Raw genomic sequence first — 57,671 nt, 5'->3', positions numbered from 1 at the left:
CAGTTATGCCGAATCCAGAAGTTGAGGTTAATGGTACAATTCGTTTAGAAGGATGCTGAGTTGAGTAATGAAACCAATTCTTAGTTGGGGTATTTATGTTTGTGCGATATTTCTTATGAGTTATTACTTTGTGGATATGAGTTTTGTAAAATCCATTCAGTTTTCCGCAATCATCACAATAATACATATTGTGATGATCCTCATTGATAAGTTATACAAAGGGTAGCAGAACAATTAGTCGTCAGTTGCCATAACCCTTTATGTTACGCTATCAGGAGACATTTATTTAAGATGGCAGCTGGCATGATGGTCAGAAGCAGAAAGGAGGAGCGCATATTTCTACCCGAGCGGTTTTATTCCGAAAAATGATAACACCTAGTTCTATTTTCTTCGTCTCCGTGCTCCTCGTGTCCGTCTTGACGGGCTTCTTTTCTAGACCCTATTTCACGGACCGCGTTTTCTACTTGAATGAGGATACATACAAATTTTCAAGGGAGAAAGAAAGTCTAGTCACCTATCATAGCAGCACAGCCGGTCCCATCCAAGTACGCACCGACGACGAGTTGCACCGCACTTTGTTCATCGGCGAGCAGTCCTATGTGATTGCGGATAAAAGCGTCCCTTACTCGACCAAGTTTCGCGTGACCTATCCGAACGGCCATGTCTACAGCTTCGAGGATAATAACGGCATGCTCTTGAGCTACGATGACAAAGGCAATATCGTCATGGTTATTCAGACGTACGTCAACGGCGAGCGGATCAAGGAGGAAGGGGAAGAAGATTTTCCGCCGTCGGCGCTCGTAAGCGCGGCTTACTCCGATTATCATGTCAAACGAGGCATGCCAGGGTTTCTGGTTCTTCCCCTCGGCTTGTTGATCTTTGGTTGGTGCAGCTTCCGGTACCAAGCCTTCCAGAATTTAATGTTCTGTCTATCTCCACAGCGGCTCATGTACGAGAACCCCGAACCGAGTGACTTCTACTATTTCATTAGCAAGGTCGGCGGCATTGTCGTAATGATCGGTTCGATTTTCGTCGCTTTCAAAGCTTATTAGGCGCATGTGGACCGTTGCGCCGGCTGCCGTCCATCCACCGAGCGGTGTATGTGCGGCTATTGGCGAACCAGCAATGGAAGAGTTGAGGAAACACTTTTTCTCCTGGGGGATAAGATAAATAGCTAGTTCATTTCGCTAACGGGAAACGATAGTTGAATAAACGACCAGGAGGAAGGAATGTGCGAAAAATGGCTTGAACCGGTTCTTAGCTAACGGGCGGCGTAGTGATAAATTACAAATTCTTGTAACAATACATGAAACAATACGAATCAAAATAATAATATAATATTTGTGTGAAATCGCTTTCGAAACGATGTGATACGGTATTCAAAAGAGAAGCATTCAGCTCACCAGCCTAGAGGAAGCACCTAAGATCCGGTAAGTTTTTAGGTGGAAACATGCAAGGAACTTTACAAGCGTGTCAACTGGCATGGGTTTGGATTAGGCAACTGGCTGTCGAAATGTCAGCATAGGTACGCTTGCAAAGGTAAATGTGTAAAGGAGGTTCTGCTTTGGGTAATGACTATACACCTATGGCATTCCAGTTGAAAACTGAACGACTCGAACTGAATATGTGGGAGGAATCCGATGCAGACTGGCTGAGGCATCTTATTCGTGAGCGTGGAGTGGACATGCCTACACTCGAAGCCACTCGAAGCCTAATCATCGATATGCGCAAGAAAGCACTCGAAAATGGGATTTCCCTGCTCACTATTCGCCGCCGTGACGAGGGCGATTTCATCGGATACTGTGGCCTTATTATCGGTCGTACTACACTTGAAGAGCCTGAGATCGCATACGAACTGTTCCGCAGTGCTCACGGTAAAGGCTATGCGACTGAAGCAGCGTCCGCGGTCTTGGGCGCCGCGATAGCCACCAAGCGCAGACGGCTCTGGTCTACTGTGGGTGCATGGAATGCTGCATCCTTCCGAGTTCTCGAAAAACTAGGCTTTGAGCGGCAACATAGTACCTGGAAAGAGAATGGAGAAGAAATTGTTTGGAACAAGCGTGAACTTTAGAGAGATGGACAATTTAGGGCTTTGCTGTGAAAAGACTAATCGTATCTCATTGATCTCATTGTTTTCACGTTGGCTTCACTAACGGGATTGTAAAAACAAGATCAAAGGGCCATCCCTCAAAGGATAGCCCCAAAACTTGCCGTTACAGACAGTGCGGTGAATCGTATCACAGTAAATCATTGTTTAATATATTGTGCTTATACAGTTGAATGGAGGGTCTGCCATGGGCATTAGGAATTATTTGATTGGAGGCGTTTCCGGCGCTGGCAAAACTACGGTCTGCAACGAATTGGAGCGGCGCGGCTACCATGCTATTCATGGTGACCGTGAATTGGCTTATCAAGGCGATCCGGAAACGGGTACCCCGACGGATGGCTTTAAACCCGAACACCACATTTGGCATGTTGATAAAGTAAAAGCATTGGTCGACAATCAGGATGAGGCGGTAACATTTTTCTGCGGTGGTTCGCGGAATTACCCCAAATTCATCAACCTCTTCGACGGCGTGTTTGTCCTTGAGGTCGACCTGGAAACCTCTCTCCGGCGGATTGATGAGCGAGTGGCGCTGGACCCAACTGACTGGGGTGGCAGACCAGAAGAACGGGAGATTAGTGCGCGCTTGCATCAAACGAAAGAAGGAGTTCCTACAAACGGGATTATAATCGACGCCACCGCACCGATTGCGCACGTCGTTGACGAAATCCTCCGTCAAATCGAGTAAATGAACGCCAACGACAGTAACTTACGGGCGCTCAAGGACAACCCAATACATCAGTGCACCCCGATACGAATAGCACCATCCACTTACGTAACGGGAAACGATAGCTCAATAAAGAATTTGAAGGCAGCCGGTTACTTAGATCGGCTGTCTTTTCTCAACTAATGGGTAGTTATCAGAATCAGGTGAAAAGGACCATTGATAAAGATGGGATCTCTACATTCGGTTATCAACGCGCTGGAAATCTAAGTTCAGATGAAAGGGAAAAACTAGGACAGTACAAAATCAAGCTGAGTGGGCACCAACTCGAGCTTTTGAAGTCATAATGAAAGGGTGTCCCAAAAGTAAACTTGGAACCTAATGTAGCCCAAGACAAGAACTTGTACCGATTACCGATTAGATAAGCATCAAACTACATTTCACTGCAATCATTCATAAAGCTAACGGGCAGTTTATCACAGCAAATATTACGGAACCGGACAACGTCCTGCGAATTATGACTAGACTAATTGCCATTCCCTAAGGGGCTCTTTTTTATTAAATCTTTTTTCTTGACCTTTACATTAATGTGAAGCTTTATAATTAAGCTAACGTTCCCAATCGATGAGGTGATCGTTTTGAAGATCGGAAAAGTAAGAAAAATAACTGGAGTTAGTGCCCGTTCGATTCGTTATTATGAGGAGAAAGGATTGATCAAAACATCTCGTCAAGAAAATAATTATAGAGAATATGACGAAAAGACAATCGAATCCATTAACACAATTCAACTTTATTTAGGATTAGGACTGACAACTGACCAAATTCGGGACATTATCTTCTGTAGATTTCCTGAGCAACAAGAGCATAAAGAGAAAGACGTCTATTGTGAGGAATTGCTGCTTATGTATCAGTCGAAAATGCACGAGATTGACCAACAATTAGATGCTTTAACCAAAGCGAAGTTCAATTTGGCTGAAAAAATCGATCAGATGGTGCAAAAACGGGAGGAGGATAATAAATGACGATATTAGTTGCTGGGGCAACGGGAACCGTAGGGCGGCATGTCGTGGATCAACTCCTTCAAAGGGGACAAAAGGTACGTGCATTGACACGTAATCCGCAGCAAGCCAATCTTCCTCATGGTGTAGAGGTTGTCGCGGGAGATTTAAGTGATCCAAGTACGCTAGTTTCTGCGTTGGTTGGCATCAGCGGCATGCATTTAATTACAACAGGTGCCGAATATGCCCCGTTACAAACAGGACCAGAAATCGTTGAGCTTGCTGAGAAGGCTGGGGTGCGAAGGGTTACAGTTTTGTGGAACGGAGAGAAGGGCCCTTTTGAGAAGGCGGTTGAGTCAAGCAGTTTGGAGTGGACTCAGCTTCAAGCTTTTGAATTTATGGCAAACGCACGGAAATGGGCGAACTCTATACGCTCCGAGGGGGTTGTTCGAGACCTGTTCGGAGGATCACGGATTGCTCCTGTTCATGAAGCCGATATTGGAAGAGTCGCAGCAGTTGCACTAACTGGGGAAGGTCATGCAGGTCAAATCTATACATTAACAGGGCCTGAGAGTTTATCGGTTCAAGATAAAGTTCGGATAATCAGTGAGGTTATTGGACGTGAAATTCAATTTATCGAAAGCTCTGAAGAAGAAGAACGTGAACAGATGAGGAAAATGGGTGTACAGGAGGATGCAATAGATTATGTGATTCGTTGGCACCTTAATCCGCCTAAATCTGCTTATACCGTTATGTCGACAGTGGAGAAAGTAACAGGACACAAACCGTATACGTTCGCAGAGTGGGTTAAGGAGAATGCAGAATTTTTTATCAATTCGGATAACGCTTGAATCTATTATTTTATTAGACAGACGTGTCAGAGCACACATCGCTGGTAGCGATACGTTCAACGATTCGTTCTGAATTGTTAAGCTAACGGGAAACGATAGCTCAGGCGGACTCCCGTATCCCGCATTAGCCTTGCATCCTGCTCCCACATCGACCGCTCCCAGTGCTGCGGATAATAGTCAACACTCATTCTCATTTCATATCCACCCCTATATCCCAATACTGTCACATTAAATTATAGAGCACGCTTTCATTGTGAACGATGGTTATCAAGTCATGGAATAGCACGAAATAGACACTAGTGTGCACAAAAAAATGACGCACCAATCGTGCGTCATTTACGTTTTCATTCGTAGTTATTTATGGACTGTTGATAGAAAACACGTTCTCTCCATTGCGTGGGGGTCATATTAAAGTGTTTTTTAAACTGCTTTGAAAATTCCATCTGATTGTCGTATCCGACACTATTGGCAACTTCTTTTATGGTCATGCTGCTCTTTTTGAGAGATTGCGAAGCCATCTCCATTTTAAGAGAAATAATAAATTGCTGCGTACTTATGCCGCAAATGCTTTTGAAGATGCGTGCCAGGTGACTGCGGTCTATGTTTAAAAAATGGGCAATTTCGGAAACGGCTATCCGTTTGTGCACATTGCTTCTTATATAGTTTTTGGCATAAGAGACATAGGTTTCTGCCGTATTCTCATCTTTCGTCAATAATTTGCCCTTCGTAAGCGCCGCGATAAACGGCCAAAAATGGCTCATGATCGTTTCATAGTCGGTCCAGCCTAAATCGATTATATTCTTCAGCGCGTTTCCGACGCCGTTATCATCATTGATGACGTGGTTCTCGTTCGAGAATCCTGTCACGGACATCATCTTCTCCGAGAAGCTGCCGTCAAACTCTATCCAGCGATACAGCCACGGATCATGGTCATCCGCTTTATAATAAGCCGTTTGTTTCGGATAGATCAGGAAAAACTGTCCCGCGTGTACTTGATAAACTTTTTTATTAATATGCAACTCGCCATGCCCGCTGTAAATGTAATGGATGAGATAGAAGTTACGCGCCGCGGGCCCGAAGGAATATCCGTTATCGCACTGCTGTTCCCCATATTGCATGGGATAAATATCGGATGAGATTAAAGGACTTTTAGCATAATAGAGTTTCATTGCATTCAGCTCCCGGAACTACTATATCACATTTCCCCATAATCACTCGATAAAAACACATTTATCTACTCCACTATTTATCCTATCATAACAATAAAAATGCAACTTGCGAGGAGGATTTCTTATGGAGAAAGTATCAGCTAAGGTTACATCAAGGACAGCGCCGGACAAGATCACGGATCCCGACTACATGTTTCCGGCTTTCTCGAACGGCAAGGTGCTTCTGAATAAAAAGCAAGGACGCCTCCCTGCCATGGGCTGGAACAGCTGGAATGCCTTCGGCAGCAAGAACAACGAGGCTCTCACAAAGACGATGGCGGACACGATCGTCGATTTGGGACTTGCGGAGTTGGGATACAAGTATGTCGTGCTTGATGACGGCTGCTATAAATCCGAACGCGTCAACGGATTGCTTTCTAACGAATCGATTAAATTTCCAAGCGGCTTTAAGGCGCTATCCGATTACATCCACGGCAAGGGACTTAAATTCGGTATGTACAACGATATAGGGACACATCTTTGCGCAGGCTCCGCGGTAGGCACTTGCGGCTTTGAGGATGTCGACACGAGGTCTTATATAGAATGGGGGGTTGACTTTATCAAGGTTGACAATTGCTACTACCTTTGGGATAACGCCACGTTCTCGGACTCTGCAAATGCCAAATATTCCTATGCCCCGAATATCAGAAGCATAACGGTTATGGGCGACAAACTGAATATTACTTTTAATGCGGTGAAGGACGGTGTGCTTCTAGGCCAGGGCGCATCCAAAAACAGTGGCGACTATGTAACAAACATCGGTACCTTCGATGGAACAAACGTGGGGACAACACCTGTGGGCGACCGCTGGGGAGAGCTGGCGTTTACCGTGAACGCGCCAGCTGGCGGAAACTACGCCATAACCGTCAATTACGCAAGCGGCGAGGAGAATGGCATGGGACGCTGGCTTCAGCTTGCGGTTGGAAGCGCAGAGAATGAAACCCGATATTTTGATGATTTGCTTCCCCTTACCGAAAGTACGGCTGCCTTTTCAGATTCGGAAGAAATAACGGTTTCCCTAAATGAGGGAGAAAACATCATCCGTCTTATGAACCATAGAAGGCAGGAAAATACCCTTAATTCCTATGCAGTTTTGCTGGAAGGCTTGAACAAGGTTGACCCTAACCATGATATTGTATTCTCCATCTGCGAATGGGGGAAAACGCAGCCGCAAAACTGGGGATATAAGGTTGGAGACTCCTGGCGCATTCTTAACGATATAACCTTCAGCGTCGGCTCCGATGGCAATCCGGGCTCCGCCGAATGGAGTTCAAACCATACCGCAAGCATAACCTCGCAATATAGCAAGGCGGTCATTATGGATGAGTTTGCCGGGCTTGATAAGGGGTGGAACGATCCCGATATGCTTGTCATCGGTATGAACGGGATCACGACGACCATGAGCAAAACGCATATGACGATGTGGTGCATGATGAATTCTCCGATTATGCTTGGAATGGATTTAAGACGGATTGCAAAGGGCGACGAGCTATGGAGGATTATTGCGAACAAAGAGGTCATCGCCTTGAATCAGGATCCCCTCGGTGTCCAGGCCAAAAGAATTTACTGCTCGATCGACTATGACAATCCCGATACGGCCTATATTGCGAATATCAACCGGGTTGATATTCTTGCTAAGCCTCTTGCGAACGGAGATATGGCCATATCCTTTATCAATCTCAGCGACTCGAAAGATACGAAAATGCACTCCGTTGATGTAAGCCGCATTATCGATTATCTTGGGCATAAAATGGTTGATGCTGAAAAATTCAAACATGCTACAAGCTATTGCCTAAAAGATTTATGGACAGGCGAGGTTACTACGAGGATATCAGAGACCTTTTCTGTTACAGGCATTGACGCCTATGACAATGTTACCCTAAGAGTTACCCCTGTATAGTAAGCTGATGATTGAGGATCTTGTTACTACCGAACAGTTTGTGACCATGGTCATTAGAAGCATAAAAGGCCATATAGAGCCAACGCGCGGCAGTTGGTCGTCAGGCTATATGGATTACGCGTTGTATAAGGGAATAATCGAGGACTATGATCTAACCAACATAAGCAAACCCATTGAGCGCCGTTCCGCTGCAAGAATCGTTCACGAGACCCTGCTGACAGAATTCGGAGAAAAAGACGAGCATGATTGGTCGGCGGCAGAATATCTTAGGGACTTGTATTCCTGCCGTACCTGCGTCATGCATATCGCGCAGATGTATGTAAAAGGTATAATGCACGGACGTGACCCGTACCTGTTCGATACAGCGGGCAGCTTAAATCGTGTGGAAGCCGAAGAAGTTGTTGCGAGAATGCTTGATAGGGAGCAGCGTATGCCTCACACAGGGGGCAGAGTATTTCAAAGTAAACATCTGACCCCCGATGAAGCATGGGAGCTTATGGTGAATGACCCTACGGCTATGCTAGTAGATGTGCGGACGAATGAGGATTATCGAACAGGGCATATCCGGGGAAGCATTTGTATACCGTTACAGGATATCTCCAATAACCCGTTCTCGGTATGCGTGCGAAAGGATACTCCATTAATCCTTTACTGTCAAATGGGGTATAAAAGTTCTATAGCGGCACAAGCCCTTATAGATGCAGGTTATAGCAGAGTTTATACGATTCCAGGAATAGAGCAGTATTCGTATCCTTTCATATAGGAGACCGGCTGCTTCCGCTGTCCTCATAATAGCCCCCGTCCTTGTTTCGAGGGAATAGCATGGCAGGCTTCGAGGGTGCGGGATATGTGATGGGCTACGGCACGAATGCCGACGCTAATACTCGCTTCGTTGTCAGCGTGCTTGACGATGGTATGTATGGCGGGACGATTCGTTACGCGTCCGGCTATGGCGCCATTCAGATTGATCACGACCGTAAGCCTTCTGCGGGATTATCCGTATCGAATACGAATGGGCAGTGGGAGGAAGCAACGCTGCGCATGTTCCTGCGAGCAGGAGCATGACTGGAGACGAGAGCCTTCCGAATCGCTGGCTATCCGCAGGGCAACATATGAAGATGTGGACGGTATTCGCTCCCTTTTTATCGACGCAGCGCAATGGATTCATTCGGTTCATGGCTTCTGGCAATGGCGTGTAGAAAGCTTCGAACGCGAGATTGTCGATGCATTTGTCCGTGATAATGAAGTGTTCGTCGCTGTTCTAAGGAATGAACTTGTCGGGTGTTTCTCCGCCCACTGGGTATACGAGGAAATATGGGGAGAGCAATTTCACGAGGACGCGGGGTATGTTCATCGGTTATGCGTCTCACGCAAACGGAAGGGTGAAGGAATTGGCCGTGAACTCATTCGCTACGCGGAAAGTTATGTTCGGGTCAATGGAAAAAGCCGGCTTCGTCTCGACTGTATGGCCGACAACCCAAGACTAAATTCATACTACGTAAATCTAGGATTCTGTCGGGGGACAAGAACTTGGTCCCATTGAAAGTCGCTTATGTAGCGGCTTTTTTGTTTTATCGGTACAAGTTCTTGTCCCGAGTCGAGGACAAGAACTTGTACCTTTTGCCGTAATGGACAAGAACATGTTCCGATTACCGATTAGATAAATATCTAACTGAATTTTAAAGCTATTCACTAGGCTAACGGGCAGGATTACGCAACAAAGTTCGAGAATACATCGTAGCATCCATTCTCCCATTCTAGCATTTGGACATTTCGACGGCACGTGAAATATTCCCAGGTTATACTTTTGGAACAAGAAGATGCTTGTAAATCCGTACCGAGGTGATGGGAATGAAAGAAACAGAGATTTCACAGAGCACGCCCAAGACGGGAGACTTGCTTGTCGTTTTTACAGCTGGGATCGGACTATTTCTGTCTACGCTAGATTCAGGCATGATTAATATTGCGTTGCCGACACTGTCGCAGACCTTTCATTACGGTAAATGCTTTTAATCCGGGGCAAATGCCGGTTTCGATGGTACACGGAAAAAAAATCTTCGGATTTTATCGGAGCGTTAAGGCACTTATCGAGGTGTGGAGGGCAAATCTGAGCAAGTAACCGACAATACACTGCTCAGCGGCAACTAACTAAATTGAACGTCCCTGTACCGGAGACCCTTCGGTGCCGGGACGTTTTTGCGTGATAGTTTTGGAGATTAATTATTAATTGGCCACCCTGGTCTGTACGGTTACTCTTATATCCGACAAAGGGAATTCCGCAAAGTTGTCGCCCATTCCTGAGGCATATCGAAAAAGGAAATGTGATGTCCCGGAAAGGTTACCATTTCACAGCCGAGCTTCTCGGCTAAGATGGGAACGGATCGTCCATAATATTTCTTTTTATCCAACGTCATCTTGCCTGCGGCAACAGCAATTTTCACCCTGTTTTGCCTAATCTTTTCGATATCGGGCATATAGTTAATGCTAGGGAGCATCTCTTGCCGGATTAAAAAGTGTTCATTGTTCGCTTCGGTTACCCGTTGCTGATAATCTTTCGGTACGGTCTTAAAAGCGCTGAAGGGTATGGACAGGGATAAATTAAATCTGAGGCTGGCTGCTTTAACACCAAATCGAAATGAGGTTCGATAGACATTCGCAAAAAACCTTTGCCACTTCTCGGAATCTGGCAGCAATTTGATGGAAGGCGGTTCGTGGACCACCATTGCTTTGACCACCTGCGGATATCTTGCCGCCATTTCCAGCGCGAAAACGGCACCTCCGCTATTTCCGAAAACATAAGCCGATGGATGACCGGCTGCTTCCAACACCGCAACGGCATCTCGTGCCTGTTGGCTGACCTCGAAATTTTGCGGGTCGTTCCGGGTGCTTCGTGAATTGCCGCGACGATCATATGTGATTACCTGGTATTCGTCGGCGAGAATATCAGCAACATAGGTATAAAATCCGGCATCCCCGTTCCCTCCCGGTATCATGAGAAGTGGTTCACCTTCTCCCCGTACTTCGTAATAGAGCTCGTCACCCTCGGTTTTTACGTATCCCGACTTTACCATGAAAGAACCCCCCCAGTATTTGAGTTATCTACGTTTCAAAAATGGATATGAACTTCGTGCCAATGCTAGTGCTCCCCAAAACAAGGCAAGTGCCAGGACAGGATGAAGCGCGCCGCCGAATCCATGCGCCGTATAGTATTGAACATTAAAAAGAAGGAATAAACCGAGACTCCCCCAGATCATCCTCCAGGATAGCTTCCCAATCATACCAAGGACAAAGAGGAATACCGAAATGTATTCAAACATATGAATGAACGTTCGGTGCCACTCCCATGCTTCCGAATGACCGAACAACGCCATCCCAGCCAGATACACTTGTATCACGATACAAATGACCAATATCAAAGATAGCAGGGAGAAAGCCACTCTGCAGACCATTAGCCGCTTAGGCTCTGTTTGATTGCCTTCTGCCACCAAGTTCAAGCTCCTTTCATCAGATGTAATTTTCCAAGCCCATTCTTTTTAGCTCATCGGCGATTTGATCGTAGATTTTGTGCAGCATGCGGATCATATCATCCTTCTCAGCTTCGCTTAACGGACTGAAAAACTCGCTGTCTTTTTCGATTCTCGTCTCATGCATCTTCTCATGATCCCGATAAATTTCCCTTCCGATATCTGTAAGCTTAAAATAGATCTCCTTTTTATTTCCAGGTTTTTGGTAACTCTCGATCGCCCCGATCTCGATTAATCGTTTGGTCACCTTACTGATGGCACCTCGGGTGACTTGAAAAGCCTTTGCCAATTTGGAAACATTTGTATCCTGCATTTTCTCGATGAAATCGATGCAGTGAACTTCCATGAATGTGTTTTCGCGCATGAACTTGTAGTTTTTTTCTTCCATCTTTTTGAGCAGGTTATGTCTTTCCGAAACACGATTAAAAATACGGCTTAATTCTTCATCAGTAGACATCGTTCACCTCAATATTGTTGACTTAGGAAACAATAAAATATTAATGCATATTGTTTCCTAAGTCAACAATATTTTTAAGCATGGCAGCATTATCAGGTAAATTAAGCTAACGGGCAGGATAACTTAATCGATTCACGAATATGAAAATATAGAGTTGTACTCAAAGCTCCCATGATCTATGAGATAGCAAGGATCAAGTAGTTATTTTTCGATTCATAACATATCGTTTGTCGCTGTACATATCGATTCGAGAGAGGGGTAGGAGTCTAATGAAGTACGCAAAACACGGCAGAACAGTCCCGCATTACGTACGGCGCAATGAAACTGGGAGGGGGTTTTGATTTTTGTTCAATTTAAGATCTGTCGAGGGACAAGATCCATGGTCCCATTGAAGTCGCTAATTTGGTCATAACCCTGTCAAGTAGACAGTAAAAAAAGACAAGAATTAAGTTGCGACCGTTTCACGGTATTCTACCGGGGAACGGTCGTTTAATTTTTCTGGAATCGGTTGTGTTTATAGAACAGAATATATTCGCTCACTTGCTGTTCAATCTCCGCCTTGTTTGCTGCCTGACGACAAGAACAATCTAACATCCATGCAATCTCATTAAGCTAACGGGCAGTATAGTTTTAAATCAATCATGCAAAATTGTGGTAAAATAAAGAAAATTTTTAAGGCTGGTGAAGTTGTGGAAAGAGAATTGTTAGCCAAGCAGGTTTACGAAACAGCACACTTAACAGGAAGCTTTAAATTAAGATCTGGAAAGGAATCAAACGACTATTTTGATAAATACCTGTTTGAGTCTAACCCTGTCTTACTCAACGAAATAGCTGAGCATCTGTCTAAGTGAATCCCTCCAGGCACCGAGGTTATGGCAGGGATTGAAATGGGCGGTATTCCAGTCGCAACTGCACTATCTTTAAAGACAGGTATACCAGCGGCATTCGTTCGAAAAAAAGCAAAAGAATATGGAACATGCAAGCTTGCAGAAGGCATTGAGGTAGAAGGAAAAACTGTTTGTATCATCGAGGATGTCGTTACAACAGGAGGACAGATCCTCTTAAGTGCGACTGATTTGCGTAACGCTGGAGCCAATGTTGTGAGCGTCCTTTGTGTAATTGAAAGGGAACAACAAGGAAGAAACAATCTTGAAAGTGACGGTCTTAATTTCTACTCCTTATTTAAGATGGAGGAGCTCCTTGAGGCTTCTGCAGCAAGCAACTTAACGTAAATTTATGACTTACTTATATAAGAGCTGTCGAACAATTTAGGCAGCTTTTTGTTCAATAAGCTATCGGGAAACGATACCTCATTAAAAACAAGAAGCCAGCCGATCACTTTGACCGGCTGGCTTTGTTCAACTAACGGGCAGGATAGTTCAATTATATGTTCATTGTTGTTGATTAAATTATTTACAGAATATTCCGATGATCTTATATTGAGCTTAATTCAAAGTTTTCAAATGCGACGAAGAGGACAAGTAGATCCGGAAACGCCGTTCAGAGAACTGACGGGTGGTGCGAGGCAGTGGGATCCCGAATCAAAAAATCGCCTCTGAGCAGGCCTCCGAAATAATAGTAGACGGGCCCGGGATTCTACCGTTACAAAGAAGCATCGTTGTTAGACGATGGCTAAGAGGACGTTTTATGTAAACGTCAATCAGGGTGGTAACGCGATTGGTTTCCTTCACCTGTCGAGGGACAAGAACATAGTCCGATTACCGATTAGATAAGTATCTAACTGGGTTTCCATGCAAATTCATTAAGCTAACGGGCAGGTTAGTATAATTTCCTTGTGAAAACAAGTGGAACATAATGTATTCATTTTACGTCTGCCATATTAAAGGGAGGGATTCGATGCCTCGAAAAATTCTGCCGATTGTTTTCTCTATCGTAATGTTATTGAGTGCTTGCAGGTCAAATGAAAGCTCTTCGGAACCACAAATGGGTAATATTCCTCCTCAGCCAGAAGTCAACGTTAATGGAGAATCCATTCGGGTGTATCAAAGCTCATACTGTTGGGGAAACACTTGTGCCGATTATATAGGTCCAGAAGAAATGCTTAGGGATAAGGAAAAAGAAACAGTACTTGCGAATGCAACTATTAAGTTTAGATTTGAAGGAAAACAGCCAACTGAGATAAGCCTTTCCAAATATCATAATGGCGCACATTCTCAAGAAACAATAAATGAGAACTCCTTCCATGCTCCTGAAGAAAAAGGTGCTTATTACTATTCTCTTTCTGCAACTTGGCTAAAAGATAAGGAAAAGAGAATTTCTGAAGGTAGTTCAAGCTACGTATTTGTAATCGAAGTGCAAGATTAATTTGTTATTGTCGTTAAAGTGGCACTGTTTTCCAATCAAAAATTAAACTAACGGGACACGATAGCTCAATAAATAAACTAAACACGGTTGGTCCCCTTATAAGTCGCTTAGACTAGCGGCTTTTTTTGTATTTAACGAAAACTAAATAAATTTCTGCACAAACCGTATTGACATTAATTAACTACAATTGTAGTATTAATTTGCAACTACAACTGTAGTTTGTAAAAATAAAAAATTTAATTATAGGAGAGGAGCATTACCAAGTGAAAGCAGCAACGAAAGTAGCAATCGCGACACTAAGCAGCATTTTATTAATGGGTTCTTCCGTCAGCCTCGCGGCGAAGACGCAATCCTCCGAGAAAGTCCAAGAAGCCGCTGTTAAAAAAACGGCCGAAGCAGCTAAGACTATATCTGCAGAGGAGAAAAAGTTTATCGAAAATGAGATCCAAAGAGTGAAGAAGTTGAGCCAAGAGTCTGGCGATATGTATGTCTTGTATTATAAATACCCCCAATTAAATAGCGGATTTGATATTAGTTATTGGGGAGGGATACATGAATTCACAACATACGAGGACTACTTGAAAAAAGCCTCTACCCTGAAGGGATCGATCTTGAAGCAGCCTGCGAACCTGCCAAAAGGATACAAGTTCTTAACAGCAGTCATTGAAGCTCCGATCGAAGGAAAGTTCGTTGATGAAGTAAGGGCCGAAGGTAAGAAGAGCGGAAAGCCCATCTATGTGAAAAAGATCGACTGGAAAGAGGCGGCAACGATCGGACTTAAATATACGAACGGAAAAGACACGCTGGGCTTTTCCAAGTATTCGGTAGATTCAAAGGGAAACATGAAGAAAGGCTTTTATAACGATACGCTGCCGGCACACGTCTTTCCAAAATACGTCTTTTGGAATGATGGCGGCAAATTCGAATACAGCATTTCAACCTCATCTGTGGATATGCCCAGGAAACAGAAGATTGAAATTTTAAAAGCAGCCGTGAAAAAATAACATATTAATTCAGCTATAGGTTTTCTCGAACAGGTGCTCCAAAATACGATTACATGGGTTCTTTTGGAGATCGTCATGACCGCAGACGTGCGAAACATTTTTGTGTGTAACAAAAACGAGAATATTACGCTCTCACATACAAGTTGACATTACTAAACTACAATTGTAGCATGTGTATTGTAACTACATATGTAGTTTGAGTACATTGACTTTGGAGGTTTCATGCATGAATCAAATACCACCGATTACGGATGCAGAACTGGAAGTTATGCGTGTATTATGGGCCAATCGCGACTGCCCTTCCAGCGAGGTCGTAAAGCAAATGACGGATCGAATGGGGTGGAGCCCCAATACGACCCGGACGCTCCTAACTCGTCTGGTGCAGAAGGAAGCAGCGGGTGCGAAACTGGAAAAGGGTTCAAAGCGCACCCAACTATTTTTTCCGATCATCAGCGAGCAGGAGTATCTGCAGTCCGAAACCAAATCCTTCATGAAAAAACTCTATGGGGGAGCTTTAAAGCCGATGCTGGCTAACTTTCTGCAGGATAAGAAACTAAATGCACAAGAAATCGAGGATCTAAAGGCTTTGTTTGACGAAAACCGCAGCGACGGGGAAACAGAAAAGAGAGAGCCCTGATGAGTCTTACATTGCTTGAGAATGTATCGTCTTTTTTCGGCTGGGTGATTCGCGGATCGTTCATGGCCTTCATCCTGATTGTACTTGTCCTGATCCTGCAGTTTCTATTGAGAAACAAGATTGGAGCCAGATGGAAATATTGGCTTTGGCTTCCCGTGGCCATTCGCCTGCTGCTCCCTTGGGCCCCGGAATCCTCGCTTAGCCTATACAATGTTTTGTCCCTGGAGGCCATAGCGCCCGGTATTCATCAACAAACTCAAGCTTCATCGGGTTGGAAGGAAGCGGGGAGAATAAGCGAGGCAACAGTTCATGTTGAGCGCTCTACAAACCCGGAAGCAAGCGGAACTTCGGAAGTACCTGTATTTGAATCGGGACCTGTGCAGGAGGGCGTATTTTGGTGGAATGGGTTCAAGCAAATAGGCTTCGCCAATACGCTGATGTCGGTCTGGCTGGCAGGCGTGCTGCTTTTTTCGGCGAAAACGGTATGCGACCAGCTTCGATTGAAACAAGCTCTGCGCACGGGTCGAAAAATAGATACGCCTCTTCTATCGGCCGTATTTCACGAGACGAAACAGCAAATAGGCGTAAAGCGTAACGTGCATTTTGTGGCCAGCGAGCGAATTCCCGGACCTGCCGTGGTCGGTTTTCGCAATCCGGCGATCGTTATTTCGCCCAGTCTGCTCATTACGCTGAAAAAAGATCAACTTCAATATATTCTGGCGCATGAGTTCGCGCATATTCAGCGGCGGGACGTCGCCGTGAACTGGTTGATGCATATCATCCTGATCATTCATTGGTTTAATCCGTTATTATGGCTAGCCGTACGTAAAGCAAGACAGGATCAGGAGATGGCCTGCGATGCATTTGCCTTGAATCGGATGAGCCCGCAGCAAAACAATGCATACGGACAAACGATCATCCATGTGTTGGAGCATTATTCAGGAAACCAACGCCAACCGGGGCTTGCCGGCTTGTCCGCCACACATAAACAAATGAAAAGGAGACTTACGATGATTAAACATTTTCACAAAAAATCATACCGCCTGTCCATTCTGGCTATGGGGATGATTATTGCGCTTGGCAGCGTGACATTGGTTAATGCTAAGGAAAGCGATTCAGGGAGCGTAACACCGAAGGCTCCCGTGCAATCGGAACAGGATTCAAAAGCTGTTGTGAATCATGTGCCGGATATGATCTATCCCGAGGGAAATATAGACCGCGAGCTATACAAGACAGAACTGGAAAAGGCGCAAAATAAAGCAGTAGCTGCAGCCAAGGCTCTAACTCCAGAGGAAAAAAAGTATATCGAAGATGAGACCAATAGAGTGAAGAAACTTAGTGAAGAGACAGGCGATATGTACGTTCTGTATCATAAATATAAGGACCCTAACAGTGGATTCGACCTAAGTTATTGGGGAGGGATAGAAACATTCTCCGCTTACGAGGACTACTTGAAAAGTGCTGCTACGCTCGAGGGCTCCATTCTGAAGCAGCCCGCCAACTTGCCGGAGGGATATAAGTTTTCCAAAGCAAGAATTGAAGGTCCAACCGAAGGAAAATTCCTTGATGAAGTAAGGGCCGAAGGCAAGAAGAGCGGTAAACCCGTCTATGCGAAAAAGATAGACTGGAAAGAGGCGGCAACCATCCGTCTTGAATATACGAACGGGAAAGATACGCTGGCCATTTCGAAATATACGTTGGACTCAGAAGGAAGCAAGAAAAAAGGTTTCTTTGAGGATGAATTACCGGCACATATCTATCCAAAATACGTTTTTTGGCATGAAGGTGGCTTCGAATACAGCATTTCAACCACATGGGATATGTCCAAGGATCAGAAGGTCGAAATTCTGAAAGAAGCGGTGCAGAAGTAATATTTTGAGCAAGCTTCGATCTTGCGCGGGAAAGCCCATGCAGTCTGGAAATTGGATTGCATGGGTTATTTTATAATGCTGTTCGAGTTATGTCGAGGGACAAGAACATAGAAAGTCGCTAATTTAGCGGCTTTTTTGTCTTATCGGTACAAGTTCTTGTCCCGAGCCCAGGACAAGAACTTGTACCGATTGCCGTAATGGACAAGAACATGAGCCGATTACCGATTAGAGAAGTATCTAACTATATCACCTACGACAGTACATTCATACGTTTATGTATTTTCTACCCATTTAGCATTTTCCACACAATATTTTCCTCTTTATAGATTCATGCGCAGGGTTAGGTAATTGTCAGCAGCAGAAAATCAACAGCCTATGGAAATATGTAGCTTTACTAAAAAGTAAAGCAGTTTTTATACTAAAGAGCCTACGAAGTCTGATGCTCGCTTGGAGTTGGTGAATTGCACAATAAACTAACCAACCACAGAGCGAATGACCGTAATGGCAATAAAATGAGGATCATGGTGATAGCAATCGTGATGGCCGTGATCAAGAGGGGGGGATTGAGCAGTAACCTGGCATCGATCGAGTTTTACGTATGATCTTTACTGTACCAGGCAAAGGAACTAGAGCATGAGCAGTTTTAAAGATGTATAGTCCCATCCTTTGACGAATCAATTTAAAGCGCTTTCAATAATCATAAGAAACGGGGGATTACATTAATGTCAAAAAGGATTGTTTACGCAAAAAGAAGCGCTATATCCATTCTTTCACTCATGTTGGTTATGGTATCGCAATGGTGGATCGCGGCTCCGGCAGATGCACGAGTGGACAAAGCGTTCGGAGAGCCGTTCTCCATCGGTTCCCCGATTGAGAACGTAGCTGTTTTTGACGCGGCTTTCGGAAACGAAGATGGCCGAGATGTCATGTATACGACTGTAACTGGCAAGCCGGCCATATTCCAGGTGGTAGATCTGGTGAGCAGGGAGGTGCTGCGCAAATTCACGCTTGAAGGAACCGAAAGCTCCTGGACGCATATCACTCTGCCGGACGGTACGGTCTATATTGGCGGTAACGGTAAGCTGTATACGTATTCGCCTGTAACGAAGGGGCTGCGCGACCTGGGCGGGATTGGAGAAAGTGTCGTATACGGACTGACGTATGACGAACAGGGCCGGGTATATTTTGGTTCTTATCCAAATGCAAAGGTTGGACGCTACGATCCCTCCACCGGCGAGATGAAGGATTACGGCAACGTAATGCCTGGTCAAAGTTATACCCGGGCCACAGCCTATCATAATGGATATCTGTATGCAGGTATCGGTATTCAGGGAAGCCTTGTAAAGGTGAACGTGGACACGGGGGAAAAGGAACAAATTCCGCTGCCGACATATGGTGGTGCGGTGGAGACTGCGCAAGTGTATCAGCTTGATGCAGCAGGTAAGTATATCGTAGCTGGCCTGAGCGGAGGGAATAACGCTCTGCTGTTCTATGACACGGAAGCCGGGGATTGGAGTGATACCTACTTTTTGGACAATAAGGGAATTCGATTATCGTTTGGCGAGCCGGGCAGCAACAAAGTATATTTCGTACAGAACAACCGGTTGATGGAGCTCGATCTCATCACAATGGACGCGGTCGACACCGGAATCGAATATACCACCTACCTTCGCAATACCGCGTGGGTCGAGATGACGAACGATCCGGAGCTCCCGGGAAAATCGCTGGCTACCGTCATGTGGTCGGGAGCGGTGGCTTACATGAATATGGAGACGAAGAAGGTCAAGTCGGTTACCTACCCGTTCTCCGGTAATCCGATTCCGATTCAGACGCTGGAGAAAGGGCCGGACGGCAAGCTGTACATGAGCGGTTATCCGGGTGGGAAAGGGGCTTCATATTCCCCGATTTCCGGTGAAATTGAAACCTTCTCTTTAGGACAGGCGGAAGGCATGGCTGCACTCGGTGACAAAATGTACTTCGGTCTTTATCCGGGAGGTTACATCCGGGAGCTGGATGTGAACCAGCCGATTCAGGATGGAGTCAATCCGAAGGAGATATATAAAATTCCTCACGAGGACAGACCGTTCGCCATGACGTCTGGCGAAGGTAAGCTGTTTATTGGCACGATTCCGGACTACGGAGAACTCGGCGGCTCGCTGACCGTATATGATCCGTCACGCGGTCCTGAACAAGGATTTACTGTCTATGAAGACTTTGTACACAACCAGTCGATCGTCGGCCTTGCCGTCCACAACGGAAAGCTTTACGGTTCGACTACCATAGCTGGCGGCCTTGGAATCGATCCGACGGAAACAGCGGCCAAAATATTTGTATGGGATATCGCCAGTGGAAGGAAGCTTCAAGAATTCATTCCCGCCATCCCGGGTGCATCCGTTCAACCTAACATGATTGGTGGACTAAGTATCGGTCCTGACGGATTGCTCTGGGCAGCGGCGGATGGAACGATCTTCGCCATGGATCCGGAGACAATGGATATCGTGAAAAGCGCCAATATTTATCCGTCCGTATCCAATTATGGAAGATGGCGTCCGGTTCACATCCGGTGGAGCGAAGACGGCTACATGTTCACGACGCTTGCGGGCAGGATAACCGTAGTTGATCCAAAAGATCCCGAAGCTGCGGTCACGCTCTCGTCAACGCAATTGATGACACTTGGCGAAGACGGGCATATCTATTATTCAGATGATACATTACTTAAAAAAATCGAAGTGACGAAGGGAAGCGGAGCTGTTCACATCCCGATCGAGCTCCCTCTATTGAACAGAAGCTTTGACCAGCCTCTTGATTCCGGCGTGATCCCGGGCTGGAGCTCCTTGTTTAAAATAACGCCAAACGTGTCTTTTGGGCAGAGTGATGAGCAGACCGTAAGCGGGCCGAGTAGCCTGAAGATAACGGATACTTCCACGACGGAAACGGTCGCGGTCGCATCCGATTCCGTTCCCGTGAAACCGGGTACGGCGTATTCGGCGAGATTCCATGTTTACTTGCAGGAAGGACGTACCCTCGCTTCATTGAATTACTATGATGCCAACCATAAGCAAGTCGGCGGGACTTCGCTTCAAATTACCGCAGGAAACGGAAAATGGCAGCAGCTTGAGATGAGCACCGTTGCTCCGGAGAATGCAGCTTACGTCAGGCTGGTCTTTTTCTGTTCCCAGTTATGGATGACGAAGGCGTATTATGATGATGCATCCATAACCTATATGGAGACGGTCACGCCGGATCAGCTGCCGGAATTAATCGAATCTCGAATCGATCAAGGTGAGATACAATACCCGCTGTCGAAGCAGCTTTCTAATGCAATTCGTCAAGCACTGTTTCACTATGGAGAGGGCCGCCTCGAACAAGCGGTTCATCAGTTGGAGAATGCATTGAAGCATCTGGATCGTTCGGGGGAAGGAAACATCGAGGAAGGAACCCGGATATACGTTCAAAGCGTAATTCGCGCGTTCATCCAATCATGGCGTTAAATAGATAAACGGATCAATTATCGTTGATCTAATGAAGAGAGCTGGAATTCACCCTTCCATGCTCTCTTTTTTGTACGAGCTCAGTTGGCATTCAACTAACGGGTAACGGGCAATTTATAGCGGACAGAATGTTATGCGCAAGCCATTGAAAAGCAGCAGAAGAAGGTGTCGGAGGACAAAAACATTGTCCCGAGTCGAGGACAAGAACTTGTACCGATTGCCGGTATGGACAAGAACATAGTCCGATTACCGATTAGATGAATATCTAAGTAATCCCAATGCTACTTCCATTAAGCTAACGGGCAGGATATTTGACTTGATGTTAAAATGTAAGTAAAAAACGCATTAATGATAGTAATCACAAATGAAGTAAAGGATTGTGGCAAAAGTTGAAGAAAAGATTTTCGACTGAAAAAGCAGAATGGTCTGATACAAGAGAAAAACAGTATCGAAAAGACTGTTTAGATATCGTATTTCAGTTCGGTGATATACTAAAAAAGATAGATGATAAAGTGTTTTTGATAAGAAACGGTAAACAAATCGAGATATTGAAACCAGATAAACAAAAATCATTTTGGTATGAAACTTGGTTAAAAATAAAGGATTACTACGGAGTATAATCTTTTAGCTTCGTATTTACTGTTTCGGGAAACTATAGCTGAATAAACTACCAGGAAGAAGCTGCCGATGCTATTAGGCAGCTTCATTACGTGAACGGGCAGGATAAGTGAGGAAGGGTTGCGGATATTAAGTAAGATTGAGTTATTATCGGTAGAGGTGATTCTATTGAAAGTTGAGCTTAGAGAGCACGCAGAAAAAGTTTTAACTCATTTATTTATTGGAAGTCAATTGGATGGTGTTAAGTTCGGTCTAAGTCCCGCTACGCTTTTAATACGCTTTGAACACTACGAGGACAATTCTCCGGATCAACTTTGGCTTAATATTGAGTCGAAATGGGATCTATACCCCAAAAACACCAATGACTTTCCTGATTCTGAAGGCGAAATGAGGGAGCTTTCAGAAGAAGATGAGTATAAAATGATTTTTGAATTACGCAGAGAGAAAGTGACAAATATAAAGCTTGGCAAGCTTGTCCCTCACCTATATATTAAGTTTGAGTCAGGGCAGACGCTTTTTGTTAATGGGCACCATGAAAAATATGAGTGCTGGCAAGCAGGAGATGGCTCAGAATACACTGGAAATGAGTGGCTTGTAGTTGCTACTCCTGGAGATGGCATCTCCACGTGGGCACCCGAGTCATTCAACTAACGGGGAACATTAGTTCAATAAGAAAATTGCAGTTGCCTAAAACCTTCAATCTCTGTTGAGAGGGGAAGGTTTTTTTGTTAGATCATAAAGCTATTCCTTGGCTTAAAGAACTATCTTATAAAGCATGCTTTTTGGAACAGCTGAGAAAACAGAACACAGCAGAGAGAAAATGAAGATCGGATACGGCCGGGTTTTAGCGAGGATTGCAGATATATGTACAAAATACGAGTTTTGTGAAAAAGCACCAAAGAAACGGTCGGATGACGGCCAATTTTTCTACTTTTATATATTCACACTACTTCATCACTTATCCATATTGTTAACGGCTTTTCTCATCTCTTCATCCGTTAAATGTGTATAGATCATCGTCGTCTGGATCGATGAATGCCCCAACTGGTTCTTCAGCCTCGGCACATCGTTGTTCTCCAGGTGGTAGCGGGTTGCGAAGGAATGTCTCAAGGAATGCACTGTTAGCGCTGGTTTACCAAACGCTGCAGCGTATTTTTCGATCAGCTTTTCAATCGATCTTGGCGTTAACCGCCGGCTTTTGCCTTTGCGGCCGATTGGCGCTGCTATAAATAAGTAATTTTCCGATTTTTCCGGTACATATCGCGTTTCCCGGATTTTTAAGTAGCTTTCCAGGTCTAATAAGGCTTGCTGGCTAAAATATACATATTGTTCCTTGTTGCCTTTGCGCAGTACGCGCACTTGGCCTTTATTCATATCCAAATCCTCAATATTGATTCCCGCTACCTCGGATAAACGCAGTCCTGACCCGAGGATCAGCGATACGATGGCCGTATCCCGCTCACGGTTAAATTCGTGGAACCGGACCATACGTTTGTTGCTTTTGTTCAGCTCACCGAAATCATGTGCCACAAACTGCCGGAACTTCTCAAAATCGTCTTCACGTAAAATTTTGCCCTCAATGCGGTTCGCCACAGTTTCTTGGCTTTCCTTAATGGAATTAAAGTCGATCTTAGCCATCACATTTCGTTGAATATACGGCTTGAGGTCCGACGTTTCAGCCTTGTTTTGCAGGTAATCAAACAACGACTTTAAGGCCGACAATTTCCGGTTGATCGTGTATTTGTTGTTGCCCAGCTGATACTCCAGAAATGATAGAAAATTTTCGACTTCGCGCACGGTTAGTGATTCCAGAACATTCAATTCAATGTCTTTGCGATCATCCCCAGCCAGTTTCTCAGCCACAAGCCAATCAAAAAAAATAAGGTAATCGTGGCAGTAATTCAGCAGCGTCGTGTGCGACAGCTTGCGTTTGCGGCTATCGATGTATTCGGTCACGTACCAAGGAAGCTCCGCACATTTATCGTCAACGCGTTTCATGTAATGCAGCTTCGTGTTTTTATCCATTTATTGCTAAACCTCCTTACGTACAGAATAACTTATATATATTTATTCGTCAAATTATTATTTTACGTAATTATAAATTATATAGATGGCACGCACCAGTATGCGGCGCTTGTTCCATCACAGCCTCTAGCTCCACGATAAGATACTTATTATCAATTAGACTCATCATATCCGTTACGAATGATCTTCATTGTACATTAGTGTTAGTGTCAGTTGGCTTAGCTTTTTAATTTAAATCTTACGTCATCGAACAATCGCCCAGTTATAGATTTGCACCGCTGATACTCATGGACAGCATCTTATCTAAACCGTTCCTATAATAATGAGCCTGATCATTTATATCCGTCCACTTAAAAAAGTACAATAAAACCGCGCTTACGCGCGGCTAAAATATTGCTAAGTTGTTTTTATTTAACCAACCATTTAAAACCGGTTAGGCCAAATAACCACCATCTTGATACAAATTACTTCATTGTCACCGGCAGCACCCCGCCGGCTTTCAGTTGGCCTAGCAGCACTTTGATCCCGGCGGCTGTATTTGGCTCCTGCTTACCGTAAACTGCGATCCCCGAACGTATGTTCTTAATGTAGATCATTTCATATGGATTGCCCAGCGATAACAGCGTATAACGCTTGTTACGTTTGTTCATCTCATCGATCAACGTTTGATAATCGGCCCAGCCAAATTGACTGGCCACGTTACGGAACTGATATGAAGCCAGGATGACGTAATCCGCTTGATCCACCACCTGAAGCGCCTCATTCGCTTTTCCTTGCCCGACTAGGGCTGTTACTGTTTTCAGCGACAGGTTATTTGCGGCTTGCTTCAGCTGTCTCTCGAGCTGCTTCGCCTGCTCCTCATCGGCTGCGACAATCGCAACCCGATCGCCTTGACGAATGGAATCCGGTTGTGCAACGTCACGGCTGGCTAACAAGGTGACCGCTCGCTCTGCGATGTTCCGCTCCACTGTACGATGTTTCTCGGAACCAATGACACCATTAAGCGCAGCCAATTGCTCTGTAAGGCTTTCGCTGCGGTCAAACAAACCGTATTTCGCTTTCAGCTCCAAAATCCGTTTCACTGACGAATGGATGGTTTCGATCGGTATCGCCCCGCTCTTCACCGCGTTCACCAGCGTTTGGTGCGCGGCTGCCGGGTCTTGCGGCATGAGGATGATATCCACACCTGCGGAAACGGCACGTACCACCGCTTGATTTTCGCCAAAATGCTCCGCGATCGCATTCATCGTGAAGGCATCGGAAATGATGACGCCTTTATATCCAAGCTCCCCCCGGAGCAGCCCGGTCAGCACCTTCTTGGATAACGTAGCAGGGATCGGCACGCTGCTTCCGCCCTTAAGTGATGTGACGTGTTCGTTGTCTACTGCTGGAAACGCAATATGGGCGGTCATGATCATCTCTACTCCGTTATCGATGGCAGACCGAAACGGTTTGAGCTCAACGGCATCGAGCCGCTCCCGATCATGCGAAAGCACCGGCATTCCCAAGTGGGAGTCTACTACCGTATCACCATGGCCTGGAAAATGCTTGACCGCCGCGATCACTCCCGATTGCCGCAGTCCTTGGATCTCTGCGAGACCCAGTCGTGTCACCAAATCCGGATCCGAGCTAAACGACCGCATCCCGATAATCGGATTATCCGGGTTGCTGTTAATGTCGAGCACCGGAGCAAAATTGACCTGAAGCCCGAGCGCCTTTAGCTCTTCCCCTGTCAGCCGTCCGGCCGCTTCGGCGAGCGTTGTATCTCCGGTTGCGCCGAGCGCCATTTGACCCGGCAGATTCGTACCTCCGGGGATTCGTTTAACGACCCCGCCTTCCTGATCGATGCCAAGGAACAGCGGAATGTCGCCTGCCTCCATCTGCAGATCATGCGTCAAAGTGGTGACCTGCCGAGCGTCTACGATATTTTTATCAAAAAGAATAAGTCCGCCCAAATCCTGATCATGGATGCTGCGTTTGACTCCTTCATTGACCGTAGTCGTCACTTGCCCGTTCCATTGCCTGATGTCTGGCATGAGCATTTGGCCGACCTGCTCGCTGACCGTCATGTAGGACATCAGCTTATCCCAATCCTGTGCCTGAATGGCCCCTTGACGTTCGAAGCGAATGACCCGTGACATAAATACGGCAAACTCCGCACGCGTCACAGATCGATCCGGACGAAAGGTGCTATCTGAATATCCGCCGATCAATCCGTTGGAGCTCATGATGAGAATAGGCGCTGCCGCCCAATGCTTTGCTGTATCCGTTATTGTTACGGGTTGCTGGCCTTTTACGAGTGAATAGGCCCGTGTAAGAAACGCCGCCGTTTCGGCACGGCTCATCGGTGCATCCGGATGGAAGGTGCTGTCAGGAAATCCGCTGGCCAGCCCATGTTTTGCGGCGATGGCAATTTCAAGATAAAACGGATGGTTCTTAGGCACATCTGTATAGGTCATGCCGCCGCCCGTTTCTTGCTGCAGCTCCTGCGGATAAAGCTCCCGCACCATGAAAGTAACGGCCTGCGCTCTTGTGACTTGTCTCTCGGGCATAAACTTCCCGTTACCGTATCCAGCGACGGTTCCCCGTTCGGCCATATAGGTGATGCCGTCTTCCGCCCACTTCGAGTGCTGCAGATCGCTAAATCGTTCTTCCGCAGCTGCGCTTCCTGCCCATACGAGCACCGAACCGAGTACGGCACCGAATATCGTTATTAGTTTCCCATTCATCTGTTCCACCCCTGTTGCTGTTCTATATACGTTGATTAGACGCAATGGATGAATTTTTGTTGCGTTAATCCTATGACACCCTGCACATCGTGAAAATATACGGATCCCCTACTCTGAAGGAAATAAGCCATCACTCATAAGCCCTTACTCATAAGCCATTACACTCAAGCCATTACTCCCACGGGATTACTCTTTCCCATCATATATATCCGCTGCTTTTACGCAAAAAAAGACCGCCGGCACAGATGCCGGGGCCTGATTACGAATGGTTTGAACCATCTGAATCGCTATTTTTTTAAATGATACGGTACCGTTGTCACAACAACATCTTTGCGGAATAAAAGATAAGTCCGGATCATCAAACTCGTCTGGTTGTGCAGCAGATTGTGCCAGCTCCGCTTTGGAATAAACTGCGGAATGATCACTGTGACCTGGTAGTTGGATTCGCTGGCTTTCCGGTGCACCGTATCGATAAATTTGCTAAGCGGATGAATGATGCTCCGGTATGGAGAATGCAGCGTCACAAGGCGCACGTCGGGCCGCCATTTTTGCCATTTTTCCTCAAACCGGTTCTCTTCTTCCCGTTCAAACGGAATGTATACCGCAATGATCTGATCCGCCGCCAGCGACTTCGCATAATTCAGGGAATGCTCCACGACATGCGTAATGCCCGAAACGGGGAGAATGATCACATTGCCTTCAATCGGTACCGCCGGCTCACACGTCGACAGCCGCAGCTGCTCGCCAACCGCCTCATAATGCTTCTTGATCCGGTGGAACAGATACACGATCAGCGGCAAAAAGATCAGTACCGGCCAAATTTGCGCAAACTTGGTTGCGAAGAACATCACCGACACCGTGAAGCTGATCAGCGCGCCGATCGTATTGATGACGAGCTTCGTCACCCAACCCTGCGGTTTTTCCCGGATCCATTTGACAATCATTCCCGTTTGCGAGAGCGTGAAAGGGATAAATACCCCTACCGCGTACAGTGGGATCAAATGTTCCGTCTGTCCGTGGAAAGCGATGATCAGCACGATGGACAGTAGCCCAAGGATGATGATTCCGTTCGAATATCCCAAACGGTCACCGCGGACAGTAAACATCCGGGGAATAAACCGGTCTTTGGCTAAATTGACCGCCAGCAGCGGAAACGCCGAATATCCGGTGTTGGCCGCCAGGATCAAGATCAGTGCCGTCGTGCCCTGGATGAAAAAGTACATAAAATTCCGTCCGAACGTCTGATTGGCAATCTGGGATACGACCGTCTCCTGGGGATTTGGGGATATACCCAAATAATAAGCAAGAAATACGATGCCCGAGAAGAGTACAGCCAGCAGAATCCCCATTGCCATCAAGGTTTTGGCCGCATTGTTCGGGGCCGGATCCTTGAAGTTCGGGATGGCGTTCGAGATCGCTTCGACCCCGGTCAGAGCGGAGCTGCCCGAGGCAAAAGCTTTTAAGAGCAGGAACAGGCTGATTCCCGCCACCGGCGTCCCGACCGGCGTATGCAAATGCGGTGAAACGTGACCGGTCACGATGTTGTACATACCGACGCCGATCAAAATGAACAGCGCTAAGGCGAACAGATACACCGGATAAGCCAGGATGGAGGCGGACTCGGTGACGCCCCGCAAATTCAGCAGCGTGATGAGAATGACGAAGGTGACGGCAATCCCCACCGTATGCTCATGCAGCGCCGGAAACGCCGAAGTCAGCGCGTCCGTGCCCGCCGAAACGCTGACCGCAACAGTCAGAATGTAATCTACCAGCAGCGATCCGCCGGCCACCAGCCCGGGATAGATTCCCAGATTCTGTTTGGAGACGACGTAAGCGCCGCCGCCATGCGGATAAGCGAAGATGATCTGCCGGTAGGATAAAATGAGTGCAGCCAGCAAAATCAGTACGCCGATTCCGATCGGTATCGAATACCAGAACGCCGCCGTGCTGACCGTAACCAGAACCAGCAAAATTTGCTCCGGCCCATACGCTACGGACGACAGCGCATCGGAGGATAGAATGGCCAAAGCTTTTTTCTTATTCAGTTTTTGTTCTCCCAATTCGGTAGACTTCAGCGGCCGTCCGATCAAAAGTCTTTTCAATGCTGCCATAAAATGTTTGTCACCGCCAGTGTTAGAGTTGAAATGCTCATGATGTACCCGTTAGACACGTGTTCAACCCTTTTTGGGCACAACAAAAAAAGCCGCAGGAAAGCTGGACCTTCCCGTGGCTTTACGCGCACGACAAATCCCTCTTTCATAACGCTTACGAGGTTAGCTGACGGATTCGGGACCGAAAGTATCCCTACACTCAATAAATGAACATCAAGTGATTCACCCCTGGGACGAAGGCTTAGCTTCCTCCCTTTGGTTCCCCCGCTCCTGATTTCAGAATTCAGCGATCAAGGAGTATTACGTTTCAGGTTCACAAGTTCACGATTACGAATTGAATCTTACTCCTTCCGGATGCCTGCTGTAAAGAAGCAAACGGTTTGAGATACGTATGAAAAAATTCAAAAGAACTTCATGTCAACGCTTACATTGGCGGCAATCTATTAATTTCTGGCTGTAGCTGTGCATATCGCTTGTTTACGCTATTAAATTCATTCGGGCTTCTATATATTTCGATCCGCCGCATTCCTCAGTGAAGCCTCTACGGTATCCAGCCGGTTCAAGCAGTGATGCCGGACCATTTCGAGGTCGTTATCCAGCTGGTCTGGCTCCAGGTCACGCTGCAAAATATTCAAGCACCAATGGGTCAGGTTTCTCAAATGATGGCGGTATGCATAATAACGCAGCAAATCCGGGTTCAGCTCCATCTGTTGACCTAGTTCCTGCTCATACCCTTTGAGAAAATGACCCAGTCCGTCCCCGATATACCCCACGATATCCAGCTCTGGCGGCGCAAGCATGGCCGCTTCCCAGTCCAGGACGACAAGCCTGCCGTCTGCGGTCTCCATCAGATTCCCTCCCCACAGATCACCGTGGCAGAGAACATTGGGGGCTGGGTCAAGAACGAGACGTTCACGAACCCCTGTGATCTGGTGCAGCAGCTCGGTTATGCGCGTTTGCTGAGGAATAACAAGCTCACGCAGCAGCTGGCTAGCGGGACTTGAACCGGGCTGAAGATCTTCAAGCTGCTCCAGGCATTGGATCAAATGCTCGGAAAAGGAGACATCATACGTTTCAACCGCAAGGCCGGATGTGGTAGTGAAAGGAGTCAACTTCCGAATCCGCGCCGCCAGCCGTCCAACACGCTCCAAGTTATGCTTGGAAAAAGGGTAAGCCTCAGCTAAGGTCTCTCCTTCGATAAATTGAAACAGCACCGCTGTGCAATCAGGAAGGGAAAGCAGAAAAGCACCGCTTAAGGTTCGGAATGGACAAGGCAATTCCATAAATCGGCCGGTCTGATGCAATTCCCACATAAAAGGCACATAACGCCTGCACCGAAGGATGCCTTGGCGGTGGCTGTCATTGCCATGGTCAAACAGTTTCAGATAGTATCGCGTCCCGTTTTCTCCCTCCACCCGGTAAGAATAGGCCGAATCTCCATAAGGGATAAAAATAAGCCTCCGGGCAGCAATTCCGTAAGCTTCGTTCAAGTGATGCACAAAAGCCCCTTCGTCCATTCGATAAGACTGCCTCACTTCGCTCTCCCCTTTCCCCTTTACATCACGTAGCGCGGTTAAAAGCAATCAAGCCCGGTGTCTGTGTAACCCGGACTTGATCGCACTCACCTCTTAGGAGATTAAAACAATCTTTCATTCATTCACCAATGTTAACAGGCAATGTTAACCGATGTAGACCACCGCACCGCCGCGCCTGTACGCCTTTGGCAGTTCCGTCTCCAGCAGCTCGAGTCTGCGTAACATGTGGTCGAGGTCGTCCCCATGCATGTGGCTTCGCGCCCATTCTTTAAGCTGGGACACTTCGCCCAAGACAGCCGGGATGTCCTCGGACTCCACGTCTGTACCGTCCTGGAAAAGTGCGACCCACAGCAAGTTCAACTCTTCCACCGCCGGCACCCAATATTTCTGGAAAAAGGATTCCGTCGCCACCGGAAGCATAAAGGACCGTTCAAATTCGTCTTCCGGGTCCACAATAATGGCGCTGATTGACATGTTATTTCACCCCAAATCGAATGTTGAATGTATAATCCGGGAATTCTTGACGCAGCTTGTTCAAGCTGTTCTCCGCGGCTGCCCGTAACGCCGGCGAGTCCCCGTCCAGCTGAAACTCAAAATGCCGGATTCCTTTGATTTGCTCCAATGTCGGGATCTCCGACGTTCCATCAGGCGTTGTTCGCGTCCCAACCGCCTTCTCCATCAGGTTGTTGATCCGCACCTTCGTTTTCTGGTACAACTGCTTATCTGTAAATTGCTGCGGCGTCTGCTGCGGCTTGCCCGTTTTTGGATGGATGCGGTCGAGCCCTTGTGCCGACTTGGCTTCATAGAAGATGCCCTTCTCCAGATCGACGCCGTCAAACTCCCCAAGCGCTCCGTTCTTGGCATCGTGGAGCTCCACCCCACGGTACTTCGCTTTGCTCCAATGCACGTAATCGTCTGCATCGTTCTTCGGCGGCTGCTCCTCGGGATCTTTTTCCTTCTTTGGCGGTGGATCCTCTCCATCCGGCTTATGCGGCTTCTTGGGCAGGTCAGGTTCCGGCTTCGGCTCCTTTCGCCGTTTAAGCAGCTTCTCCAGCCAATCCTTCAGCCTGCTGCCGCCCTTCTTTCCGAAGCGTTCGGCCAGCCTGCCGAAAGGAACACGGCTCAGTGCCAGCGCAAGCAGCGTAGAGATCACATTTTCGGGGGTGAGCAGCCTTTTTGGATCGCGGATATCCTTAGCGATTTCGTGGCCGCTCGCCGGTATGCTCGCCGCCGTTAAGGCAATACCGAGTGCCGGCCAGAAGCTGACGAACATGAAGGACAAAGCGAACGCTCCGAGCACGATGGCGCTTTTTTCCCAAAAACCGAGGCGGTCCCACCAGTTCTGCAGCGAATCGAACATGCATGAGAAGCAAGCCGGATCGGCGGGATGGACGTGCGCCTGGAAATAAGCGGCGAAGCCCGCCAGCCCGGCGACCATCAGAAGGACCGCGGTTACACCGGCGGCGGCACGGAAGTGCTTCAGCATTCTCGTCTGCAGGTCACCCTGCAGCGCGGCGGCTTCTTGATTGCCGTATAGGAGCGAGAAGCCCAGCTCCCTGCGTTCCCGGGTCCAGGACATGACGCTCGCCAGCCGTTCCCTGCGGGTCAAGAGAGACTCCAGCATATACCACATCTCTGACACCGGGTTGATCCATCCTTCGCCTTCCATTCTCGGCAGCCGGCTTTTCACCCGATTCAACGAGACATAATCCAGCACGAGCCCAATTGCCAGCATCAGGAGGAACACGCCTTTCGTGCGGTATCCGCTCCCCGTCAGGTCGCTGATTTTCATAAACCAGTCCGGCAGTGAGCCCTGACCGTTATAAGCGGCATGATCGATGATCGACCAGACGAGCAGCAGTGCGGGCAGGGCGAAGATGGCGTCGCTCAGCCGCTTGCGCAAACGCACGGCCAAACCGAGCCCTAAGGTTATCATGCCGGTGTGCACCGGATGACTGACCGACATGATGGTCGGAAAGATGCTTTCTTCAAACCGGCCGGGGAACAGTGTCCAAAAATCCCAATGGATGGTTTCCCCACCAAGCATCGTCACACTGTAGCCGTACGTCCGCCCGATGATGCCGGAGTTCAGCCAGCGGCGCGTCAGCTCTTCCATCAATTGAAAGCCCACGCCCGCCCCGGCTCCGGCCAGCGTATAATCGGCTAGGCTCATGGAGGAGGCGCGCCGTGAAAAAAGCAGAAACAGACCGAGCGGCAGCAGCTTCCACACTTCCTCGAAGATCGGGGTCAGGACGGCCTGGGACCAGGTGTCCCGCGTATCCCCGCCAAACAGGCCGTGAGCCGCGAGCAGCGTAAGCGCCGTAACCGGGATGACGAGAAAGATGCCCAGCAGCATAAACATGGCCGCCTGCTTCCAGGTAAATGTTTTGCTCCGGCAAAGAAACCAAAACTGCAGCATGACATAAAAGGACCATAAATACTGGACGAGCATCGTGCGTGAATCCCGGTACAGGAACAGGCCCAGGATAAAAAACAAAAGGGATACCCAGCACCAAATCGTATATAAGGTTTTGAGCCATGGGAGGCGCCGGAGCGTTCCCAGCACCCACCGATACACCCCTTCAGCGATATCCCTGATTCCGTTTCGGATGTTCCAGATCGTATCCGTTTCCATCTCCTCCTTCATGGCATCACCCTGATTCTGAGGGGCTGTCCTGACAAGAGCTGTGAAGATATAAGATCGGCTTCCTCCCCAATATACCTTATATTCGTCTTGGGTTGGGCAGTGAATATGGGGATACAAACCAAAACTGGACCATTTTCCCCCTCCAACGGGACTAAGGTCAGCCGAAAGGCCGCCGCTAACCGGCACGAGTGGTGCATAGCTCCTATAATCAATCCGCCCTGTTCACTCGTTTCTGAAGATCTGCAGGACCGTTTCCGAAAGAACCTGCTCCGGGACGTCTCCGTGCAGCGTATACAGAAAATCATCTTTCACGAAACGATACACCACTTTCTCCGTTCGGTCATCGCGAAGCTCCTTCGTGGATGGAACGGCTTTCTGGTGAGACAGAACCGGATAAGGGGACGGACCGCGCAGCCGGGTAACGGACAAACGTAATCCATTCAGGTAACGGATTCGGATCTCCGGTTCCATAAATTTATCGTCATACACCTCGACCGTGCGAATCTGATCTTCATCCGGAAAACGAAGCTCGCTTCGAAGAAGCACCCTCGCCTCCTGCATCGTACTTGGGCGCAGGTTTCGGTCCCAAAATAGACCTGCACTCAAAATCATCAATACGACCAAGGCTGTAACAGACATTGCACTGATCAGTATAAAAAGAAGCTGTCTGCTTTCCTTTTCCAACGGTCTGCTCCTTCCCGCTACGGTTTGAATATACGTGTGTATATTAACGACGCGAGAACACAGGCAAGGGTTACGGGGGTTAACCCGATACAAAATATAAATTTAATGAAGTTGGACGCGGTTACTCCTGAAGGATCCGTTACATTTGATTTCAACTTGATATTAACCTGTATATGCGGGGCAAAATTCTGCCGGGACATGGCGGAGAATGATACTTATTAATGATATAATTAATATGATTAAATAAAAATGGTAACCCCCTCTTTTTCCTTTAACATCGTGCCTATGAAACCGAAAAGCACGCTCCCCACAGCGGGAATCGTGCTTTTTAAGGGTGATTCGGTAATTGATTCATGCCATTAATTATTGGGTGTCCGTCCTTTAGTTCCGAAAGTCACTTCCCATCGGGCTCCTGTGCCTCTTCCAACCTGCGGCGCTTGGCATCCCGCATTTTACGCCAGACGGAAACGAGAATGATGCAGCCGGAGAGAATGATATTGATCCAGACCGACAGAACAACCACGACATACGGCCCGGTGCCGGGCTTTACCGCTGTCAGGGAGACGAAACAGAGCAGCAGCAGGACTAGTGACATCGAAAGGACGATTCTGGACAGTGCTCCGAAGTCGCCCATCACACGCTTTTGATGGCGCCGATGTCAGCCATCTTGCGCTGCCACAGCTCATACGCCTCCTCCGCGTAATGACAAGCCGTCTGCTCCGAGCCCACCAAGCGGAGCTGGGGCTCTTCCGAGGAGCAGCGGTCCGTGGCCATCGGGCACCGCGGATGGAATCGGCAGCCAGACGGCGGTTTGGCCGCGTTCGGCATCTCCAGACTGCGCAGTGGCAGATCCGCCATCGCTTTGGCGATTTCGGGATCGGGCGTCGGAACGGCGGACAGCAGCGCCTGCAAATAAGGATGCTTCGGATGGCTGAGGACATCGTTGACCCCGCCAAGCTCCATCACGCGTCCGAGATACATGACGGCCATGCGGCCCCTTCCGGCGATGTAGCGGGCCGTTGCCAGGTCGTGCGTAATATAGATGATGGCGATGTCCAGCTTGCGGTTCAGCTCTGACATCAAGTTCAGGATCGAGATGCGAAGCGACACGTCGATCATGGAGACAGGCTCGTCGGCCACGATGATCTTCGGATTCAGCGAGATGGCGCGGGCCATCAGAATCCGCTGACGCTGGCCGCCTGACAGCTGGTGCGGGTATTTATCGAGGAAGCGCTCCGGCGGCGTCAGGCCGACGGTCTGCAGCAGCTCGATGACCCGTGACCGGGCCGCCTTGCGACCGCGGACGATTTTACGCTGCAGGATGGGGGCCGACAGCGACTGGTAAATGGTCCGCATCGGATTCAGCGCGGCATAGGAATCCTGCTGCACCAGCTGAACGTCGCCGCGGAATTGGTTCGCCTTCTCGCCGCTGAGTTTCGTTACCTCCTGCCCCTTGTACAGCACCTTGCCTGAAGTCGGCTTTTGCAGGCCCGTGATGATGCTGCCAAGCGTCGTCTTTCCGCATCCGCTCTCGCCAACCAGCGCGATGATTTCGCCGGGATGAATGTCCAGGCTGACATCGACGACAGCTCCCACTTTCTGGGGAGGACCAAACATGCCCTGGCTTCGTTCAAAGTACATGCTTACGCTATCGAGCCGCATCAGCGCTTCGGAACTCTCCGTTCTGACCGCTTCCCGCAGCCGCTGTCTGGGCTCTACCTCAAATTCGATATTTCTGGCATTCATGACGTACGCACCTCCGCAACCGACTCGGGATTCGGATATAAATGACAAGCGACTTCATGCCCAGCGGGCGTATACACCTTGATCGGATTCTGTTCCTTGCATTTCGCGTGCGCATATTCGCACCGCGGGTGAAACGGGCATCCCGGCGGCATGTTGAGCAAATCCGGCGGTGATCCGGGGATCCCCTTCCGTTCCGACACGTCTTCATACAAGCTCGGAACAGCTTTCATGAGCTTCGCGGTGTAAGGGTGCTTCGGCCGCTTGAACATATCGTAGACGTCGCCGGCTTCGACGACGTTGCCTGCATACATCACGCCGACCCGGTCGGCGGCTTTGGCGACGACGCCGATATCGTGGGTTAGGAGCAGCATGGTTATATTCATGTCTTTGTGGATCTTTTTCAAAATATCAAATATATAAGCTTGAGTGATCACGTCCAGCGCTGTCGTCGGCTCATCAAGGATGACGAGCTGCGGATCGAGCAGCAGGCTGAAGGCGATCATAACCCGCTGCTTCATCCCGCCCGAGAGCTCGTGGGGAAATGAATTCAGTACCCGGTCCGGATCAAGCCGGACATAATCGAGCAGATTCCGCGCTTTATCCACCATCTGCTTCTCCGTATACGATTTGGAATGGGCCCGAAACGTCTCGATGATCTGATCCTTGATTCGGGCGACGGGATTAAGCGCGTTTTGCGCCGCCTGAAACACCATCGACACTTGCTCCCATTTATAAGCCTGCAGTTCTTTTTTACCCAGGCTCATCACATCCCGGCCATCAAACGTGATCGATCCGCCGGCAACGCGTCCGGGAACCGAAATCGCCCGCATGATGGCGGATGCCATCGTGGATTTGCCGCTTCCGCTCTCCCCGACCAGGGCGGTGATCTGTCCCTTGGGGATGACAAAATCGGCTTCATTGACAGCCCGCAGCAGACCTGCGCGCATCGGGAATTCGATCGTCAGCCCCCTCACTTCCACCAATGGTTCCATCATTTTCTCCTCCTTCATCGCCGGCCCTTACGATCTCAGTCTCGGATTCAGCGCCTCTTCCAGCCCGTTGCTGAAAAAGATGCAGGCCATTTGGAACAGCCCCAGGCACATGATCGGCGAGATCAGGTAGATATAGCCTTTGGGGTTGAAGATGCCGCCGGTGTTCTGTACGGCCAGCTGGATCATCATCCCCCAGTTTGTCGGGGAATATGGAGCTAGACCGAGCATCATCAGACCAACGCTGGCAACGATGGCCCCTTGGGCCGCCATAATAAAGTTGATCGCCAGATACGGCGTCAGGTTCGGAAGAATCTCCCGGAACAAGATATAGGGCGTTTTCAGGCCCATAATCCGGCAGGCGATAATAAATTCGCGGTTTTTCAACGACAGCAGCTGGGACCGGATCGCCCTGGCGAGCGGCGCCCATGACCATGCCGCCAATATAAAGGAGAACATGACCGGATTCTTGATCTGCACGAGCGCGGCGACGATCATCAGCACGGGAAAGCTCGGAACGGTCAGAAACAGGTTGGTGATGAACATCAGCACCGTATCGGTTTTGCCTCCGACAAAGCCGGATACCGCCCCAATCACGAATCCGAGCACCAGCGTAAACAGGGCGGCGAACAGCCCAATCGACAGCACGTCCCGGGAACCGTATACCAGCTGCAGGAATGTATCCCTGCCGCCGTAGTCGGTGCCCAGCCAGTGGGCGAAGGACGGGCTCTTATACCGGCCGTCGAAGTTGACAGTCATGTCCAGCGAGGCCATCATGGGCCCGAAGATGGCCATAAAGATGAAGATCGCCAGGATGATCATGCCTGAGAACGCTTTCTTGTTGCGGTACATCGTCTGCCAGAAATCGATAAATCCTTGACTCATCCGTCAGCCCTCCTCCAGCTTGACGCGTGGATCCAGCTTGGCATAAATGAGGTCCGAGGCCAGGTTGGCCAGAATGACCGCGATGCTGGTCACGAGCAGCAAGCCCTGCATCAAAGTATAGTCGCGCTGCTGTGTTGCCTGCCCGATGTAATAGCCCATACCGGGATAACTGAACACATTTTCGATCAGCGGCGATCCGCCGAGCATAAAGCCGAAATTGACGGCCAGCGTCGTAATCAGCGGCAGCATGGCGTTGCGCTTGACGTAACGGCTCATCAGCGTCCGTTCGGAGACCCCGCGGATGCTGGCGGCGACGATATAATCCTCACCCAGCACGTTGACCGCGCTCCCCTTCATCGTCAATGCCCAGGTGCCGATCGTCGTAATGACGTAAGTCAGAATCGGCAGCGCGCCGTGATACAGCACGTTTAGGATGAACGGAAGGTTGAAGCCGGGCTCCACGATCGGGTCATAAGCCCCGTTGACCGGGAACCAGCCGAATTGAAAGGCGAAAATAACAAGCAGCAGGATGCCGACGATAAAGTTAGGCACCGAGGACGTCAGGATCGCATAGATCGAAATGATCGGATCCAGGACCGTCTTGCGCTTGAACGCCATCATGGCGCCCAGGTTAATGCCGATCAGGAAGCTGATGACGAGCGACACGCTGAGCACAAACAGCGTCCATGGCAGCGCGTTGGCGATAATTTCGTTTACCGAAACGTTCTGATAGATCATGGACATGCCCAGATTGCCGTGCAGCAGTCCTCCCAGGTACCGTCCCAGCTGGGTGAAGATCGGCTCCTTCGGATTATAATTGATCATGGCCGTAATCTGGCGGTACGCTTCCTCGAGACTCATCCCGCGCTGGGTGGCAAAGTCCCTCGCCCACGTATCGATCGCACTGCCGGGCGTCATCCGCAGCAGGAAAAACGTAAGCAGCATCGCGAGGAAGACCGTGATCAGGGAAACACCGATTCTTTTTAAGACCCCTTTCAGGCTCATTCCTGTCACCTCCAAGTGTTTATCCGGCTTGTGCGGCCATTATCTCGGCCAATACTCTTCCGGCATGTACGTTGAGTTGAAGCCGTGGTTCAGGTGGGTGATGGCCAGCTGCTCATCCGGATCGGTAGCGAGCGGCATATCCCGGTTGTATTGAACGATTTGGTCCATCATCGGGAAGTTCCCGGACATCGTTTTGGTATTCAGCCAGGCGCCTGTGGCGTTCTGGAAGAAGTTCACGCCCCAGCAGTTTTCGTTGGCGATCCAGGCCAGGTTGTCGATGATTTTGCGGCGTTCCTGTTCGTCCTGAACATAAGGGAACCGCTTCATTTCCTTGTCGATATCGTACACTTTCCCGTCAATGCCCTTCAGCTTCAGATCGAGTTTGCCGGTATCGACTTCGTTGCCGTCCGCGTCCTTCTTCTTGACGTTCGGGAAGCCGACCTTCGTTTTCGTTCCTTGCCAGAACAGCACCCGCATCGAGCTCCACGGATTCTGGAAGCCCCAGGACACGTCAACCCAGTCCATGGACATATCGTATTGTCCCTTGTCGGCGTTGGAGAAGTAGATGGTGCTGTCCACAGCCTTCAGCTTCGTCGGAATGCCGAATTTGGTGAACTGCTCCGCAGCGATTTGCGCCGAGTTCACGCCTGGTGCCCAGTTGTTCGGCGCTCCGATGATGAAGGAAGGCACCTTGCCGTCAGGATCGCGCCATAACCCGTCGGATCCTTTGGTCCAGCCGATCTCCTTCAGCAGCTCGGCCGCCTTATCCAGATTCGTCGTATAATCGGTCATCTGATCGAGGACGGATTTGTCGACTTCTTTTTCGAGTGACGAAGGCATGATGCCCGTCATCGATATTTTCGGGTATTCCTGGCCGTAAAAGTTGCCGATTTCACGCAGCTTTTTCTTATCCAGCACATAGGTCAGCGCCTGCCGGAATTTGAGGTTGTCGAACGGCTTGTTGCGGATGTTGTACATCAGCCCCACGCTCGCCGGATCATACATCCGGTAGTGAACCAGATCTTTGTTCTGCTTCAGAAGCGATTCCAGAATGTCCTTCGGCGGGGTGCCGTCGTACCAGTCGAGCTTGCCGGCTTTGACGAGAGCGTATTGTGCCGAGAGTTCCGGAACGTTTTTGATCCAGATCTTGTCAAAATGGACCGCATCGGGTCTCCAGTAATCTTCAAACTTATCCAACAGCATATCGGTCGTCGTCACTTTTTCAAACTTATACGGTCCGGTGCCGACCGGAATTTTCGGGCCCGCACGGGTGAATTCATTCCAGTTCAGGGCGATTTTTTTGCTGAGCTCGTCCGTAATATCCAAGTTGAACGGTCCGTCCTTGGATTTGTCTGTAAGCGGTTTCGCTTCTTTCAGCAAAGCGTCGGCCTTATCCACGTATTTCTTGTAGATGTGGTAAGGAATTTGGCCCTGGAGATCCTGGGCGAGGAGCAGCTTTCTGAGTTCGGGATACGGCGCAGGGTTCATCCAGTGAAAAACAATGGTGTAGTCATCGGGGGTATCGATCGAAGTCAAATACTTCGTCACTTCGGCCCCGTTGTTCAGCCGGTAGTACGCCCATACATCTTTACTGGTAAAAGGGGCTCCGTCATGCCACTTTACGTTCTGATGCAGATGTACGGTCGTCGTTTGCTCGGTATCCTCGGAGGATTCCGCCAGCCGGTTGTACACATTGTTCATGGACCGGATAAAGAAGAAGAGGCCTTCAAACATGTAGCGGTTGTTCGTATCCCCGGTTCCTCCGGAGCCGAACGGGTTGCCTTGGTACAGCGGTGGCTTGGGCCATCCGCCCAAGACGTGGAAAATCTTGTCCTTGTTGTACTTGATCTGCGCATCCGGAACCGGCTGCTGCATATCTTTCACTTCGCCGGCGCTGAGCCGGTCCACCAGGCCGGGAGCTGAGGTGCCGCAGCCTGAGACGATCATTACGGCTCCGAGCACAATGCTTAAACAAAGGCCTGATAATCTTTTGCGTCCGCTCAAGAGGTTCATGCAGTTCCTCCCGTCTAGGTTATCTTCTCCAGAAGATTGGCTCCTGGAGTATTCCCTATTATAGCGAACGATTTCAGAATCAAGTTCATAAAAACGCTTACATACTCTCCCGAAAATGTATAGAATCGTTTCGTTTTCGACGGTCGAAAACCTTTATATTCAGTCTTTACCAGATGCCAGCAAACGGCTGGCACAACCCCTGTTCACAGCAAAAAGGCCCTTTGGACAAGGACCTTCCGAGTTATTCACAGCATTAACTTTCCCCGCTGCGCCTCCATTCCATCGGCGTCATGCCCACATGCTTGACGAACAAGTCATGAAAACGGCTGGACGAGCTGAAGCCGACTTCGGAGGCAATAAATTCAACGGGCTTGCGCGAGGTGTGCAGCAGCCGCTTGGCTTCGTCAATCCGCAGGGAAATAATGTACTGTTTAGGTGACATGCCGATGCGGTCGGTAAACTTTTTGCGGAAAATGCTTTCCGACAAATAGTGGTTCGCCGCCAGATCCGACACCTTCAGCGATGTATGGTAATTCTGGTGAATTTCCTTCAGCGCGTCCTGAATCATTTGCTCTTCAGGATGCTCCGAGGGGGCTTCAGCCGCTTGGTCGCAAGTCCCCGTATGATAAGCAAGCAGCAATGTCTCCAGAGCATTGCGCAGCAGATCGTAGGAATATTCGGTCTTTTCTTCCCGCCTGCATTCTTCCTCAATCTGGTGCATGGCGGCTAACGCGCGCTCTGCGGCGCCAGGGGTCAAAGAAGCTTTCAGGATCGGACCCGGACGCTGCGAAAACGCATGCGACATCAAATACTGGCAGTAAGGCGGAAGGTTCTGATCGTAGATGTGCAGCGAATAGCCTTCCCAGGCTTTGACACAGACGTAGCTGTGCTTCAGATCCGGCGGAATGAACAGTAGATCACCCGGAAGTGCTTCAACGTTCTGTTCCCCAGCGGCATAATAACCCTCTCCCCTTACGAGGAGGGTAATCTCGGCGGATGGGTGGGAGTGGGATAGAAATAATCCCTCCTTGTGATCCTTGTCGCTCGGATTCGTATGAAAATACACGATGCTGTCCATAAATCCGATATCCATCAGTGATCCCTGTCCTTTTCAACTATAATTGTAAAGACGGTAGCCTTACGATAACACATACCCTAAAGACTGTATGTCAGACGGAAGTATGGGGACGAATGGCCCCTGCCAGCCTTGAAAAAGGGTTCTCTACATGCATTGACGCCCCGTCACGCCTTGCATGCACCTGCAACCTCAGCGCTTGACCCATACATCCTTGTAGTTGATTTTACCCCAGGTATCCAAGGTGATGCCGCCTAAGGATTGATCGTGTCCGATGATGTGGATGCTGTGGTACATAAATAACAGATGATGGTCCCTCTTTAACTGATCTTCAATCCGCCTCAGCAAAATCCTTCTTACGGTGTAATCCGGTTCTGCCAGAACCTCGGACAGCGCCCGGTCTACCCCATCCCTCGCGGCTTCGTCCAAGTGGTTGCGGATATATCCGTAATGGGAACGGTACATTTCGATCAAAGACACGGAAGGCTCGTTACCGAGGACCTCTCCGGCATAAATCATATCGGCTTGTTTCAAGACGGATGGATTCGTGAGCTCACGAATCGGCATCACATGGACTTCCACCTTCACCCCGATGTCTTCGCAGGCCCGACGGATCCATTCGGTATCCAGCTCGTTACTGGTCATTTCGTAAGTGTACAGGGTCAGCGTTTCTCCACGGTAGGCGGATTCGGCCAGGCAGGCTCTCGCGAGCATCAGTTCCCCGCCCCGCCCGTACGCCTCGTCATGGTCATACGGATTAAAGCCCGAGGAGGGCTGTTCTCTCTTTCCTCCCAGCTCCTTGACCATCTGTTCGCGGTTAATAGCTAAATGGATAGCCTCCCGAAGCTTAACGTCATGAAGTATTCCGTCCCTCGACAGATTAAAAGTCAGATAAGTACTTCCCTCTTCGAGCCGGGTCAGCAAAGTACTCGTTTTCTTCTTACCCGTCGGTTCAAAATAGAGCACCTGCGTGTCACGTTCCTGAAGTCTGTCGGGCTTCAGATGCTCCAAATAGTTCGGCCAAACCCAAATCTCGATGCGGTCCATCATCGGCCGGCCCTGGAAATACCGCTCGTTCGCTTCGAGGATCATGCCGTTATCACTGTTCTCCTTCATAACAAATGGGCCTGTGCCTACCGGCATCCGCCGTATATCCCGGGTCGCCGCAATGCGGTCCAGATCTTTAGGTACGATGGAGAAGCGTTCTGAAGCCAATAGATGCAGAAAAAGGGCGTTAGGTTCACGTAGGTGAAAACGTACACTGATATCACTAAGAACCTCAACCCTTGCCACATTCGCCATGAACCAGTCCGGCGGATTCAGCTGCCCAAAGCGCTGGAACGTAAATTGAACGTCTTCGGCCGTCATCACCTTCCCGTGATGAAACAGCACGCCTTTACGCAAATAAAAGGTCCATTCGGTGTACTCGTGATCCGATTCCCAGTAATGGGCGAGCCCCGGCTTGATCACGTGACCGGCCGTGTCGAACTCCACCAGCGTGTTCAAAATCTGTCGAATCAGGTGGGTCTCCGTGCGGCGAATGACGAACAGCGGCTCGAGATCGGGCACCGGCCGGTAAAACGGGAAACGGAGAATGTCCTTATGGTCGGAAGCCTTCTGCGCACCAAACTGCCCGGCCAGCCAATCGGAAAAATGGGATTCGGCCAGGGGATCCGTATGCGCATGCAGCAGCCCGAACGCCTCGCCGACATGTCCTTTTAAAGCCAGTTCCTTGGCTTTGTCCAATAGCAGCTCCTGTGCATCGGCAACCAGGACGAGCCGCGACGTATTGCCCCGGCCCAAACCGCTCTGCCAATCAATAAGCCCCTGCTCCTTCATTTTCTGCACGAGCAGCTGTGCATTTCGCCGGGTGCATTCCCATATGTCCTCCAGCTCCTGCATCGTCACCTGGATCGAAGAGCCTCGGGGCTCGGAAGCAAAGTGTTGATTCAGTTTATTGTAGTAATGGACAACGTCCATATGAATTCCCCTCCTTTGCCATGAAAAGGCGAAAAATAAGTTCGCAGCTTTCGCCTTTCCCTTCGCCTTTTTCAAAATTATAATTTGACTTGTATGAAACGTAAAGAGGATGTATTGAAACATGTACTCGGCAGAGCCCCGGTAAGGTCCGTGGCGCCTACTAGTCCTACGGAACACTTCTTACTTGATGCTTTCTTGCATTCGTCGCCATCCCGGCTCCGGAGGAAAATGTATGAACTGGCGCTGTCCTTCTATGTATGATCTTACATAATCTTCGCTCGTCATGTCTATGTGCGCGGAATTGATGTTCTCCCCCATATCGTTCATTTCCCTGGAAACCGGTCACCGTAGTTGATCAATACAGCCGGGTTTTTGATGATGACCTTCGAACGCTGGGCCGAGCTAGGCTGGGGGCCTGCTGCTGTGAACGTTGAGAATCTTGTTGATCTAACAGCCAATGGTGCTTCCGGAATGATGGTCACAAACATCATCGTGTACGCCAAAGATCACTTGGAGTTCTCGCGCTATTGTATTGGGATTCGTTCTCTATGCAGCTGGAGCAGGCTGGATTCATGACGCAGCTGGTTCACACACAATAACAAACGCCTCTAGTGTACAAATGTCTTGGACGACTTTAAGGGAAATTCCGTTAGCTTCAACTTAAGCTGGCCCCATTTAGGTCAGACGGTGAAGTTCGGTGAGATGTTGCGCTTGCTGGTTGCTCCGGCTGCTCCATATACGCCTAGGCTTCATGTTCTTCTTCGCTTAAGCGGTGGCAAGTGAGATGATGAAGCCTACCCAATGAAGCTCTGCCCAAACGGGAAATCCGCGTCCGAATGATCAAATTATTTCTTGGGTAATCGCAAAATGTTCATAGGTTCGACATCCGCTGATGTCCCTCTATGTCGTTCATGCCGTTAAATGATTGAGGCAATCTGTCGAAACAGCACCGATTGAAAACGCTGCAATTTCCGATTATACTAGCTCCGCGGGTAAATCAACGAACAACGAACGATTGCGGAGGATGATGCTGACATGTTCTATTTATTGCCGCTTATGCTGGAAAGAGTCGGCATCCTGATTATCGTCGCCTTTCTGCTGTCCAGAATGCCGTCGTTCCGTCAGACGCTGCATCATGAGGATCGGCTTCCCGCCAAGCTGCTGCTGATCGTCATTTTCGGCGTGTTCGGCATGATCAGTAACTATACCGGTGTAGAAATTCATGGAGGCGCCATCGGCTCCGAAATCTGGCAGGCCGGCGTGCAGGTTGACAGTGCACTGGCCAATACGCGGATTATGGGCGTAGCCATCGGCGGTTTGCTTGGCGGACCGCTGGTCGGACTTGGGGCCGGGCTGATCGCCGGTCTCCATCGGCTGACGCTTGGCGGATATACCGCTGCCGCCTGCTCTATATCTACTATACTGGCAGGTGTAGTCACCGGCTGGATCGGCAGGAGGTTCCGGAGGTCCGATCCCGGTGCGCCATGGCGTGCGGTTGCCATCGGAATCCTGATGGAATGCGTACAGATGGGGATTATTTTGCTGATAGCCCGCCCTTTCGACGCCGCAGTTCAATTGGTTTCGGTCATCGCCCTGCCGATGATTGTCATGAACGGATTCGGCACCCTGATGTTTATGCTGATCATTCAGTCTATCCTGCAGGAGGAGGAGCGGACTCGCGCCCTGCAGACCAACCAGGTGCTTCATATTGCCGACCGGACGCTGCCCTTTTTCCGTCAGGGCCTGAACCCGGCATCGTGCCGGGAAGCGGCAAGCGTCATTCTGGAGGCCACGGATGCGGATGCGATCTCGATCACGGATCGGGAGCAGGTGCTCACGCATGTAGGTGCCGGCTCGGACCATCATGTCCCGCTCCACAGCCTGGCGACCCAGCTTACCCGGTCCGTACTGGAACAGGGACGGATGTCTGTTGCGACATCGAAGGAAGACATTCAATGCTTCCATGATGGCTGCAGCCTGCAGGCTGCGATCGTGCTTCCGCTGCAGGTGCGGAGCGGCACCGTCGGGACGCTGAAGCTTTATTATACGAACCCGGACCGGTTGGACCGTGTTCAGCGGGAAATGGCGGAAGGCCTTGGCCGCTTGTTCTCCACGCAGCTCGAGCTGGCCGAGGCGGAGATGCAGAGCAGGCTGCTGAAGGATGCCGAAGTCAAAGCGCTCCAGGCGCAGGTGCATCCCCATTTTCTGTTTAATGCGATCAATACCATTTCAGCGCTGTGCCGGACCGATCCAGACAAAGCACGGGAGCTGCTCATTCAGCTCGGAGTCTTTTTCCGGAGCAACCTTCAAGGTGCACGGCAGATCCTGATTCCGCTCAGCCAGGAGCTGAGGCATGTGGAAGCCTACTTGACGTTGGAGAAGGCGCGCTTCCCTGATAAATTCGAGATGACATTCGATATCGAACCGGAGCTTGCGGATTTGGAGATACCGCCGTTTACGCTTCAGCCCTTGGTCGAAAATGCCGTGCGCCATGCCTTCCATGGACTCGGTCCCCACCATAAAGGGAGCGTATGTATTGCCGCGAGCCAGAAAGGCCATGAAGTCATGATTGTAACGGCAGATAACGGCAAAGGAATCCCGGCGGAGCTGCTGGAACAGCTTGGTGAGCAGGCCGTTCATTCGGAAGACGGAACCGGCACGGCGCTGCATAATATCCGTAAGCGGATCGCGGAAATCTACGGCAGTGAGGGCTCGTTCCGGATCGTTAGCGATGCCCATACTCCCGGAACCCGAGTCGTGATTACGCTGCCTTTGCATCTTGCACATAGGAGGGAAATGCATGCTTAAAGGATTCATTGTCGACGATGAGCCGCTCGCCCGGGACGAACTGGCTTATCTGCTCGGGCGTACCAGACAGGTTCATATTGTCGGAGAGGCCGATTCGCTGGAGACGGCGCTGCATTCGATTGCGGAGATGGAGCCGGACGTCGTGTTTCTTGACATCCAGCTGGCGGAGGATAACGGCATGGAGCTGGCCAAGCAGCTCTCCGTTCTGGAGCAGGTTCCGGATATCGTCTTTGCCACGGCTTACGATGAGTATGCACTGCAGGCGTTTGAAGTCAACGCCTTGGACTATATTTTGAAGCCGTTCGAGGAAGAGCGGGTGCGGAAAACCGTCGACAAAGTCATGAAGCTCCGCTCCGCCCGTGAGAAAAGGGCAGCCCCTTCTCCCCCGCTGGGACCCGATCGTACAGGCAAGCTGGCGGTCAGCGCGGAAGAGCGGATCCTGCTTATTGATATCGACAACATCGTCTACGTGGGATCCGATGACGGCAAGAGCGAGCTGGTCACAACAGGCGACCGGTACAAGCTGAATGAGCCGCTGGTCAATCTGGAGCGCCGGCTGGCCGGAACTTCCGTCGTCCGGGTACACCGGTCGTACCTGGCGAACTTGAACGCGGTCACCGAAATTCAGCCGTGGTTCAATTCCGCCTGTATTCTCGTCATGAAAGACGAATCCAAGGTTCCCGTCAGCCGATCCTTCACCAAGGAACTGAAGCAGCTTCTCGGATTGTAATCTGAGGATCAACAACTTACCCGTCTTTTTGAGATCATTCCATTACCGGCGGCAGATGCCCGGCAGTCCCTTTCATGTCTGACTTATCCTGTTGGGGCTCACCCGGAATACATCTGTCTGCCATTCACCGCCTTCTTTTGGCTGTTCATCCTTTCCTCCCGACTTTTCGGCCTGAAAACACCTTGAATCGGTTTTCATCAGGTATAGTACGGATAAAATCTCTTCACCCGTTACAAGCGGGGTGTGAATAAAGGAGGAACTCCAAAAATGAATGCGGTTACAATCGTCATAGCATCCATCTGTATTCTCATGATCGCCTACCGCCTGTATGGGACGTTCATGGCCGCCAAGGTGCTGAAGCTCAGCAACAGTACGCCTACGCCGGCCCATGCCCTTGAGGACGGCAAGGACTACGTACCGACGAACAAATGGGTCACCTTCGGCCATCACTTCGCCGCGATTGCCGCCGCGGGGCCGCTGGTCGGGCCGATCCTGGCCGCCCAGTTCGGCTACTTGCCAGGCCTCTTATGGCTGCTGATCGGAGCCGTTATCGGCGGTGCGGTTCATGACGCGGTCGTCCTGTACGCGTCCATGCGCAAGCAAGGCAAGTCGCTGTCCGAAGTTGCCAAAGAAGAGCTTGGACCGGTCGCCGGCTTTTGCACGGGTCTGGCCATGCTGTTCATCATCATTATTACGATGGCGGGCTTGTCCATGGTCGTGCTCCATGCGCTCGAAAACAATCCTTGGGGTACCTTCGCCGTCGGCATTACGATTCCGATTGCCATGGGCGTCGGCCTGTACTACAAAAAAACCGGTAAGCTGAAGACCGCGACCACCGCAGGATTTATTCTGCTTATGATCGGCGTATTTGCCGGTCCTTATATTCAGGAAACGGCCATCGCCCAATGGCTGACGCTGGATGCCAAGACGCTGGCCATGATTCTGCCGATTTACGCTTTCTTTGCAGCGGCGCTGCCGGTATGGCTTCTGCTCGCTCCCCGGGACTATCTGAGCAGCTTTATGAAAATCGGTGTGTTTGTTGCCCTTATTGCCGGTGTGTTTATCATTAACCCGGTGATCCGCTTTCCGGCTTTTACCGAATTCGCCGGCGGCGGGGGCCCAGTTATTGCAGGTCCTGTCTGGCCTTTTATTTCGATTACGATCGCCTGCGGAGCGATTTCCGGTTTTCATGCGTTCGTCGGCTCCGGAACGACACCGAAAATGATCAATCAATGGACCGACATCAAGGTCATCGGCTTCGGGGCGATGCTCGTCGAGTGCGTGGTCGGCATCATGGCGCTGATCGCGGCAACTGCACTGCACCCAGCCGACTATTTCGCCATCAATTCCGCCCCGGCCGTGTTCCAGACGCTTGGGATGCATGTGGAAAACCTGCCGCAGCTCAGCAAGGAAATCGGAATGGATCTGGAAGGCCGCACTGGCGGAGCGGTTACGCTTGCGGTCGGCATGTCGTATATTTTCACAAAAATTCCGTGGTTCAGCCATCTGGCACCGTTTTTCTTCCAGTTCGTCATCATGTTTGAGGCGGTGTTCATTCTGACCGCGATCGATTCGGGGACCCGCGTCTCCCGATATCTGATCCAGGACTTTTTCGGCGAGATCTATAAGCCGCTGAAGCGGACCGATTGGCTACCCGGCAATATTTTTGCGAGTGCACTCGCCTGCTTCATGTGGGGATACTTGCTCTTTTCCGGTGATATCAGTTCGGTATGGGCCTTGTTCGGCGTCTCCAATCAGCTCATGGCTTCCATCGGCCTGATTATCGGAGCAACCGTTATTTTGAAAATCGCGGATAAGCCGATCTACGCTCTGACGTGCATCATTCCGCTCGCGTATCTATACGTCACGGTGAACTACGCAGGTTATTGGATGGTACGTCATGTGTACCTGAATCCGCAAGCTTCGGGATATAACGTTCTCAATGGTGTGCTTTCGATCATTATGCTGATCTTGGGCGTTATTATTTTAATCACAGCCATCAAAAAATGGATGGAGCTGTTAAGCTCGCCGACGTTACACCAGGGATCGTTGATTCCGTGATCTGTCTAAAATATTTTTCATCTGCATACCAACCTGCCGCAAGGTCCTCCACTAAAGGCCTGGCGGCTTTTTTCGATTCATCCCCTGCCATGGCAAGCCAATAATTAGCATTTGCTTCCAATATCAAGGAGTGATAATATGTATAGCGGCCATTCGGAGGCTGCATGAAATCATGATCATACAGGAAGAAGGAAGTAATTAACTACATGAATAACTCGATCCGTTTATTTAAGGTGTCCGGCATTGTGCATAAGGATCAGCTTGTCGTTTGCGTCAAGGAATGGAAGCTCCTGAAGGAAACCGGGCGTTATTACGAAATTAAATCAGATGATGCCAACGTCAAGAGAGTGTATAAAGAAAAGCTCGGTGTGATCCATGACGACACCAAGGCATATGCGAACGGGCTGATTTCAAGTCACACCTTTTGTGCACATGAGGACATTGAAACCATGAAATCGCTCATTATTACAGAACTGGACTCCAAAATATCTTCCTACCTGCAAGACCTGCTGCTGAACAGAAAAGCACTGGAAAGCGCTGACGAAAACTCGATTTCACTTCATATTACTGAGCTGAAACGTTAACTTATAAATGACATGAATTCTTATGCGAGGGCGTCCATCCACTCGGTTGGCGCCCTTGCTGCTTGTAACGAGAATCATCTGTACCTGCGGTCCGATTCCTGAATCGGATAATCGTTGCCGCTCATATCCCGTCTTCGCATCAGCCCTTCTTCATCAAACTCCCAATGCTCATTCCCATGCGTTCTCATCCACTGTCCCGTGTCAGCGTCCCGCCATTCATACTCGAAACGCACCGAAATGCGATTGTCTGTGTAACACCACAGCTCTTTCATCAGCTTGTAATCCAGTTCTTTCTCCCACTTTCGTTTCAAAAAATTCCGGATGGCCTCCCTTCCCTTAAAAAACTCGGTGCGATTCCTCCACTCCGAGTCGGGAGAATAAGCCATCGCCACCAGATCCGGATTTCTTGTATTCCAGGCGTTCTCGGCAGCTTTTACCTTGGCAAGCGCCGACTCATGGTTGAACGGGGGTTTAACGATATTAGACATGGACTCCACCTCACGATATGAACTAACCACAAAAGTGCGGTTGTTATGGTTAGTATGATATGTTCTTTCAATTAACCTGTCAATCCATTATTATTAGGTTAGTTAAAAAAAGTCATTTGGAGGATATTTCATGACGTTAAATAATACAGGTTCGTTTCCACTGCTCTCTGGGCATCCTTCACTGGATTTGGTCAATACCGAGCTGGTTCGAAGAGGCATCCGCCATGATTTACTGATCCGTCCTGAAGATCTAACCGCTTGGCTTGAAGCATTAAATATGAAGGAAAGTCTGCCTTCACTTCAGCATGCATCATCGGAGATCACGAAAGAAGCGCTGAATAAAGTTAAAGAATTTCGGATTGTCGTCAGAGATATGTACGAGCGGCTGGCTGACGGCCAAGAGGTTACCCGCTCATGGATCTGCCTCATGGAAGCGTGCATTGCCAAGGCTCCGTTGTCCTATCACTTCCTGGACGGAAGACTCGTTCCCGTTCCGCTGGGGTCTGACATCGATGCGATCCTGTCCCTGGTCGCCCTGGACGCGCTCCGGCTGCTGGAAGCCGGTGAATTAGCGTATCTTCATCGGTGTTCCAATCCCGAATGCGTCCTGCTCTATACTGACCGTTCGGGACGACGGAAATGGTGCTCCATGAAGATTTGCGGAAACCGGAATAAAGTGGCGCGAAACCAGGCCAAAAAAGACCACAATCAAGATATGTAATCACTACCACCACCACCACCAATACAAACACCAATACAAACACCAATACAAACCGAACAAGCTTTTTTTGTATTCCATTAAATCTCTAGCGGGACACAATAAAGGAAGTGGTTACGTAATATATATTATGTTAACCATTATTTTCGCGGATGACCAAGGCGCCCTTTCAAGATGTCCTGGCTCCACGAGTTTAAACTTACAATAATCATTTTTTCCTCATTAGGAATGCATAAGCTTTTCGTAATAGTCCAATTTGGTCCGTGCTTCCGCGATCGTTTGGTCCAGCGCCTGCCGCTGCTCCTCCAACCGGTCCAATTGAGCCGTTAGAATTGACTTCCGGCTTTGGATTAACTTCAGCTCTTCATCGTCCAGAGCTTCCTTGTCTCTGAAACACTGCCCATCGGCAATAAAATCCTTAATGTCTTCCAGCGACAAACCGCTCTGTTTTAAGCATTTAATCGATAAAATTTGGTGGACATTTGCATCGCTATAGTTCCTGACACCACCCGTACCACGCGAAGCTGGTTGGATCAGTCCCATTTTTTCATAATAACGCAGTGTGTCCAGACTAAATCCAGTCATTGTGGAAGCTTCCCGAATGTTATACATAGAAAATCACCGCCTTTCCCCCTTATTGTAAACGCTGGAGCTGACTCCAGGTCAAGGGGAACGTCAATCGAAATGAGGTATACATGTATGGATTTGGAGTGCTGCCCTTTTACTGATAGAATCAAATTAATTTTAATGACATGAAATACTTTCGCTTTCAGAATCGTGTCAGAAAGAGAGGAGAAGTGCAGGATGAAGGTACTTCAAGTGTACACACGAGTGTATGTGAATGATATGGAGACGTCCCTTAAATTCTATGAGAACTTGTTGAGTGAAGTTTCAACATTTAGGTTCAAGTATGAAGCAGCGGGATTGGAATTAGCATATGTGGGCGACATTTTGATTTTGGCTGGATCAAATCAGGCATTGGAGCCATTCCGTAAGACCAAGGCAACATTCAAGGTGGACAGCATTCATGAGTTTTATGACCACCTAAAGAGTTCAGGTTGCCAAATAATTCGTGATCTCACTAAAGTTCCAACTGGCACAAATTTTACGGTACAGCATCCGGATGGCGAGATTTTTGAATACGTTCAACATCATGATTAGGTAATTGCCCGCCATTGTGCGGGTTTCTCTTTTTCCGTGCTTGGTCCAATGTTCATGATAACCAGTCAATACCCATAAATGATAAATGTTTTTAAAAAAAATGATATTTATGTTTACATAATAAATGTTATGTTAACTTGATGCTATCCCAACCTCTTTGAAGCCGCCCAGCGGCATTCGTGAATACTTGAATCACACTTGTTTTCATAAAAAAACGTCTATGTACCTTTCAAAGATGACAGACCGCGTTTAGCGGAAGTTTTTCTTGCGAGATCAGGAAGCGGAAGCTCCGATACTTATACTTTCTGATCTCGTAAAAAACCCATCCCCGTATCCGGGAATGGGTTGAAATCGTTCTACGCTATGCTTGCTGTATTCGTCGTATCGTCGTTTGGAGCCGGTCCAGATCTTTTTGAAAAGGACTGAGCACGCTGTATACGTGAGCGCCGGATCCCTGTTTCCACAAATGCTTCGTGAAGTTGGCCAGCGTTCCGGACGGCCCTAGATCAACGCAAATATGCTCCGATGGGTTCATGCGCTGCATCGCTTCCCGAAACCGGATCGGATGCCGAACGGCATCCCAGACATAGTCTGAAGATAATGACGTGATGCCCATTCCGTACAGACCGGAAACCAGCTTCACCTGCGGCCGGTTCACATGGATTGCTGTCAGGGAAGATTTATACGCCGTCTCTGCAGCGTCAATGGATGCGGAGTGAAAGCCGTAGCGCACAGGCAGCACCTGGTGAGCGATCCGGGTTTGCTTTAAATACGCTTCCGCCTGCCGGATACCCTCGCTTGTGCCGGAAACGACGAAGTGGGACTGATCATTGACGGCCGCCAGCTCGGTATTCGTATGAAGCTCTGCGGCTTGCGTGAACAGCGCGGGATCACTTGCGATGGCGATCATGCCTCCCGGCTCACAAGTATTCCGGACCGCATCGGCTTGATTCGCAACAAGCTCCAGAGCCGTTTCCCAATCGATGACGCCGGCAACGGCGCAGGACGCAAATTCGCCCAAGCTCGTCCCAAGCACGAGATCCGGATAGATTCCGTTTTCCATCATCACCTGCGCCAGTGCATATTCCACCATAAAGATGGCCGGATGGCTGTAGGATAAATGATCCAGCGGTTCCTCTGATTTTCGGTTGCTGCCGTACAATTCCAGGACGACAGACCTGCCTGTCGACTGGTACAGCCGCCGATCCATGCGGTCCATCTTTTCCCGGAATCCGGAATGCCGTTCGTAGAGTTCGATTCCCATCCGGTAATATTGAGAGCCTTGACCGGGAAACAAGAAAACGACGGATTTTGCCATAATCGAATTGACCTCCGTAAGGTAGAAAAAGTCTTGATGATGATATTCTTCTACCAACTTACCATTTCATGTTTCCTCCGTCCATCTCTCTTAAAAGCGGACCCTTGATCAAACCGCATAACCGGGTTCAAGCCGCACCGTTGCCCCTGTCTCCCCCGCCTTCCGCACTTGATCCAGCAGCTCGTGAACCGCAAGTGCGGTTTGAAAGTCCGGCGCCTCGTGTGTATCATTCGCCAGATCCCGGTGGATCTGTTGGTAAATGCCCGCCACATTGTAAGCGGGTGTTCCCATCAGCTCGGCCGGAGGCAGGTGGAGATGCCCGGGCAGCGTCAGTTCCTTCAGCTCTCCCCTCCCCTGCGTGCCAAGCACGATCAGATCATCGATCTGGAACATAAAGTTTTGCCGTGATCGGATGTGTAAATCCCCTTTCGTGCCGTTGATCTCGATCGCGAAGCTTCCCACGTGCGCATTGCGGATCTGGGAGCTGAAAACGGCCTGGCCCGGCAGAATCCCGCTGACCACGACATGATCAGGTGCCGACGCAAGGATGATTTCACCCGTCTCTTCCACAGGGACCTGCCGCGTTTGCGTCTTCAATATGGCCGATATTTCGGAAAATGGTCCAAAGAGATACATGATCCCATCCAGAAGATGGCCGCCGGCGATCGTCAGCTGATTGGCTCCGTTCGCTTCATCCAGCAAATAAACGTGGCTCTGGTCGATCTGCTTGGAACGGATCGGATACGTCGGTATGGCGTAATTAACGTGAACGGCAAGCACATCCCCAACGTAACCCTCTGCCAGAAGTTCCCGGACGTAGCGGATGACGGGATTGGCGCGCGACTGCAGCCCGGCGAAATGGCGAACTCCTCGGTCGCGGGCCGCTTGCAGCAATGCTGCCGATTCTGCGGTCGTCCGTCCGAGCGGGAACTCGCTGTACACATGCTTGCCGGCCTCAAGAGCTGCACGAATCAGCCGGTCATGCTCCGGAACCCGGACGGATACGGTCACCAAATCGACCTCTGGATGCAGGGCCAGCTCAAGCGGATCGGAAAAGGCATGCTCAACGCCAAAGTGATCGGCGCTCGCTTCTGCGCTTTCCTGCCGCGATGTACCGACGGCGGTCACCATAAACTCGGGCAGCGCCTTCAGAGCCGGAAGATGTGCCAGACCTCCCCACGCACCGTTCAAACCGGCACCGATGATTCCGACACGAAGAGGTTGATGATTTATATTCATAAGTAAGCCTCCTAATAAATGGATAAGGGATCCACCCGCCTCCTGGCAAATTGTGGAGGGGTTTTCGGGTTGGTAGACATAGATTAATACAGTGAGTACAATGTGAAAAGAAGGCACTTTTCGGTTCGTTACGAACCCGCGGGTGCGTTAGGAGGTGGATGATGGAAAACATACGAGCAGCGGAACCCGCATTTTCGGTAACGTCCTGCACGGCTCGGCGTGTACTGGAAATCGTTTCGAATAAATGGGCGGTCCTCATCATTTTCGTATTGGAAAAAGGCACCAAACGGTACGGTCAGCTTCAGCGAAGCATCGCCGACATTTCCCAAAAAATGCTGACCCAGACGCTCCGCCAACTGGAGCGGGACGGACTGATTGAGCGCAGCGTCCTTCCGGAGGTTCCGCCTGTGGTGGAATATACCTTGACTCCGATGGGAGAGAGCTTGATCCCCTACCTGCGCCAGCTAAACCATTGGCTGAACGAGCATTATCCTCAGATCGAACAAGCCCGGAAAGATTACGATGCGAGAGAAAAGTTTAAGACAGACAAAAGCACGCAGACCGTTTAAGGTTTGCGTGCTTTTTTAAATGCATGGATGGTGTTAATACGAGTCGGTGCTGTGGCCCTTCCGTTCGGCATCTTCCACCGCTTCATGAGTGTGAGTGGCGCCCAGCGGGCCATGATGGCTGCTCGAGCCATGCTGCTTGATCCCCTCGGCGACGCGCCGGCCGTATTCCTCGTCGCACTGGGTCAGATGATGGATCATCTTCTCCTGTATGATCGGGCTGCAGGAAGACAGCGCATTAACCAGATTGCTGATCAGTTCGTTCTTTTCAAAATCGTCAAACGCACGGTACGTCTCCCCTGCCTGCTTGTAATCGTTGGTTCGTTCAATGCTGGCCCTCATCAGTTTGCCTTCCACATGCGGCATGTAGTCGATTTCCTCCCGGGGGGCTTCCTTCAAACCGTTCAGCGAGGACGGTTCGTAATTGATGTGAGGATTCTGTCCAGGCGCCATATCTACATCATACGTCATCTGGCCGTCACGCTGATTGGTGGCCACCCGCTTCTTCGGTGCGTTGATCGGCAGCTGGAGGTAATTTGGTCCGACGCGGTAGCGCTGGGTATCCGAATACGAAAGTGTCCGTCCCTGAAGCATTTTATCATCGGAAAAATCCATCCCGTCGACGAGCACGCCGGTCCCGAATGCCGCCTGCTCCACCTCGGCAAAATAGTTCTCTGGATTTTTGTTCAGCACCATCCGGCCGACCGGACGCCAAGGAATTTGCTCCTTCGGCCACAGCTTGGTATCGTCCAGCGGGTCGAAATCCAGCTCAGGATGGTCGTCATCGCTCAAAATTTGCACGAACAACTCCCACTCCGGATAATCGCCGCGCTCGATCGCCTCGTACAAGTCCTGGGTCGCATGGTTGAAGTTTTTACCCTGAATGGCTTCCGCCTCGGCTTGGGTCAAGTTTTTGATGCCCTGCTTCGGCTCCCAGTGGTACTTGATCAATACCGCTTCGCCCTCGGCATTTACCCATTTGTAAGTATTGACCCCGGACCCCTGCATCTGCCGGTAGTTGGCCGGGATGCCCCAGGGGGATTGAACGAACGTAACCATATGCATCGTTTCCGGCGAGTTGCAGCAAAAATCGAAAAACCGCTCGTTGTCCTGGATGTTCGTGACCGGATCCGGCTTGAAAGCGTGGATCATATCGGGAAACTTGATCGCGTCGCGGATAAAGAAAATTTTCAGGTTGTTCCCGACCAGGTCCCAGTTTCCGTCTTCGGTGTAAAATTTCACGGCAAAGCCGCGCGGATCACGCAGCGTCTCCGGGGAATGGCCGCCGTGAATAACCGAGGAGAAACGGACGAAGACAGGCGTTCGCTTGCCCGCTTCCTGGAATAATTTCGCCCGCGTATACTTGGATACCGGCTCATCTCCAACCTTGCCGTAGGCCTCGAAGTATCCGTGTGCTCCGGCTCCTCTTGCATGCACGACGCGCTCTGGAATGCGCTCGCGGTCAAAATGCGTTATTTTCTCGATAAATTGATAGTTTTCAAGCGTTGCCGGTCCGCGGCTTCCCACCGTCCGCATGTTCTGGTTGTTCTTCACCGGATGGCCCTGGCGCGTGGTGAGAGACATTTCGTCTTCGCCCGGAGCCATGCGGCGGTCAAGGGCATCGCCGGAGCCGGTCACCGAAGTGCCGTGCTCCATAGGCTTTTGTTGTTGGTCCATGCTGTTGTTCTCCTTTTCGTCTTTATGTACAAAGGGCTGATTAATTTTAGATGGCAAAGATATGAAGTAGCGTTTCCAGCCGATTCCGTTTTTATGCCTTGAGCCTTCCGCGTTGCAAAAGTCCGGACATCAAAAAAATCCATTTTACATCAATTTATTACGATTGATCCCCCGACTGAAATCGCTTAGCATGATTCTGAGCACGTCCAAGCGTGAGTCTCGAACAGCCCACGCCCGCACTCGACACAAACCAAGTGATGTCAAAGGGATTAGAAATAGGTACATAAGTTGATCAAGGAGGAGCAACCGTTATGGAGAGGATGTTTCAAAACCACGAAGTCCGCGTCAGCCGCACGATAGAAGGCACCTGGGATTTTACCGTCGTCGATGAACCCGATTTGTCCGTTCAGGCCAGTCAGTCCTTCCCCTACCGGATGGCGGTGCCATCCTGCTGGGAGACGCATCCCGATTTCAGTACATACCAAGGCGTTGGCGCCTATCGAACGATCGTAAATATCCGGAGGGAAGCATCTGTACGGCTTATTTTTAAAGGGATAAGCCACACGGCCCACATCTACTGGGACGGGGTGAAAGTTGCGCAGCATTATAACGCCTACACCGCGTTTGATGTGGTCATCCCGGATGTACGGCCGGGTGAGCATACGCTGATCGTTGCAGCCGACAACCGTTTCAGCAAAGCATCCGCCTTGCATATTCCAAACGACTATTACACATACGGCGGTATCATCCGCCCAGTGGTCCTTGAGGAGCTGTATAGCCCTTACGTGCGGCAGCTTTATTTCACACCTGAATATAAAAGCGGCGAATGGAGTGCCGAGGTCCGCGCGGTCGTCAGCAATCCGAATGACATGGAGCGAACGGTCCAGGTAACCGGTACTCTCGCAGGAATCGATTTTTCACTTGGAACCGTCACCTTGGCGCCAGGGGCTGAAAAAAAGCTGCAGAAGTCGTTTGCCTTTCCGGACGTTTCTTCCTGGTCGCCGGAAGAGCCATCGCTGTATCAGCTTCATGTCCGGCTGTACGAAGACAAGGATACGGACAGCCCGCCTCTTGATGATTTGATCGAACGGGTCGGATTCCGGACGGTGACCACCCGAGACGGCAAATTTCAGGTGAACGGCAAAGATGTGGTACTCCAAGGCTTCAACCGGCATGAAGATCATCCGATGGCCGGAGCGGCTCTTCCCGTATCTTTGATGCTGCATGATCTCGACCTGATGCGTG

At 49.6% G+C, this 57,671-nt stretch carries 49 protein-coding genes, 1 pseudogene, 1 riboswitch and 1 other annotated feature; of the genes and pseudogenes, 25 read left to right on the top strand and 25 right to left on the bottom strand.

The window, feature by feature from the left end:
• Positions 1 to 365: 365 nt before the first annotated feature.
• The 5 genes from BCV73_RS12955 (at position 366) to BCV73_RS12935 (ending at position 4,617) form a co-directional block, all read left to right on the top strand.
• Positions 366 to 1,052: a DUF6199 family natural product biosynthesis protein gene (locus tag BCV73_RS12955; RefSeq protein ID WP_143811860.1), complete on the top strand. Its 687-nt coding sequence runs from the start codon at positions 366 to 368 to the stop codon at positions 1,050 to 1,052.
• Positions 1,053 to 1,585: 533 nt separating this feature from the next.
• On the top strand, positions 1,586 to 2,071 hold the full coding sequence (locus BCV73_RS12950) for a GNAT family N-acetyltransferase (RefSeq protein ID WP_089550234.1): 486 nt from the start codon (positions 1,586 to 1,588) through the stop codon (positions 2,069 to 2,071).
• Positions 2,072 to 2,294: 223 nt separating this feature from the next.
• Complete coding sequence (locus tag BCV73_RS12945; RefSeq protein WP_089547410.1) at positions 2,295 to 2,792, top strand: AAA family ATPase; 498 nt, start codon at positions 2,295 to 2,297, stop codon at positions 2,790 to 2,792.
• Between the two features lie 614 nt (positions 2,793 to 3,406).
• On the top strand, positions 3,407 to 3,790 hold the full coding sequence (locus tag BCV73_RS12940) for a MerR family transcriptional regulator (protein ID WP_076165262.1): 384 nt from the start codon (positions 3,407 to 3,409) through the stop codon (positions 3,788 to 3,790).
• Positions 3,787 to 4,617, top strand: a complete 831-nt coding sequence (locus tag BCV73_RS12935; protein ID WP_089547409.1) for an SDR family oxidoreductase — start codon at positions 3,787 to 3,789, stop codon at positions 4,615 to 4,617. Before BCV73_RS12940 ends, BCV73_RS12935 begins: the two co-directional genes overlap by 4 nt.
• Positions 4,618 to 4,694: 77 nt before the next feature.
• Here the strand turns inward: BCV73_RS12935 and BCV73_RS34785 are convergent, their stop codons facing one another.
• Both BCV73_RS34785 and BCV73_RS12930 read right to left on the bottom strand, forming a co-directional pair.
• The gene (locus BCV73_RS34785) at positions 4,695 to 4,811 is read right to left on the bottom strand and encodes a beta-galactosidase (protein WP_143811859.1); all 117 of its coding nucleotides are present in this window, start codon (positions 4,809 to 4,811) and stop codon (positions 4,695 to 4,697) included.
• Positions 4,812 to 4,961: 150 nt separating this feature from the next.
• A complete protein-coding gene (locus tag BCV73_RS12930; RefSeq protein WP_089547408.1) occupies positions 4,962 to 5,786 on the bottom strand; it encodes an AraC family transcriptional regulator in 825 nt (274 codons plus the stop codon).
• Between the two features lie 124 nt (positions 5,787 to 5,910).
• Between BCV73_RS12930 and BCV73_RS12925 the strand changes: the two genes are divergently transcribed.
• Genes BCV73_RS12925 through BCV73_RS36205 form a run of 4 tightly spaced genes read left to right on the top strand, consistent with a single transcriptional unit; the run spans position 5,911 to position 9,268 of the window.
• Complete coding sequence (locus BCV73_RS12925) at positions 5,911 to 7,725, top strand: alpha-galactosidase (protein ID WP_089547407.1); 1,815 nt, start codon at positions 5,911 to 5,913, stop codon at positions 7,723 to 7,725.
• Positions 7,726 to 7,732: 7 nt separating this feature from the next.
• Positions 7,733 to 8,488 (top strand): rhodanese-like domain-containing protein, encoded by a 756-nt coding sequence (locus BCV73_RS12920; protein WP_089547406.1) that lies wholly within the window; start codon positions 7,733 to 7,735, stop codon positions 8,486 to 8,488.
• A 41-nt stretch (positions 8,489 to 8,529) separates the two neighbouring features.
• Positions 8,530 to 8,790, top strand: a complete 261-nt coding sequence (locus tag BCV73_RS35040; protein WP_218828133.1) for a carbohydrate-binding protein — start codon at positions 8,530 to 8,532, stop codon at positions 8,788 to 8,790.
• Positions 8,675 to 9,268, top strand: a complete 594-nt coding sequence (locus BCV73_RS36205) for a GNAT family N-acetyltransferase (RefSeq protein ID WP_481855791.1) — start codon at positions 8,675 to 8,677, stop codon at positions 9,266 to 9,268. The genes BCV73_RS35040 and BCV73_RS36205 overlap by 116 nt, the downstream gene beginning before the upstream one ends.
• Before the next feature lie 712 nt (positions 9,269 to 9,980).
• Here the strand turns inward: BCV73_RS36205 and BCV73_RS12910 are convergent.
• The 3 genes from BCV73_RS12910 to BCV73_RS12900 are packed head-to-tail and all read right to left on the bottom strand — an operon-like array spanning position 9,981 to position 11,706.
• Positions 9,981 to 10,796 carry an alpha/beta hydrolase gene (locus tag BCV73_RS12910; protein WP_089547404.1) on the bottom strand — a complete coding sequence of 272 codons (816 nt, stop codon included), beginning with the start codon at positions 10,794 to 10,796 and terminating at the stop codon, positions 9,981 to 9,983.
• A 24-nt stretch (positions 10,797 to 10,820) separates the two neighbouring features.
• Positions 10,821 to 11,210 carry a DUF6220 domain-containing protein gene (locus tag BCV73_RS12905; protein WP_143811857.1) on the bottom strand — a complete coding sequence of 130 codons (390 nt, stop codon included), beginning with the start codon at positions 11,208 to 11,210 and terminating at the stop codon, positions 10,821 to 10,823.
• Between the two features lie 19 nt (positions 11,211 to 11,229).
• On the bottom strand, positions 11,230 to 11,706 hold the full coding sequence (locus BCV73_RS12900) for a MarR family transcriptional regulator (RefSeq protein ID WP_089547402.1): 477 nt from the start codon (positions 11,704 to 11,706) through the stop codon (positions 11,230 to 11,232).
• Positions 11,707 to 12,395: 689 nt separating this feature from the next.
• Here BCV73_RS12900 and pyrE point away from each other — a divergent pair.
• The 8 genes and pseudogenes from pyrE (at position 12,396) to BCV73_RS12860 (ending at position 22,303) form a co-directional block, all read left to right on the top strand.
• Positions 12,396 to 12,938, top strand: a pseudogene (gene pyrE, locus BCV73_RS12895) (orotate phosphoribosyltransferase).
• 227 nt (positions 12,939 to 13,165) lie between these two features.
• Positions 13,166 to 13,397: a binding site (T-box leader), on the top strand.
• A gap of 166 nt (positions 13,398 to 13,563) precedes the next feature.
• On the top strand, positions 13,564 to 14,031 hold the full coding sequence (locus tag BCV73_RS12890; protein ID WP_089547401.1) for a hypothetical protein: 468 nt from the start codon (positions 13,564 to 13,566) through the stop codon (positions 14,029 to 14,031).
• Positions 14,032 to 14,294: 263 nt separating this feature from the next.
• Positions 14,295 to 15,035: a hypothetical protein gene (locus tag BCV73_RS12885; protein ID WP_089547400.1), complete on the top strand. Its 741-nt coding sequence runs from the start codon at positions 14,295 to 14,297 to the stop codon at positions 15,033 to 15,035.
• 226 nt (positions 15,036 to 15,261) lie between these two features.
• The gene (locus BCV73_RS12880) at positions 15,262 to 15,672 is read left to right on the top strand and encodes a BlaI/MecI/CopY family transcriptional regulator (protein WP_089547399.1); all 411 of its coding nucleotides are present in this window, start codon (positions 15,262 to 15,264) and stop codon (positions 15,670 to 15,672) included.
• Between the two features lie 11 nt (positions 15,673 to 15,683).
• On the top strand, positions 15,684 to 17,543 hold the full coding sequence (locus tag BCV73_RS12875; RefSeq protein WP_256992839.1) for a M56 family metallopeptidase: 1,860 nt from the start codon (positions 15,684 to 15,686) through the stop codon (positions 17,541 to 17,543).
• 776 nt (positions 17,544 to 18,319) lie between these two features.
• The gene (locus BCV73_RS12870) at positions 18,320 to 21,034 is read left to right on the top strand and encodes an FIMAH domain-containing protein (RefSeq protein WP_256992838.1); all 2,715 of its coding nucleotides are present in this window, start codon (positions 18,320 to 18,322) and stop codon (positions 21,032 to 21,034) included.
• A gap of 389 nt (positions 21,035 to 21,423) precedes the next feature.
• The gene (locus tag BCV73_RS12865; RefSeq protein ID WP_143811856.1) at positions 21,424 to 21,654 is read left to right on the top strand and encodes a hypothetical protein; all 231 of its coding nucleotides are present in this window, start codon (positions 21,424 to 21,426) and stop codon (positions 21,652 to 21,654) included.
• A 166-nt stretch (positions 21,655 to 21,820) separates the two neighbouring features.
• Positions 21,821 to 22,303 carry a hypothetical protein gene (locus tag BCV73_RS12860; RefSeq protein ID WP_089550233.1) on the top strand — a complete coding sequence of 161 codons (483 nt, stop codon included), beginning with the start codon at positions 21,821 to 21,823 and terminating at the stop codon, positions 22,301 to 22,303.
• Positions 22,304 to 22,606: 303 nt separating this feature from the next.
• On the opposite strand, the gene xerS is transcribed toward BCV73_RS12860, so the two are convergent.
• The 15 genes from xerS to BCV73_RS12785 all read right to left on the bottom strand — a co-directional run bounded on the left by xerS (position 22,607) and on the right by BCV73_RS12785 (position 43,076).
• Entirely contained in the window at positions 22,607 to 23,677 is a 1,071-nt protein-coding gene (xerS, locus tag BCV73_RS12855; RefSeq protein WP_089547395.1) for a tyrosine recombinase XerS, read from the bottom strand.
• 464 nt (positions 23,678 to 24,141) lie between these two features.
• Positions 24,142 to 26,406, bottom strand: coding sequence for a glycoside hydrolase family 3 N-terminal domain-containing protein (locus tag BCV73_RS12850; protein ID WP_089547394.1), 2,265 nt, complete (start codon positions 26,404 to 26,406; stop codon positions 24,142 to 24,144).
• A 287-nt stretch (positions 26,407 to 26,693) separates the two neighbouring features.
• Positions 26,694 to 28,517, bottom strand: a complete 1,824-nt coding sequence (locus tag BCV73_RS12845; protein ID WP_089547393.1) for an APC family permease — start codon at positions 28,515 to 28,517, stop codon at positions 26,694 to 26,696.
• 135 nt (positions 28,518 to 28,652) lie between these two features.
• Positions 28,653 to 28,816: riboswitch (cyclic di-AMP (ydaO/yuaA leader) on the bottom strand.
• Between the two features lie 204 nt (positions 28,817 to 29,020).
• Positions 29,021 to 30,052 carry a phosphotransferase enzyme family protein gene (locus tag BCV73_RS12840; protein ID WP_143811855.1) on the bottom strand — a complete coding sequence of 344 codons (1,032 nt, stop codon included), beginning with the start codon at positions 30,050 to 30,052 and terminating at the stop codon, positions 29,021 to 29,023.
• Between the two features lie 144 nt (positions 30,053 to 30,196).
• Positions 30,197 to 30,526, bottom strand: coding sequence for a hypothetical protein (locus BCV73_RS12835; protein WP_089547391.1), 330 nt, complete (start codon positions 30,524 to 30,526; stop codon positions 30,197 to 30,199).
• A gap of 1 nt (position 30,527) precedes the next feature.
• Positions 30,528 to 32,699: a PrsW family intramembrane metalloprotease gene (locus BCV73_RS12830; RefSeq protein WP_256992836.1), complete on the bottom strand. Its 2,172-nt coding sequence runs from the start codon at positions 32,697 to 32,699 to the stop codon at positions 30,528 to 30,530.
• 222 nt (positions 32,700 to 32,921) lie between these two features.
• Complete coding sequence (locus BCV73_RS12825; RefSeq protein ID WP_218828132.1) at positions 32,922 to 33,338, bottom strand: hypothetical protein; 417 nt, start codon at positions 33,336 to 33,338, stop codon at positions 32,922 to 32,924.
• A gap of 439 nt (positions 33,339 to 33,777) precedes the next feature.
• Positions 33,778 to 34,017, bottom strand: a complete 240-nt coding sequence (locus BCV73_RS12820) for a hypothetical protein (protein ID WP_076165300.1) — start codon at positions 34,015 to 34,017, stop codon at positions 33,778 to 33,780.
• Positions 34,017 to 35,129, bottom strand: coding sequence for an oligopeptide/dipeptide ABC transporter ATP-binding protein (locus tag BCV73_RS12815; protein ID WP_218828131.1), 1,113 nt, complete (start codon positions 35,127 to 35,129; stop codon positions 34,017 to 34,019). Before BCV73_RS12815 ends, BCV73_RS12820 begins: the two co-directional genes overlap by 1 nt.
• Entirely contained in the window at positions 35,126 to 36,121 is a 996-nt protein-coding gene (locus BCV73_RS12810) for an ABC transporter ATP-binding protein (RefSeq protein ID WP_076165302.1), read from the bottom strand. The genes BCV73_RS12815 and BCV73_RS12810 overlap by 4 nt, the downstream gene beginning before the upstream one ends.
• Positions 36,122 to 36,148: 27 nt before the next feature.
• Positions 36,149 to 37,003, bottom strand: coding sequence for an ABC transporter permease (locus tag BCV73_RS12805; protein WP_076165305.1), 855 nt, complete (start codon positions 37,001 to 37,003; stop codon positions 36,149 to 36,151).
• A 3-nt stretch (positions 37,004 to 37,006) separates the two neighbouring features.
• On the bottom strand, positions 37,007 to 38,008 hold the full coding sequence (locus tag BCV73_RS12800) for an ABC transporter permease (protein WP_076165307.1): 1,002 nt from the start codon (positions 38,006 to 38,008) through the stop codon (positions 37,007 to 37,009).
• 39 nt (positions 38,009 to 38,047) lie between these two features.
• Positions 38,048 to 40,021, bottom strand: a complete 1,974-nt coding sequence (locus BCV73_RS12795) for an ABC transporter substrate-binding protein (RefSeq protein ID WP_089547388.1) — start codon at positions 40,019 to 40,021, stop codon at positions 38,048 to 38,050.
• Positions 40,022 to 40,274: 253 nt separating this feature from the next.
• Positions 40,275 to 41,114, bottom strand: a complete 840-nt coding sequence (locus BCV73_RS12790; RefSeq protein ID WP_089547387.1) for a helix-turn-helix domain-containing protein — start codon at positions 41,112 to 41,114, stop codon at positions 40,275 to 40,277.
• Positions 41,115 to 41,288: 174 nt separating this feature from the next.
• Positions 41,289 to 43,076, bottom strand: a complete 1,788-nt coding sequence (locus BCV73_RS12785) for an SgrR family transcriptional regulator (protein ID WP_179231982.1) — start codon at positions 43,074 to 43,076, stop codon at positions 41,289 to 41,291.
• Positions 43,077 to 44,111: 1,035 nt separating this feature from the next.
• On the opposite strand from BCV73_RS12785, the gene BCV73_RS12780 reads away from it, so the two are divergent.
• From BCV73_RS12780 to BCV73_RS12765, 4 genes are all read left to right on the top strand, one after another.
• A complete protein-coding gene (locus BCV73_RS12780; protein WP_089547385.1) occupies positions 44,112 to 45,884 on the top strand; it encodes a sensor histidine kinase in 1,773 nt (590 codons plus the stop codon).
• Positions 45,877 to 46,614, top strand: a complete 738-nt coding sequence (locus tag BCV73_RS12775) for a LytR/AlgR family response regulator transcription factor (protein ID WP_089547384.1) — start codon at positions 45,877 to 45,879, stop codon at positions 46,612 to 46,614. Before BCV73_RS12780 ends, BCV73_RS12775 begins: the two co-directional genes overlap by 8 nt.
• A 267-nt stretch (positions 46,615 to 46,881) precedes the next feature.
• Entirely contained in the window at positions 46,882 to 48,675 is a 1,794-nt protein-coding gene (gene cstA / locus BCV73_RS12770) for a carbon starvation protein CstA (protein ID WP_089547383.1), read from the top strand.
• A gap of 206 nt (positions 48,676 to 48,881) precedes the next feature.
• On the top strand, positions 48,882 to 49,259 hold the full coding sequence (locus BCV73_RS12765; protein WP_089547382.1) for a hypothetical protein: 378 nt from the start codon (positions 48,882 to 48,884) through the stop codon (positions 49,257 to 49,259).
• Positions 49,260 to 49,333: 74 nt separating this feature from the next.
• Here BCV73_RS12765 and BCV73_RS12760 read toward each other — a convergent pair whose 3' ends face one another.
• Positions 49,334 to 49,747: a nuclear transport factor 2 family protein gene (locus BCV73_RS12760; RefSeq protein WP_089547381.1), complete on the bottom strand. Its 414-nt coding sequence runs from the start codon at positions 49,745 to 49,747 to the stop codon at positions 49,334 to 49,336.
• A gap of 130 nt (positions 49,748 to 49,877) precedes the next feature.
• On the opposite strand from BCV73_RS12760, the gene BCV73_RS12755 reads away from it, so the two are divergent.
• Positions 49,878 to 50,468: a CGNR zinc finger domain-containing protein gene (locus BCV73_RS12755; protein ID WP_089547380.1), complete on the top strand. Its 591-nt coding sequence runs from the start codon at positions 49,878 to 49,880 to the stop codon at positions 50,466 to 50,468.
• Positions 50,469 to 50,687: 219 nt separating this feature from the next.
• Here the strand turns inward: BCV73_RS12755 and BCV73_RS12750 are convergent, their stop codons facing one another.
• Positions 50,688 to 51,077 (bottom strand): MerR family transcriptional regulator, encoded by a 390-nt coding sequence (locus BCV73_RS12750; RefSeq protein ID WP_089547379.1) that lies wholly within the window; start codon positions 51,075 to 51,077, stop codon positions 50,688 to 50,690.
• Positions 51,078 to 51,269: 192 nt separating this feature from the next.
• Here BCV73_RS12750 and BCV73_RS12745 point away from each other — a divergent pair, with 192 nt between their 5' ends.
• A complete protein-coding gene (locus BCV73_RS12745) occupies positions 51,270 to 51,626 on the top strand; it encodes a VOC family protein (RefSeq protein WP_089547378.1) in 357 nt (118 codons plus the stop codon).
• A 361-nt stretch (positions 51,627 to 51,987) separates the two neighbouring features.
• On the opposite strand, the gene BCV73_RS12740 is transcribed toward BCV73_RS12745, so the two are convergent.
• Both BCV73_RS12740 and BCV73_RS12735 read right to left on the bottom strand, forming a co-directional pair.
• Complete coding sequence (locus tag BCV73_RS12740; RefSeq protein ID WP_143811854.1) at positions 51,988 to 52,944, bottom strand: acyltransferase domain-containing protein; 957 nt, start codon at positions 52,942 to 52,944, stop codon at positions 51,988 to 51,990.
• Between the two features lie 108 nt (positions 52,945 to 53,052).
• The gene (locus BCV73_RS12735) at positions 53,053 to 54,183 is read right to left on the bottom strand and encodes a Gfo/Idh/MocA family protein (protein WP_256992835.1); all 1,131 of its coding nucleotides are present in this window, start codon (positions 54,181 to 54,183) and stop codon (positions 53,053 to 53,055) included.
• Positions 54,184 to 54,344: 161 nt separating this feature from the next.
• Between BCV73_RS12735 and BCV73_RS12730 the strand changes: the two genes are divergently transcribed.
• Positions 54,345 to 54,752, top strand: a complete 408-nt coding sequence (locus BCV73_RS12730; protein WP_089547376.1) for a winged helix-turn-helix transcriptional regulator — start codon at positions 54,345 to 54,347, stop codon at positions 54,750 to 54,752.
• A 33-nt stretch (positions 54,753 to 54,785) separates the two neighbouring features.
• Here the strand turns inward: BCV73_RS12730 and BCV73_RS12725 are convergent, their stop codons facing one another.
• Positions 54,786 to 56,405, bottom strand: a complete 1,620-nt coding sequence (locus tag BCV73_RS12725) for a catalase (protein WP_481855835.1) — start codon at positions 56,403 to 56,405, stop codon at positions 54,786 to 54,788.
• Positions 56,406 to 56,737: 332 nt separating this feature from the next.
• On the opposite strand from BCV73_RS12725, the gene BCV73_RS35765 reads away from it, so the two are divergent.
• Positions 56,738 to 57,671, top strand: a 934-nt coding sequence (locus BCV73_RS35765; RefSeq protein ID WP_275541921.1) for a glycoside hydrolase family 2 TIM barrel-domain containing protein, incomplete at its 3' end; no start/stop codon positions are given.

Source organism: Paenibacillus sp. SSG-1, from assembly GCF_002224835.1.
Lineage (GTDB): Bacteria > Bacillota > Bacilli > Paenibacillales > Paenibacillaceae > Paenibacillus_AQ > Paenibacillus_AQ favisporus.
The sequence above is the reverse complement of the archived record's forward strand: the minus strand, read 5'-3'. Positions and strand labels throughout refer to the sequence as shown.

Coding starts and splice junctions, on each gene's coding strand:
- BCV73_RS12900 (WP_089547402.1), bottom strand. CDS start 11,706: ATGTCTACTGATGAAGAATTAAGCCGTATTTTTAATCGTGTTTCGGAA.
- BCV73_RS12850 (WP_089547394.1), bottom strand. CDS start 26,406: ATGAATGGGAAACTAATAACGATATTCGGTGCCGTACTCGGTTCGGTG.
- BCV73_RS12735 (WP_256992835.1), bottom strand. CDS start 54,183: ATGAATATAAATCATCAACCTCTTCGTGTCGGAATCATCGGTGCCGGT.
- BCV73_RS12870 (WP_256992838.1), top strand. CDS start 18,320: ATGTTGGTTATGGTATCGCAATGGTGGATCGCGGCTCCGGCAGATGCA.
- BCV73_RS12765 (WP_089547382.1), top strand. CDS start 48,882: ATGAATAACTCGATCCGTTTATTTAAGGTGTCCGGCATTGTGCATAAG.
- BCV73_RS12775 (WP_089547384.1), top strand. CDS start 45,877: ATGCTTAAAGGATTCATTGTCGACGATGAGCCGCTCGCCCGGGACGAA.
- BCV73_RS12945 (WP_089547410.1), top strand. CDS start 2,295: ATGGGCATTAGGAATTATTTGATTGGAGGCGTTTCCGGCGCTGGCAAA.
- BCV73_RS12725 (WP_481855835.1), bottom strand. CDS start 56,405: ATGGAGCACGGCACTTCGGTGACCGGCTCCGGCGATGCCCTTGACCGC.
- BCV73_RS12890 (WP_089547401.1), top strand. CDS start 13,564: ATGCCTCGAAAAATTCTGCCGATTGTTTTCTCTATCGTAATGTTATTG.
- xerS (WP_089547395.1), bottom strand. CDS start 23,677: ATGGATAAAAACACGAAGCTGCATTACATGAAACGCGTTGACGATAAA.
- BCV73_RS12935 (WP_089547409.1), top strand. CDS start 3,787: ATGACGATATTAGTTGCTGGGGCAACGGGAACCGTAGGGCGGCATGTC.
- BCV73_RS12760 (WP_089547381.1), bottom strand. CDS start 49,747: ATGTCTAATATCGTTAAACCCCCGTTCAACCATGAGTCGGCGCTTGCC.
- BCV73_RS12925 (WP_089547407.1), top strand. CDS start 5,911: ATGGAGAAAGTATCAGCTAAGGTTACATCAAGGACAGCGCCGGACAAG.
- BCV73_RS12730 (WP_089547376.1), top strand. CDS start 54,345: ATGGAAAACATACGAGCAGCGGAACCCGCATTTTCGGTAACGTCCTGC.
- BCV73_RS12785 (WP_179231982.1), bottom strand. CDS start 43,076: ATGGACGTTGTCCATTACTACAATAAACTGAATCAACACTTTGCTTCC.
- BCV73_RS12920 (WP_089547406.1), top strand. CDS start 7,733: ATGATTGAGGATCTTGTTACTACCGAACAGTTTGTGACCATGGTCATT.
- BCV73_RS12750 (WP_089547379.1), bottom strand. CDS start 51,077: ATGTATAACATTCGGGAAGCTTCCACAATGACTGGATTTAGTCTGGAC.
- BCV73_RS12800 (WP_076165307.1), bottom strand. CDS start 38,008: ATGAGCCTGAAAGGGGTCTTAAAAAGAATCGGTGTTTCCCTGATCACG.
- BCV73_RS36205 (WP_481855791.1), top strand. CDS start 8,675: ATGGCGCCATTCAGATTGATCACGACCGTAAGCCTTCTGCGGGATTAT.
- BCV73_RS12755 (WP_089547380.1), top strand. CDS start 49,878: ATGACGTTAAATAATACAGGTTCGTTTCCACTGCTCTCTGGGCATCCT.
- BCV73_RS12845 (WP_089547393.1), bottom strand. CDS start 28,517: ATGGCAGCATTGAAAAGACTTTTGATCGGACGGCCGCTGAAGTCTACC.
- BCV73_RS12780 (WP_089547385.1), top strand. CDS start 44,112: ATGTTCTATTTATTGCCGCTTATGCTGGAAAGAGTCGGCATCCTGATT.
- BCV73_RS12825 (WP_218828132.1), bottom strand. CDS start 33,338: ATGTCTGTTACAGCCTTGGTCGTATTGATGATTTTGAGTGCAGGTCTA.
- BCV73_RS12820 (WP_076165300.1), bottom strand. CDS start 34,017: ATGGGCGACTTCGGAGCACTGTCCAGAATCGTCCTTTCGATGTCACTA.
- BCV73_RS12795 (WP_089547388.1), bottom strand. CDS start 40,021: ATGAACCTCTTGAGCGGACGCAAAAGATTATCAGGCCTTTGTTTAAGC.
- BCV73_RS12910 (WP_089547404.1), bottom strand. CDS start 10,796: ATGGTAAAGTCGGGATACGTAAAAACCGAGGGTGACGAGCTCTATTAC.
- BCV73_RS12950 (WP_089550234.1), top strand. CDS start 1,586: ATGGCATTCCAGTTGAAAACTGAACGACTCGAACTGAATATGTGGGAG.
- BCV73_RS12930 (WP_089547408.1), bottom strand. CDS start 5,786: ATGAAACTCTATTATGCTAAAAGTCCTTTAATCTCATCCGATATTTAT.
- BCV73_RS12835 (WP_089547391.1), bottom strand. CDS start 30,526: ATGTCAATCAGCGCCATTATTGTGGACCCGGAAGACGAATTTGAACGG.
- BCV73_RS12880 (WP_089547399.1), top strand. CDS start 15,262: ATGAATCAAATACCACCGATTACGGATGCAGAACTGGAAGTTATGCGT.
- BCV73_RS12830 (WP_256992836.1), bottom strand. CDS start 32,699: ATGAAGGAGGAGATGGAAACGGATACGATCTGGAACATCCGAAACGGA.
- BCV73_RS12790 (WP_089547387.1), bottom strand. CDS start 41,114: ATGGATATCGGATTTATGGACAGCATCGTGTATTTTCATACGAATCCG.
- BCV73_RS12805 (WP_076165305.1), bottom strand. CDS start 37,003: ATGAGTCAAGGATTTATCGATTTCTGGCAGACGATGTACCGCAACAAG.
- BCV73_RS12955 (WP_143811860.1), top strand. CDS start 366: ATGATAACACCTAGTTCTATTTTCTTCGTCTCCGTGCTCCTCGTGTCC.
- BCV73_RS12740 (WP_143811854.1), bottom strand. CDS start 52,944: ATGGCAAAATCCGTCGTTTTCTTGTTTCCCGGTCAAGGCTCTCAATAT.
- cstA (WP_089547383.1), top strand. CDS start 46,882: ATGAATGCGGTTACAATCGTCATAGCATCCATCTGTATTCTCATGATC.
- BCV73_RS12810 (WP_076165302.1), bottom strand. CDS start 36,121: ATGGAACCATTGGTGGAAGTGAGGGGGCTGACGATCGAATTCCCGATG.
- BCV73_RS34785 (WP_143811859.1), bottom strand. CDS start 4,811: ATGAGAATGAGTGTTGACTATTATCCGCAGCACTGGGAGCGGTCGATG.
- BCV73_RS12745 (WP_089547378.1), top strand. CDS start 51,270: ATGAAGGTACTTCAAGTGTACACACGAGTGTATGTGAATGATATGGAG.
- BCV73_RS12815 (WP_218828131.1), bottom strand. CDS start 35,129: ATGAATGCCAGAAATATCGAATTTGAGGTAGAGCCCAGACAGCGGCTG.